Here is a 57,185-nt window from a genome sequence, read left to right as displayed (position 1 = left end):
GCCTACCGGGAGCCCTCCAGCAGCACGCTCGCGACCAGCTCGGGGTCGTCGGTCATCGGCAGGTGTCCGCACCCCTTGAGCAGCTTCACCCGCTGCCCCGACCATCTGGCCGCGCGGATGGCCTGCCGGCGCGGAAGCAGCCGGTCGCGCTCGCCCCAGGCGATCGTGACCGGCGCCTTCGGCGGCGCGGGAGGCATCAGCCCCGCGAACGAGGCGAGGGTCTCGTCGAAACCGGAGGCGTCCCCCAGTGCCTGGAACCCGGCGAGCAGCGCCTCGGATGAGACCCTTCGGGGATGGGCGACCAGCACACCGGCGCAGAGAAGGCGTCCCAGCGGATCTTCCACGAGGGCGGCTCGCTGCGGAGAAAGGTGGCGAACCGAGGCCCTGCCGGCGCGGAGGACGGCTCGCGCGTACATGAGCTCGCTGCGGTTCCAGAATCCGGCCGGAGAGAGCGCGGTGGCCGAACGGACCACCCCGCGCGAGGCGAGTTCGAGAGCGACGTAACCCCCCAGGGAACTACCCGCCACATGAGGGTCGCGCAAGCCGAGCACATCGAAGAAGGACTCGATCGCGTCCGCCAGGCTTTCCGCCGTGTACGGCGTGCCGGGCGGCAGCGGCGGCGAGATGCCGAAACCGGGAAAGTCGACCGCGATCACGTCACGTTCGGCGGCGAGTCTGTCGAGCACCGGCAACCATGCCTGCCAGTGATGCCCGATGCCGTGCAGCAGGACGAGGGGAGGACCTGTCCCGCGCCGTTCGAACGCCAGCTCCATGCCCCCGAGTCAACCATCGATCGGGAGCGGGTGCCAGTCGTGCCGCCTGCGGCTCAGCGCGACCTGGTGGGGATCTCGAACCAGACGGCCTTGCCCTCCTTGGTGGGACGGGAGCCCCAGCGCCTGGCGAGCTGGTCGACGAGGTAGAGACCTCGCCCGCCCTCGTCGTTCTCCCCCGCGCTGCGGATGCGTGGCAGCCGAAGATCCTGGTCGAAGACCTCGACCCAGACGGACTCCCTGCCCCGGCGGATCCTGAGCGTGAACTCCTTCTCGTTGACGATCTCGTCTTCGAAACCGGGAACGTCCCAGGACTCGTCGAACGGCAGCGGGGGGCCGTCCATCGTCAGCTCCCTGCGCGGGATGCTGGCGGTGGCGGCGTGCAGCACGACGTTGGTGACGACCTCGGAGACGAGCAGGCAGGCGAGCTCGGCGCGCTCCTCGGGGACGTTCCAGCCGATGAACGCCTCCGAGGCCATCCGGCGCGCCTCCCCGACCATGATCGGCTGAGCGGGGAAGGTGCGCTCCTCGACGGCCAGGTCCTCGGAGGCGGACCTGAGTACGAGGATGGCCATGTCGTCGTCGATCTCACCGGGCACCGCGACGGTGGCGGCGTCGGCGATCTCCTCGACGGAGGCGTCACTGATCTTGATGAGCTTGCCGCAGAGCTGCGCCAGCGCCTCCTCGACGTTGGGCGGCCTGCCGTCGGCGTCGCGGATGGGGCGGCGGTCGACGAGCCCGTCGGTGTAGAGGAGCAACGAGGCCCCGGGGGGCAGCGTCCGCGTCTCCTCCTTGTAGACCAGGTCGGCGTGCATGCCCTTCGCCCGCACTCCCAGCGGCTGGCCGACCTCGCGGATGTCCAGCTCGGTGCAGGTGTCGCCGATCAGCAGCAGCGGAGGGGCGTGACCGGCGTTGGCGAACGACAGCTGCCGCGACCAGGCGTCGTACACGAGGTACTGGCAGGTGACGATGGGCGGGACGCTGATGTCGGCGCCGCTCTCGTCCTGCTCGGGGGTCGCGATGATGCGCGTCCACTCGTCGAGCCTGGCGAGGATCTCCGCGGGCGGCTTGTCGTCCTGGGCGAACGCCCGCAGGGCCGCCCGCAGCTGTCCCATCACCGCCGCGGCCTTGGCGCCCCGGCCCTCGACGTCGCCGATGACGATGCCGACCCGGCCCGCCGAGAGCGGGATGACGTCGTACCAGTCGCCGCCGACCTGAGTCTGGATGCCCTGCCCGTGGCTGGCCAGGGGGGCGGCGGGGAAGTAGCGGACCGCGATCTCCAGCCCGTCGAGCTGCGGCAGCGCGCGGGGCAGCAGGTGCTTCTGGAAGGACTCCGCGGTGTGCCGCTCCTCCTCGAACAGCAGGGCGTTGTCGACGGCGAGGGCGACCCTGGTGGCGATGGCCCCCACGAAGTCGCGGTCGAAGGCGTCGTAGTGCGGGCTGCGCCGGTCGGTCAGGTTGGACAGCCCCAGATAGATGAGCCCGAGGGTCTCTCCGCGCACGCACAGCGGCGCGACGATGGCCGAGGTCATGCCGATCTCGGCGGCGAGGCGGGTGTTGGCCTCGCCCGGACTGGGATAGTTGGTCTGGGAGAAGTCCTCGACGAGGATCGTCTCCTGGCGGCGCAGCGCGATCTCGGCGTAGTGCCCCACCGGGTAGTGGATCTCCGCCCCGAGCGGCGCCCAGGTGTTGGGCGGCGGGCTCCAGCCCTGGACGTGGGTGGAGACCCTCCGGGTGAGCCGCCCCTCCTCCACCAACTCGATGAAGCAGTGGTCGGCGAACTGCGGGACGAGCATCTCCGCGACGCGCTTGAGCGTCTCCTCGACGTAGAGCGATCCGGCGAGGCGCTCGCCGATCCGCTCCAGCAGGCCGAAGCGGTCCTTCTCCCGCTCGTTGCTGCGCATCGCCTCGCGGGCGGTGATGACGATGCCCGTCACCGCTCCCGAGGGATGCCGCAGCGGCACGGCCTGTGCCCGTACGTAGATGATCGTCCCGTCACCGCGCCTGACGTCGAACGTGCCCTCCCAGACGCCGCCCTTGAGGACGTGCTTGGAGAGCTCGACGGCGAGCGGGTGGTCCTTCTCCATGATGCCCAGGGAGAGCGACTGGTCACGGGGCCCCGAGGTGCCGGGGCGCCCGAACAGCCTCTCCGCGAACGGGTTCCAGTAGAGAAGGTTGCTGAACCTGTCGGTGACCACCACCGCCATCTCGGCGAGATCCAGGACGGAGCCGGCCGTGAGGTGATCAGCGGCGTCCTGGGAAACATCCCCCCACCGCTTCATCCGGTGACCGCCCCTCGTGGGCGGGTGTGTGCAAAGCGAACCACGGTTGCTCCTGCAGTCTCGGCCTGGGAGCGGAGGGACTCCCGAACGGGATCCAACCGAGCTAGGGGGCCTCGGTCAGCGTGTGGAGACGAAAACGTGCGCGGCAATCTCTCGCGGGAGATCCGCAAGAAAATTGTCCGCCTCGTCGTCACCTGTCACCCGCACACCGTCGTCGCTCGCCGCGAGCGTCACCTCGCGTCCGGGTTGTATCCCGACTTGCTTGAGTTTAAGCATCACAGCCGGATCGCTTTGCACTTGTTCGCTAATTCGCCGCACGACAACGGGTATATCTCTGGGTCCGGCCATCGCGGCCATCGACGGCAGCGACTCCAGCCTCCCCCCGGGATGGCCGACGACACCGAGCTCCTCAAGGCCCGGGATCGGATTGCCGTGCGGGTCCTCCGTGGGATTGTTGAGCAGGCTGATGAGCCTGGCCTCCACGGATTCGGACATGACGTGCTCCCAGCGGCACGCCTCGATGTGCACCTCTTCCCAGGGCAGACCGATCACCTGGGTGAGCAGGCATTCCGCGAGGCGGTGTTTGCGCATGACACGGGTCGCGAGGGTGCGTCCCAGATCGGTCATGGTCAGATGGCGGTCGCCCTCGACGCGAACCAGGCCGTCGCGCTCCATCCGGGCGACCGTCTGGCTGACGGTGGGACCGCTCTGCTGGAGACGCTCGGCGATACGCGCGCGCAGGGGGACGATGCCCTCCTCCTCCAGCTCGAAGATCGTACGAAGGTACATCTCCGTCGTGTCGATCAGGCCGTGTGCGGTCAAGGTTCCTCCCGTCCTCTCTCGATGCTACGTCCATCGCGCGGTGTTCCCGGGAGGGCGGCGCGGGACCTCGGAAGTCTGAGAAGACGACCCTATTGGGAGAACAGCCCACGATGACAAAGAAGGGCAACGCCCGAGGACGCCAAATCCTTCCCTAGCTGCTCAAACACTGCGCGCGAGCGGGCGATATTTTCTGAAGGCCGGGACGGCCAGCCCCACCGCGAGCACGGCCACCGCGCAGGCGATCCCGCCGCCCACCCACGCCCACGTGGCGCCGAACCACGAGGCGGTGCCGCCGGCCCGCAGATCGCCCAGCCGGGGACCTCCCGCGACCACCACCAGGAACACCCCCTGCATCCTCCCGCGCATGTCGTCGGGCGCGTGGGTCTGCAGGATCGTCTGCCGCCACACCGCGGAGACCAGGTCGGCGGCCCCGCCGAACGCGAGCAGGGCGACCATCAACCACAACCGGTCGGCGAGCCCCGCCGCGGCGACGGTGAGCCCCCATGCGGCGATCACGTACGTGAGCGCCAGTCCCTGGCGCTGGACCCGGCCCACCCAGCCCGACAGCAGGCCGCCGAGCACCGAGCCGATCGCGATACTGGCCGACAGCCAGCCGAACGCGATCAGAGAGCCGCCGAACCGCTCGTCCACGATCTCCGGGAACAGCGCCCTGGGCAGCGCGAACGCCATGGCGATGAGATCGACGACGAACGACATCAGCACGACCGGATGTCCGGAGATGTAGCGCAGACCGTCCACGACCGACCGCAGACCCGGGCGGGTCACCTCTCCGATCGGTTCGAGTTTCGGCAGCCTCAGCGCGGCGTAGAAACCGGCGCCGAACAGCAGCGCGTCGATCAGGTAGGCGGCGGCGAAGCCGCTTCGCGCGAGCACCGCCCCGCCGAGCAGTGGCCCGATGACCGTGCCGAGGCCGCCCGCCAGGAAGTTGAGGGTGTTGGCCGCGGGGATCAGGTCGACGGGGACCAGCCTGGGGATGATCGCGCCTCTGGTCGGCCCGGTGATGGCGAAGCCGGTGGCGTGCACGGCCACGGTGGCCAGCAGCAGGCCGACGCTCGTCGAGCCCAGTGCGGCCTGGACGAGGAGCGCGAGCGTCCCCGACCAGGCGATCAGCGCGCCGACGATGAGGAGTCTGCGCCGGTCGACCGCGTCGGCGATCGCGCCTCCCCAGAGTCCGAAGACGATCAGGGGGATCAGGTTGGCCGGACCGAGCATGCCGACCCAGAAGGACGACTTCGTGATGTCGTAGATCTGGGCGCTGACGGCCACCGAGGTGAGCTGGAAGCCGATGAACGACACACCCTGACCGGCCCAGAGCCTCCGGTAGGCGGGTATGGCGAGCGGGCGCGTATCAGCCGCATGCCTACCAACGAAGTCCCTGAACCCCACCCCGACACCCCTCTAACCGACATACATGGATATATCAGCACAAAGCGGGGAGGGTGTTCAGGGGGCCAGACGTTCGACGACCCAGGTGGCGCCGGAGCGCCGGTAACGGAGGCGGTCATGCATGCGGTCGGTGCGACCTTGCCAGAACTCCACCTCGGACGGCACCACGCGCAGCCCGCCCCAGAAATCGGGGACGGGCGGATCCTCGGGCCAGCGCTCCGCCAACTCCTCGTAACGGGCGTCCAGCTCGTCCCTGGAGTGCACGACCGCCGACTGCCTCGACGCCCACGCGCCGATCCGCGACCCGTAGGGCCGGGACCTGAAATAGATGGCCGACTCCTCGCGCGGCAGCCGTACCACCGATCCCTCCACCCGCACCTGGCGACGGATGGAGTGCCAGGGGAACAGCAGGGCGGCACGCGGGTTCTCCGCCATGTCCCGGCCCTTGCGCGACTCGTAGTTAGTGTAGAAGACGAACCCGTTCTCGTCGTAGCCCTTGAGCAGAACCGTCCTGGCCGTCGGCCGCCCACCCGCCGAGGCGGTCGCGAGCACGGTCGCGTTCGGTTCGGGAAGCCCGGCGTCCACGGCGTCGCCGAACCAGAGGGCGAACTGGGAGAAGGGGTCGGGGGCGAGATCTGCCTCGATCAGGGGCAGTCCCTGGTACGTGCGGCGAAGGCCCGCCATCGAAGGCGGTCGCGATGTGGCATCCACGGGAAGGTATTCTCCCGTGCCGAGCAGGAAGCCCGCGCGGTGCCCCCCACCTGGGGCGATCGCGTTCCGGCGGGTCCGGCGGCACACCGCCTCGGCCCAGGGGGTTGAATATGACCCGCCGGTATCTCGACATCAAGGCTTTGACTTCAAGAAAGGGAGGCAGCCGAGAATGTCCGACTTCAAACCCGGGCTCGAAGGCGTGGTGGCTTTCGAGACGGAGATCGCGGAACCGGACAAAGAAGGGGGCGCCCTTCGCTACCGGGGCGTCGACATCGAAGAGTTGGTCGGTCGCGTCTCTTTCGGACACGTGTGGGGCCTGCTTGTCGACAACAAGTTCCAGCCGGGCCTGGCCCCGGCGGAGCCCTTCCCCATTCCTGTCCACTCCGGTGACATCCGCGTCGACGTGCAGAGCGCGCTGGCCATGCTGGCCCCCGCGTACGGTTTCAGGCCGCTGCACGACATCGACGACGAACAGGCCCGCGCCGACCTGGCCCGCGCCAGCGTGAACGCCCTGAGCTTCGTCGCGCAGTCCGCGCGCGGCCTGGGGAAGCCGATGGTCCCCCAGAGCGAGGTCGACAAGGGGGAGAGCATCGTCGAGCGGTTCATGATCCGTTGGCAGGGCGAGCCCGACCCCAAGCACGTCAAGGCCATCGACGCCTACTGGACGTCCGCCGCCGAGCACGGCATGAACGCCTCCACCTTCACCGCCAGGGTGATCGCCTCCACCGGAGCCGATGTCGCCGCGGCGCTGAGCGGTGCGGTCGGCGCCATGTCCGGCCCGCTCCACGGCGGTGCGCCCGCGCGCGTGCTGCACATGATCGAGGGCGTCGAGCAGCTCGGCGACGCCAGGAAGTACGTGCAGTCGGAGCTCGACAAGGGGCAGCGCCTCATGGGCTTCGGTCATCGCGTCTACCGTGCCGAGGACCCCCGGGCACGCGTGCTCCGCCGCACCGCCAAGGAGCTCGACGCACCGCGTTACGAGGTCGCCGCGGCGCTGGAGAAGGCCGCGCTGGAAGAGCTGCACGCCCGCAAGCCCGACCGGGTGCTCGCCACCAACGTCGAGTACTGGGCGGCGGTCATCCTGGACTTCGCCAAGGTCCCCTCCTCGATGTTCACCTCGATGTTCACCTGCGCGCGCACCGCGGGCTGGGCCGCCCACATCCTGGAACAGAAGCGCACGGGCAGGCTCGTCCGCCCCAGCGCCGACTACGTGGGTCCGTCCCAGCGCTCGGTCCAGGACGTCCCCGGAGCCGCCGAGGTCATCCACCCCTTCTGAAGTTCCCCCTCCTGTACGGCTGTCGCGCGACGTCTCGCGCGGCAGCCGTTGCCGGTTTCGGGTCCCCGAGGAACCCGCGCGCCCTTGGAGCTCACCGGACGTGTCGAGCGCCGTCGAGCGCCCGGGACCCCGAAGAACCCGCGACACCCCGCGTGATCGTCCCGCCCTGCCCAAAACCCTTCAACGGCTCGTCTCGAAATCCGGACCCCGTCCTGGATCGATCCCCGGGCTCAGTAGGCTGGTCAGGTGGCTGACATCGTGATTCCCTCTGACATCAAGCCCGCCGACGGCCGTTTCGGCTGCGGGCCCTCGAAGGTGCGCCCCGAGCAACTCTCGGCTCTCGCGGCCTCCGGGTCCAGTCTCCTGGGCACCTCTCACCGCCAGAAGCCCGTCAAGGCGCTGGTCGGGCGCGTTCGCGCGGGGCTTTCCGAGCTGTTCTCCCTCCCCGCGGGGTACGAGGTCGTCCTGGGCAACGGCGGCACCACCGCGTTCTGGGACATCGCCGCCTTCGGACTGATCCGTGACAGGTCCCAGCACCTGCACTTCGGTGAGTTCTCCTCGAAGTTCGCCTCCGTGGCGGCCAAGGCCCCGTGGCTGGGCGACCCGACCGTGATCAAGTCGGAGGTGGGCACTCACCCCGAGGCCCGCCTGGAGGAGGGCGTCGACGTCTACGCGCTCACCCACAACGAGACCTCGACCGGCGTCGCGATGCCGATCAGGCGCGTGGGCGAGGAGGGCTCGCTCGTGCTGGTCGACGCCACCTCCGGCGCCGGCGGCCTGCCCGTCGAGGCGAGCGAGTTCGACGTCTACTACTTCGCGCCGCAGAAGAGCTTCGCCTCCGACGGCGGCCTCTGGATCGCCCTGATGTCCCCGGCCGCGCTGGCCAGGGTCGACGAGATCGCCTCCAGCGGGCGCTACGTCCCCGAGTTCTTCAGCCTCCCGGTGGCGATCGACAACTCCTCCAAGGACCAGACGTACAACACTCCGTCGGTCGCCACCCTCTTCCTGCTCGCCGAGCAGATCGAGTGGATGAACGGCAACGGCGGCCTCGCCTGGACGACCGCCCGCACGGCCGACTCGGCCCGGCGCCTGTACACCTGGGCGGAGAAGACCTCCTACACCACCCCGTTCGCGGCTCCCGAGTTCCGCTCCAACGTGGTGGGCACGATCGACTTCTCCGACGACGTCGACGCCTCCGCGATCGCGAAGGTCCTGCGGGCCAACGGCATCGTCGACACCGAGCCCTACCGCAAGCTCGGCCGCAACCAGCTGCGCGTCGCGATGTTCCCCTCCATCGACCCCGAGGACGTCGAGGCCCTGACCACCTGCGTCGACTACGTCGTCGAGCGCCTGTAGTCCCCCGCTTCCCCGAGGTGGGGCACCGTCCTCGTCGACCCGGCGAGGACGGTACGCGAGGACTCGTTCCCCTTCTCCCGTCCCGGAAGCCGGATCACCGGCTCCCGGGGCGGGAGCCTAGGGCAGCGTGCTCGGGGTCCCGCCCGCCGCCGAGGCGTGGGCCCGCTCCCCCGCGAGCCGCGCCAGCTCGTGCAGCAGGCGCAGGGCGTCGTCCGGGTCCACCCCCTCCGCGAACCGCGAGAGTACGGGAGCCCGATCGGGACTGTTCGCCAGTGCCGCGAGCATCAGCCCCGCCACGTGTTCGTCCCGTGAGCGGCTCGCGGTGTAGCGAAAGGCGTTGCGCACGGGGGCCCTTTCCAGCAGGCCCTTCCTGACGAGACGCTCGGCGACGGTCTGCACCGTGGTGTAGGCCAGGCTCCGTTCGGCGTTCTGGTTCAGCATGTCCTGCACCTGGCGAACCAGCATCGGTTGCTTGCAGCCCCACAGCACGTCCATGATCGCGCGTTCCAGGGATCCCAGGTTCACCCGCGGCCACCTTTCGAGGGTCGCGCCCGGCTGTGATGGCCCTGGAACATGTACGGGCACGCGGCCAGGCAGGTTCACACATGAAATTTTGTCACATTGTCACTTAAATCAACCGATGCTTCCATAGCTGATGAATTACAGCAGAATCTTCTGTTGTGCGTTCACGGAAAAAACTCCCCGGGAATGCGGCCGAAAAGAACGCGCCGCCACCGGGTCCGGCCGTCCCGGATGCCGGTCGTGTCCCCGGACGGTCATCACCCCGCCGGCGGACGACCCCCGGAGCGGCTTTATTCGCCCCCGGAGGCCACGAACCACCCCGCCCGACCAATGTGATTACCAAGGCGCTACCAAGCGCCACATAGCGCCCACAGCCCCGTACAGCGCCCTTTTCTCGGCGAAGCCCTCGAAGTCGGCCGACAACCCGTCTCCGGGACAGGCCCGATGCCTGGAGGTTCGGTAGACGGAGATGCGGCTTTCCTGAGGCGACTTTCCGGGGAGACTCCCGAAGCCGGACGCGACGCGCCTTTGAAAGATCTGTGTCTCTCAGTAGGCCGGAGTGACGGCCCTGGGGCGCCTGCGGCGCATCACCCAGGCCGCGATGATGCCGCCGATCAGCCCGAACAGGTGCCCCTGCCAGGAAATGCCGTCCTCGCCGGGAAGCACGCCCCAGATGATCGAGTAGTAGGCGATCGCCACACCGACACCGATCACGATGTCGAGGGCCCGGCGGTCGAACAGCCCTCGGGCGACGACAAGACCGAAATACCCGAAGACCAGGCCGCTCGCACCGACCGTGACCGCATACGGCGAGCTGGTGAACCAGACACCAAGCCCGCTGACCAGCACGATGATCAGGCTGGCCCCCAGGAAACGGGCGATCCCGCGCAGCGCGGCGAGGAACCCGAGAACCAGCAGGGGAAGCGAGTTGGCCATCAGGTGGCCGAATCCGGCGTGCAGGAAGGGGGCGAGGAAGATGCCGCCCAGACTGTCGGGATTCCAGGCCCGGATGCCGTAAACGTCGAACTCCCCCGGCAGGACGTAGTCGGCGATCTCGACCACCCACATGACACCGACCAGGATGACGTTGACGATCGCGGCGCCCAGCGCGCCCGCGGCCAGATCTCCCGCCCTGCGCTTCAGAAGATCGCCGGAGGATCGGCCGGTGGGGGTCGTTCCGGTCGCGTGGTCGTTCATGCACTCTCCTGGCCTTTGGAGCGTCGGCGTGAATGTCAAGTGCCCTCGCCACACCTGTCCACACCTTTACCGTACGCACTCCTGGCCGTGAATGCGCCGGGCGCGGCCCCTCGGATCGCGCCCGGCACACAGTTTTCCTTCGATTCCCGCCGATCCCGGCGATCCCGGCGCTACTCGCCCGCCCACCGGGGAGCGCGCTTCTCGGCGAAGGCCGCCGCCCCCTCCATCGCGTCCTTGGACGCGAACACCGGATTGATGATCTCTCCCTGCTTCGCGAACATCTCGTCACGGCTCCAGTCCGCCGACTCCACGATCACGCGCTTGGTCGCGGCGAGCGCGAGCGGGGCGTTGGCGGCGATCCTGCTCGCGAGTTCGACGGCCGTGGCCAGGGCCTCGCCCACGGGCGTGACATGGTTGACCAGGCCGAGCTCGTACAGCCGGGAGGCGGGAAAGTGGTCGCCGGTCAGGGCGATCTCCATCGCGACGTGGTAGGGGATGCGCCGCGGCAGCCGCATCACGCCGCCCGCCGCCGCGACCAGCCCTCGCTTGGGCTCGGGGAGCCCGAACTTCGCCTCCTCGGAGGCGATGATGATGTCGCAGGCCAGCGCGAGCTCGCAGCCTCCGGCCAGGGCGTATCCCTCGACGGCGGCGACGAGCGGCTTCTTCGGCGGCGCCTCGGCGATACCGCCGAACCCCCTGCCCTCCACGACCGGGAAGTCCCCGGTCAGGAACCCCTTCAGGTCCATGCCCGAGCAGAACGTTCCGCCCGCGCCGGTGAGGACGTAGGCCGCCACGTCCTTCCGTTCCTCCAGCTCGTCCATCGCGGCCGCGAGGCCCCGAGCCACGGCGCCGTTGACCGCGTTCCTGGCTTTGGGGCGGTTGATCGTGATGACGGCCACGCCGCCGTCGACTTCGACCAGAACCTCGTCAGACACCGGATGACTCCTACTTGGGCTGGAAGCGGATACCACCGTCGAAACGGATCGTCTCGGCGTTCATGTAGTCGTTCTCGATCAACGAGCGGACCAGGTGCGCGAACTCGGAGGCGAGCCCCATGCGCTTGGGGAAGACCACCGGAGCCACCAGCTTGGCCTTGAACTCGTCGGCGTTGGGCGAGAAACCGTAGATCGGGGTGTCGATGATGCCGGGGCAGACGGTGTTGACACGCACGCCGATCGCGGCGAGGTCACGCGCGGCGGGGACGGTCATACCGACGATGCCGCCCTTGGACGCCGAGTAGGCGACCTGGCCGATCTGTCCCTCCAGCGCCGCCACCGAGGCGGTGTTGATCACTACACCGCGCTGGCCGTCCGCGTCGACCGGCTCGGTCTTCGCGATCGCGGCGGCGCCGATGCGCATGAGGTTGAAGGTGCCGATCAGGTTGACCTCGATGACCTTGCGGTACGAGGCCAGGTCGTGGGGCGAGCCGTCACGGCCCACGGTCCGGCTCGCCCAGCCGATGCCCGCGCTGTTCACCACGACACGCAGCGGCCTGCCGGTCGCCACGGCCGCGTCCACAGCCGCCTGCACCTGGTTCTCGTCCGACACGTCGGTCTTGACGAAGACGCCACCGAGTTCGTCGGCCAGTGACTTGCCGCGCTCCTCGTTGAGGTCGGCGATGACGACGAGGGCACCCTGCGCGGCGAGGTCGCGGGCCGTGGCCTCACCGAGACCGCTGGCACCGCCCGAGATGATTGCTGCTGCTCCGTTCACGTCCATGTGCGGACTTTAACGCGCGGACCGAATGAAGTTCTACTCGGGGTAGGGTAAAACTCGCCGACGCTAGATCTCCCCGACGGCGCTGCTCACGTCGGGATAGACCTTGATCCGCCGGTCGAGGCCCGTCGTGCGGAGGATCCGGGCCACCGGAGGCTGGGGTGCCGCCAGGCAGACCCCGCCGCCCTCGCCCGTGGCCAGCCGCCATGCCTCGATCAGCACGGACAGGCCGCTGGAGTCCATGAAGGACAGGGCGGTGAGATCGAGGACGAGGCGCGCGCCATCCAGCTTGATCGCGTCGCGGACCTCGTCTCGCAGGAAGGGAGCGGTGAACAGGTCGAGCTCGCCCTCGACAGCCACCACCACGGCGTCACCGACGGCGCGGCGAGCCAGCCGTAGCTTCATCAGTCCTCCTCGCGCCCGAAGGGCAGATCCACTTTACTTCGCCCGCACTGCACGCGAGGTCATGCGCGATTGTTCACAGGAAGTTCGTATGGCACGAGCCCCACGACCGGAGGTGCCGCCGTCAGGGGGCGGCGAAACCGTACGGCAGTTCGAGCCGGTGGGCGGCGAGGAGGCTCGCGTCGGCGAGGATCTCACGGGTCGGCCCGTCCGCGGCGATCACGCCCCCGGAGAGGATGAGCGAGCGTTCGCACAACTCCAGCGCGTACGGCAGATCGTGGGTGACCATCAGGACGGTCACGTCGAGCCCTCGCAGGATCTCGGCCAGCTCGCGCCGGGAGGCCGGATCCAGGTTGGAGGAGGGCTCGTCGAGCACCAGGATCTCCGGCTCCATCGCCAGCACCGTCGCCACCGCGACCCGGCGGCGCTGGCCGAACGACAGGTGGTGCGGTGGCCTGTCGATCGTCTCCAGCATGCCCACACGCTCCAGCGCGTCCTTGACCCTCCGCTCCAGTTCCTCACCCGCGACGCCCATGTTGGCCGGGCCGAAGGCCACGTCCTCCCGGACGGTCGGCATGAAGAGCTGGTCGTCGGGGTCCTGAAAGACGAGCCCGACCCGCCTGCGGATCTCCCTGAGCGACTCCTTGCCGACCGGCAGTCCCGCCACGGCCACCGTGCCGTGCCCGGCGGTCAGGATGCCGTTGAGGTGCATCACCAGCGTGGTCTTGCCCGCGCCGTTCGGCCCGAGCAGCGCGACCCGCTCACCGCGCTCCACCCGAAGGTCCACACCGAACAACGCCTGCGTGCCGTCCGGGTACGCGTACGCCAGGCGGCTCACCTCCAGCGAGAGCGGCGCGGGCGGCGGGGACGAGGCCGGCACGGGCCGCGAGGACGGCACTGTCACACGAACCCCCAGCTCCCGAGTAACACGGCGAGTGCCGCACCCGGCAACATACCGGCGACGAGCCACTGCCGCGAGGCGGCCGAGAGGTCCTGGATCACCGGCATCACACCGGTGTAGCCCCGGCTGAGCATCGCGAGGTGCACCCGCTCGCCCCGCTCGTACGAGCGGATGAACAGCGCCCCCGCCGATCTGGCGATCACCGGGATGTGCCGCACGTCCCTGGCCACGAACCCGCGCGACTCCCTCGCCACCCGCATCCGGCGCATCTCGTCCAGGATCACGTCCATGTAGCGGAGCATGAACATCGCGATCTGCACCAGCAGCGGCGGCAGCCTCAGACGCTGGGCGCCCAGCAGTATCAGCCGTGGCTCGGTGGTGGCCGCGAGCAGCACGCTCGCGACCACGCCCAGGGTCGCCTTGGCCAGGATGTTCCAGGCGGCCCACAGGCCGGCGACGCTGAGCGAGAGTCCCATGAAGGTCACCCTCTCGCCGAACCCGATGAACGGGATGGCCAGCGCGAACACCACGAACGGGACCTCGACCACCATCCGCCGCAGCACGAACCCGGCCGGGATCCGGGCGAGGGCCGCCACGACGGCCAGGAGCGCGGCGTACAACCCGAAGGCCCAGAACCACTCGCGCGGGGTGGCGACCACCACCACGGCGAACCCGGCCACCGCCGCCAGCTTGCACTGGGGCGGCAGCCGGTGCACGAGCGTGTCGCCCGGCCGGTGGAGCTGGTGGTGGTGGCCCGATCCCACTAGGCGGACACCTTCTTGTCGCTGTCGTCGAAACCGGTGCCGTCACCGTGGTCGCCCCGGCGGCGCACGGCGTAGAACACCCCACCGCCGACGGCGAGCGTCACCCCGACGCCGATCACTCCCGCCACACCCACCGGGATGCCGCCCACGTCCCCGTAGTCGGCGAGCGGCTGCTCACCCAGCGAGTGGTCGGTCGCCTGGTCGCTGAAGCCCTTGTCCTCGGCGACCCACTCCAGGCCGTCGGGCGAGGAGGAGGCGTAGAAGCTGACGACGCCCGCCAGCAGCGCCGCCACCGCGATTCCCGCGGGCAGGAACCAGCCGGGACGGCGGGCGGCGACCGGCGCCTGAGCCCCCTGGGATCCGGGGGATCCGGGGGTGACGATCACGTCGCCGTCCGCGCCACGCAGGACCAGCGGCGCGACGATTCCGCGGGCGCCGTAGACCAGGTCGGGCCGGATCGCGAGCACGGTGCTGACGGTGACCGCGGTGATCAGGCCCTCCCCCACGCCGATGAGCAGGTGCACGCCGCCCATCGCCGCGGCGACCGTGCCGATCTCGATGGGCGCGGTGCCGCCGATCCAGAACAGCAGGGTGAACGCGAGCGCCGAGGCGGGCACCGAGAGCAGCGCCGCGACGAACGAGGCCGCCACCACGACGCCCCTGTTCCGCACGCTCCGGGTGATCAGGAGGAAGACACCCCACCCGACCAGCACGGCGACGAGGCCCATCAGGGTGATGTTGACGCCCAGCGCGGTCAGCCCGCCGTCCGCGAAGAAGAACGCCTGCACCAGGAGGACGACGGCCACACACAACACCGCCGTGTAAGGGCCGACGAGTATCGCGGCCAGCGCACCGCCGAGAAGGTGCCCGCTGGTCCCCGCGGCGACCGGGAAGTTGAGCATCTGGACCGCGAAGACGAAGGCGGCGACCAGTCCGGCCATCGGAGCGGTGCGGTCGTCGAGTTCGCGACGGGCGCCGCGCAGGCACACGGCCACACCGGCGGCGGCCACCGCCCCCGCCGACACCGAGACGGCGGCGTTGAAAAAGCCATCGGGTACGTGCACTACAAGCCTCCGAAATGCGGATTTGCCCCTAACTTTAGGCCATGGGCTTGTAGTTGCAAGAAGGTGGCATTAACGCACGATACGTCTGATGAAAGTTCTGGGGCCGAGGGTTCGAACCACCGTGCTGAGCCTGCCCTTCCCCGCCGTGGCGTAGGGCCTGACACTCCACCTGACCGCGCCACGCCACCACGTGCGCGGATGCTCGATCGCCTCGGGCACCGCCTCGATCCTGAAGCGCGCGGGCGGCCCACCCAGGTCGAGCTCCAGGTAGGCGTCCCAGGTGCCGGGCCCCAGTCGCCCCATCGCCTGGGAGGCCGTGAACGCGCCGCCCTCGCCGACCGTGACCGGCTCGCGCCGCTCCCGGCTCGACTCCCGCTCCCGCCAGACCAGAAAGCGCACCGCGTCCGCCGCCGGAGCATCCGTGCCCACGCTGACCTCACCGTCGAGCACCAGCCGGTGCCCGGCGGCCCAGCGGGCGCGCACCAGCCGCACGCTCCCCGGCACCGAGACCACGTGCCCGCCGATGTCGAGGCTGAGGTTGCCGTACGGGTGGGTGAAGTACGGAAGGGCGACGACGGCGACGACATCGCCCACCACGCGAGGCGCGGGCGGCGCGATCGGCCCCTCCCCTTCGGTGCCCAGACGCGCGAGCCGGGGCACCCCCTCGAAGACGACACTCACGTGGACGTCCCAGATGCCGGAGGACAGGGTGGTGACGTCGACGGTCCCGGTGAACCCCGCGCAGTCGCCGTCCACCGGAACCACGACCTCGTCACAGGGGCCGACACCCGTGTGCCGGCGCCGCAGCACCAGGGCGAGATCCCCGCCGGTGATCTCCGGGCGGCCGTAACGCTCCAGCGTGCTCAGCGCCACCTTGCCCGAGATCGCCAGCCGCCCCTCCCGTTCCCGCTCCCAACGCAGCGCGGTGAGCTCCCGGCGGACCGAGGCCGACTCGATGTGCGCCAGCCGCACCAGGCGGTCGATGTCCTGCAGGGCGGCGATCCGACTCCGGTCGATCGCCGGGAGCCGCTCGCGGACCCCGTCGGTCAGCCACCGCTCGCACATGTCGGCCACCTCGGCGACGATCTCCTTGCGCGCGACCTCCCCGGCGTCCAGGAAGGGCCTGCCGAGGTTACCGAAGGCGTCCATCCGGAAATGACGCCGCAGGAGGTGGTCGCGGAGGTCTCCCGGACGCACGTGGGCGAGCATCAGCTCGACCGGCCGTTTGATCATCCGCAGCCAGGAGACCGGATCGCGGCTCCCCGGCCGCTGCATGATGCTGGTGCCGTCCGGCCGGGCGACCAGGTGGTAGCAGTCGTAGTCGGCGACCACCGAGATCACCTCCGCGTGGCAGTAGGCGTGGGTGGTGAAGACGACGTCCTCCCCCACCAGGAGCGTCTCGTCGAAACGGATGGCGTGCCGCTCCAGCATCTCCCTGCGGAACAGCTTGAAGCAGCTCAAGCTGTTGTAGACCGCGCTGTCGCCGAGCGGCACCCGCTCGGCGTTCTCCTTGAACATCGAGATCGGCACCTTGCGGTCATGCCCGACGATCTTCCCGAGCACGATGTCGGAACCGTTGCGGTCGGCCATCGCGAGCATCCGCTCCAGCGCCTGAGGGCCGAGGTAGTCGTCCGCGTCGCAGAAGAAGACGTATCTGCCGCGCGCGTGGGAGAGTCCGACGTTGCGCGGGCGCCCGGCGCCGCCCGACGCCTCCTGCCTGACGACGCGGATCACACCGCGGTGGCAGGAGGCGTAGAGGTCGAGCAGCGCGACACCGCCGTCGGTGGAACCGTCGTCGACGACCACCACCTCCAGGGCGACGCGCTGGATCAGCAGCGACGTCAGGCATCTGTCGAGATAGGGACCGCAGTTGTGCAGGGGAACGATCACGGTGACGTCGATGTCGGACCGAAGCGCCTCCTCGCTCGTGATGTCATGGCCACCCCGCTCCACACTCGTGACGCCGTGGCCGCCCCGCTCCATGCTCGTGATGTCACAGCCACCCCGCCCCGTGCGGACTCGCTGGAGGATCGTTACTGTCACCGCCGCGCCCCTCGTCGGTCACTCTCCGCTTATCTAGCGTCTCAGTATGTGACAAAGGGGCGCCCGTACGGGGCGAATCTCCAGGGTTGCCTCCCCAATACGCCGACACGAGAGACCGTCCGGGGAGTTAAGCCCCCGTTTCCTCCGCCTTGCCCCATCAACCATCCGGTGGATTCCGAAGGGGCCGTCCACCGATGATTCTCGGAACATGACAGTCATCGAGATCGACGGCCTGAGGAAGAGCTACCGGGACGGCAAGGCGGTGGACGGCCTCTCCCTGAAGGTGGAGCACGGGGAGATCTTCGGAATCGCCGGCCCCAACGGAGCGGGAAAGACCACGACCGTGGAATGCGCGTCGGGACTGCGGCGACGGGACGGCGGCACCCTGCGCGTACTGGGGCTGGACCCCCAAGACGATCGGCGCGCGCTGCTGCAACGCGTCGGCGTCCAACTGCAGGAGGCCGCCCTGCCCGACGCGATCAAGGTCGGTGAGGCGCTGCGGATGTACGCCTCTTTCTACGACAGGCCCGCCGACTGGCGGAAACTCATGGACGAGTGGGGACTGGCGGACAAGAGGAGCACCCGCTTCGCGGGGCTGTCCGGCGGCTGGAAACAGCGGCTGTTCATCGCGCTGGCCCTGGTCGGCAACCCGGAGGTCGTCTTCCTCGACGAGCTGACCACGGGCCTGGACCCCTCCGCCCGCCGGATGACCTGGGGCCTGATCCGCGACATGCGCGAGCGCGGGGTCACCGTCGTTCTCGTCACCCATTTCATGGACGAGGCCGAGGCCCTGTGCGACCGCATCGCGATCATCGACCGGGGTCGCGTCGTCGCCGAGGGCGGCCCACACGAACTGATCGCGAAGGGGCGCTCCGATTCGCTGGAGAACGCGTACTTCGCCCTGACCCGAGGGGAGACGACGTGAAAGGCATCACGCGGGTCATCGCGGTCGAACTCAAACTGATCGTGCGTGATCCGATGTCGGGGTTCTTCGCCCTCGTCTTCCCAGCGATCATGCTGTGGGTCAAGACGCGTACCGGCAAGCCCCTTCCCGGCGGGCTGCCGGTCATCGACGCCACGGTGCCGATGCTGAGCGTCTTCGTCATCGGACTGGCCGGGCTGGTCGTCCTCCCTGCCACGCTGGCGCAGTACAGGGAACGCCGCGTCCTGAAGCGGCTGCGCGCCACTCCCGCCTCACCCGCGATGCTGTTCGGTGCCCAGTGGGCCGCTCACACGCTGGTGGCCGCGATCGGAACGGTGTTGTTGATCGCCATCGGACTGGCCGTTCTCGGACTGTCGGCGCCGGCCGACACCACGGGCTTCCTGCTGGCCTGGACACTCGGCGCGCTGAGCCTCGGCGCCATCGGCCTCTTCATCGGCGCTCTCGTCCCGAACGGCCGCGCCGCGACCGTGATCGGGCTGAGCGTGTTCTTCCCGATGGTCTTCCTCTCCGGCGCCATGATCCCCCGGGAGACCATGTCCGGCTCGATGCGCGCCATCGGCGACCTCACCCCGATGGCCCCCGTGGTCGAGGCGATCCGCGCCGCGTGGGAGGGCGATGCGATCGCCCCGGTCACCCTGGGGCTCATGGTGGCGACCGCCGTCGTCGCCGGCGGCATCGCCGTCAGGGCCTTCCGGTGGTGACCGGCGCAGACCTCGACACCTCACGCTGGGATCACGCCCGGCTCGCCCTGCCGTACGTGTTCCTGCTGCTTCCGACGGTCTTCTCCCTGCTGCGGGACTGGAGACCGGAGGTGCTGGCACTCGCGGTGCTCGCCGGAGCCTGGCACTGGTTCATGGTGACCTCGCACCCCGCCTGGACCGAACGGCCGATCGCGATGGCCGTCTACTTCGCCGTGACGCTCGCCGTCATCGGGACGTTGATCGGAATCGACACGATGTTCACGGTGACAGGCGTGGGGGCGTTCATCCAGGCCTTCACCCTGCTGCCCGGCAGGTGGGCGTACGCGGGTGTGGCCGCGACGGCCGGTGTGCTGGTCACCGTCACCCCTCGCCCCGGACGCTCCCCGGCCGAGATGCTCTACGCCTTCCTCGTCGCGACGCTGGTCGCCTCCGCGATCGGCCTGCTGATTCGGATCGTCTCCGACCAGAACGACCAGCGCAAAGCGATGATCCTTCAGTTGAGGAAGACCGGCGCCACACTCGCCGCGGTCGCGGAGGAGAACGCGGACCTGCAGGCCCGGCTCCTGACCAGCGCTCGTGAGGCCGGCGTGCTCGGGGAGCGGCAGCGGATGGCGAGGGAGATCCACGACACCATCGCGCAGGGCCTGACCGGCATCCTCACCCAGCTCGAAGCCGCCGACGACGCGCTCGACGACATACCGGCCGTCCGCGCGCGCCTGCACACGGCACGCACTCTGGCCAGGGAGAGCCTGAACGAGGCACGGCGATCGGTCCAGGGGTTGCGCCCGGCACCGCTGGACGAGGCTCAGCTCGCCACCGCCCTTCACGATGTCACCACCAAATGGTCACGAACCACCGGCAAACCCGCCTCCGTGTCGGTCACCGGAGACCCCCGGCCGCTGCACGCGGAGGTGGAGACCACCTTGCTGCGGGTGGCGCAGGAGGCGCTGGCCAACGTTTCGCGACACGCCGCCTCGGCCACCCGGGTCGGACTCACCCTGTCGTACATGGAGGATGTCGTGGTGCTGGACGTGCGCGACGACGGATGCGGCTTCACCCCGGGAACGGCGGACGGTTCGCTCCCGGGCGGTTTCGGCCTCATCGCGATGCGCCAGCGAGTCACCCGGCTGGCCGGTGAGTTCGTGATCGAGACGGCCCCCGGCCAGGGAACGGGCATCTCGGCGACCGTCCCCGCCATTCCTCCCGCCGACACGGACGCCGGCGTGGACGCAAACACGGACGCCGACGCGGGCCCCGGCTCGTTCGGCCACCACCGAAACCACGGAAACCACGGAAACCACGGAAACGCGGTCTGAGACATGCCGATTCGTATGATCATCGTCGATGACCACCCCGTCGTCCGCGACGGGCTGCGCGGGATCTTCACCGGCGACGACGCCTTCGAGGTCGTCGGCGAGGCGGCCGACGGACCGGAGGCCCTCGCCGTCGCGTTGCGGACGAGCCCCGATGTCGTGCTCATGGACCTGCGTATGCCGAAGATGAGCGGTGCCGAGATCATCCGCCGGTTGCGTGAACAGACGCCCGGCGTCCACGTGCTGGTCCTGACCACCTTCGACGACGACGCCGACGTCCTGCCCGCGATCGAGCAGGGCGCCACCGGTTACCTGCTCAAGGACACTCCGCGTGCCGAGTTGCGTGACGCCGTACGGGCGGCGGCCCGCGGCGAGACGGTGCTGTCCCCCTCGGTGGCCGGCGTGCTGGCGCACAGGGTGCGCACCCCGAGGCAACGGGTGCTGAGCCGCAGGGAGACCGAGGTGCTCGGCCTCATCACCCGTGGCGCGACCAACCGCGAGGTGGCCGCGAAACTGTTCATCACCGAGGCGACGGTGAAGACGCATCTGCTGCACATCTTCGCCAAACTCGGCGTCAACGACCGGGCGGCCGCGGTCGCGGCGGCCTACGAGACCGGCCTGCTCAAACCGGCCGTTTCAGAGTGAGCGTCGATTCCCGACTCCGAGGTTTCGCGACCGCTGGACGTCCGCCCGCGCCCGCCGAAGCTCACGCAGGAACCGAGCGGGAATCCTCCGGGAACCGCGACGTGCCGACGCCCGCTCCGCCGACCGCATATTGATCTTCCACAGGAAGTAGTGAACGAACTCGCCGACCGCGAACACATACAGCCCGACCCCGAGCAACAGACCTGGCAGGTCCTTCCCGACCCCGCGTACGACGATGCCGACGGACAGCACGACGGGAAACACCAGCAGAAGCACGACGTTGAAGACGTACAACGCCTGAAGGCCACGAAGCCGGATCTCAGGGCTGCCGCGCCTGGTACGGCGACCGCTCAACAGCCAGAACTTGACGAGCCAGTAGACGCCGCCCTCGACCAGGACGACCCCCAGCGTGAGCATCCCGGCCGGCGCATAGGGCCAGCCGTCCCCCGCCCACAGCCGCTGTCCCGGGTAGAGGTACATCCAGAGGAACAGCCCGAGGCTGACCAACTCCAGAAGGCCGGTCTCAAGGAGCCATCGGGTCATGCGCTGCCCGGCCCGAGGACCCGTCTGGCCGATTCCCAACCCCACTCCAACACTCGCCGACCGATTGCCACCCGGCACGCTACCGAACACCCACCCCGTGATCGCATAACCGGCCTTTAGCGAGAATCGGCACCACCTTCGCACCCGAGTGATCACTCCCAACCCTGAGGCCTGATCGTCGACCTCCGGCGGAACCCACTCGCACACGAGGTCGTTGCATTCCTTGGTGACCCCGCTGGGGCAGCTCTCGTGAAGGAGTCGGACGATCATGAGCTTCTTTAAATCCAAGGACAAGGGACAGGAAATCACCGAGACCGTCGAGCAGGCTCGGCAGGCGCACGCGGAAGGACGCAAGGTCTTCGTGTCCCGCCTTCGGATCGACTACAGCGGTTCCGGGGCTTCCTCAAGCCCTGAGGCGGCCGATCTGATCGAGGGGATCGAACGTGAGGGGTGGGCGCTCAGTCACGTGTCGGAGAGCGTGTACGCGGACTCCGTCACCCAGATGACCTGCATCTTCCACCGCGGGCAGTCATAGGGCTCTGTGCGGTGGGGCGGCTGGGCGCGATGCGCGGGCAGCCCGATTCTCGCCACCGTCCGATGGCGTTTTTCCGCTCGGGCCGATCTACCAGCGCGTCGGCCACCACCGCGACAGGGTCATCACAGAGGTTCTGGGCGAGACGCCCAAGACGGCCATGAAGAAGTGCGGTGGCGATCGCGCGGCGCGTTCCACGCCTCGCGCTTTAAGGTGAGACCGTGAGCCGAGGGACGAATCCCGCCGACGCCGACCTGGCAGCGCTCGTCGGGATCGCCGGGATCTTGGTGGGCATCGCGATGAGCGTGGCGACCGCACCCGTCCCCGGGTCGCGCCCCCCGACGTGATCGCCTACGGTCTCGCGGCCGTCATCGGCGGCCACGCTGGAGGTATTCGATGATTCACCCTCCCGGCCCTCACCTCGTGCCCCGGCGTACCCCCCTCGACTCAGAGGAGAGAGCCCGGGCCGAGGCGAACTTCACTTCCCTGGTCGTTCAGAACCTCGTCACCAACGGGCGGTTCAGGATAACCGCCGACACTCCAGAGATGGTGGAGTTGTGGCAGGGGGTCGCCCGCCACGCGGGTGACATGCTCCAGCGGCCCGTGGTCAGCTACGCCAACGGCAGATACATCGTGATCACCTTCGACCAGGAGGAGACCCCGCCGTCCGGGACATCCGCCCGGCACACGAGCGACCACCGGACGTCGTCCACGTAGCCGATCCCCTTGACCGGTGGAAGGTCACGTCAACAGACCACCGCGCGATCGCGACCTGTACAGCTGTGATGGCTGCCCCATGGCCAGGGTCAGACCAGGCCCTGGTCGGTCCAGACGACGCCCTTGTTGCGGCACAGGCAGAAGGGGTGGCCGATCGGGTCGGTGTAGACCCGCCAGCCATAGCCGTTGGGGCCGATGAAGTCCTGCCGCAGCGTCGCGCCGAGGTCGAGGACGCGGCGCTGCTCGGACTCGATCTCATCCACTTCGAAGTCGAGGTGGAACTGCTTGGGGTGCTCGCTGTCGGGCCACTGCGGAGCGCGGTAGTCGTCCACCCGGATGAAGGCCAGCTCGACCTCGCCGAACTTGATGCCGGCCCAGTTCTCGTCGCTGTCTTCCTTGATCGGGCGGCCTGTCACCTCAGAATAGAAGGCTGCCAGCTTCATCGTGTCCGGACAGTCGATGATGAAATCGGTGAGTTGCAGCATCCCGCGATCCTGCCACAGGTCAGGACCGCGCCACGGCCATCGTGGAGGCCCCGGGAAGGCACTCGAAGTAGCACGCAAGACGGCCACGAAGAAGACCAGGGGCACGCGGGTGGCACGAAAAGGCAAAAAGTCCGCTTAACGATCGAAGGGCCAGGTCACCGGATGCCGGTTGACCTGGCCCTTTACTGCGAGCCGACGAGGGGAATCGAACCCCTGACCTACAGTTTACAAGACTGTTGCTCTGCCGATTGAGCTACGTCGGCACGGTCGCCAGTCGAGTGTAGTCGGCTCACTCCCCGTACGTCACCGAGGTATGCCCCGCCGATTGCGAACCGTTAGGAACGGCGGTGGCGGGCGACCTCGTAGAGGGCGATGCCCGCGGCGACGCCGGCGTTGAGCGACTCGGCGGCGGCCCGCATCGGGATGCGGACGACCAGGTCACACGCCTCGCGGACCAGTCGGGACAGGCCCTTGCCCTCGGAGCCCACGACGACGACCAGCGGGCCGTCGAGGAGGTTGGCCTCGCCGATGTCGACCGTGCCCTCGCCGTCCAGGCCGATCACGAACAGGCCCGCCTCGCGGTACTCCCGCAGGGTGGCGGTGAGGTTGGCGGCGCGGGCGACCGGCAGGGTGGCCAGCGTGCCGGCCGAGGTCTTCCAGGCCCCGCCGGTGACCCCGGCCGAGCGGCGGGAGGGGATGACCAGACCGTGGGCGCCGAAGGCGGTGGCCGAGCGGGCGATGGCGCCCAGGTTGCGGGGGTCGGTGACGCTGTCGAGAGCGACGATCAGCGGGACCTCCGCGCCCTCCTGGGCGATGCGGACCAGGTCGTCGGGGTGTGCGTAGTCGTACGGGGGGATCTGCAGGGCGATGCCCTGGTGGATCCCCCCCTCGGTGAGACGATCGAGTTTCTCCCTGCCGACCTCCAGCATCGCGATGCCCCGGGCGGCGGCGATGCGGACCGATTCCTTGACGCGGTCGTCGTTGTCGATGCGCAGGGCCACATAGAGCGTGCTGGCCGGGACTCCGGCCCGCAACGCCTCCACGACGGGGTTGCGCCCGCCGATGTGCTCGGGCGCGTCGTCGCTGCGCCGGGTGCGAACCGGGGTGCGCGGGGAGGGAGACCTGCCGGTCCTCTCCTCGCGCTCGACCCGCTCGGTGCGCGCCTTGTCCTTGTGCCAGTGCCGCATGTGCGCCGGCGGGGTGGCTCCCCTGCCCTCCAAGCCTCGGCGGACGTTACCGCCCGTGCCCTTGGTCGGACTCTTCTTCTTCGCGGGTCGCCCGGACCCTTTACCCCCACCAGCCATGGTCTATAGCGTACGGCCTGGTTTCACCGCGAGAGTTCCCAGCGCGGGCCCTGAGGGGTGTCCTCGACGTGGATGCCCGCGTGGGAAAGCTGGTCACGGATGCTGTCGGCCGCCGAGAAGTCCTTGCGCGCCCGCGCCGCCTGCCGCTGCTCCAGCGCGACGGCGACCAGCGCGTCGACGGTCGCCCGCATGCCGGTCTCGCCGCCCGAGGAGCGCCACTGCTCCGAGCGCGGGTCGAGGCCGAGGACGTCGAGCATGTTCTGCGTCTCGGCGAGCAGCCTTGCGACCTGCTCCTTGTTGCCCTGGGCCAGCGCGACGTTGCCCTCGCGGACCACCTCGTGCACCACGGCGAGCGCCTGGGGGGTGCCCAGATCGTCGTCGAGGGCGTCGGAGAACGCCTGGGGAAGCGGCGCGTGCGCGTCGACGTCGTGGATGACCTCGGCCGCGCGGGTGACGAAGCCCTCGATCCGCTGATAGGCCGAGGCGGCCTCGAACAGCGCCTCCTCCGAGTATTCGATCGAGGATCGGTAGTGGGGTGCCGCCAGGTAGTAACGGAGCTCGACCGGGCGAACCTTCTTGGTGACCTCGGGGACGAGCAGGGAGTTGCCGAGCGACTTGCTCATCTTCTCCGCGCCGATCTTGAGCATGCCGTTGTGCATCCAGTAGCGGGCGAAGCCGTCGCCCGCCGCCTGGGACTGGGTCAGCTCGTTCTCGTGGTGCGGGAAGATCAGGTCGACGCCGCCGCCGTGGATGTCGAAGGTGGCGCCGAGATACTTGGTCGCCATGGCGGAGCACTCCAGGTGCCAGCCGGGACGGCCCCGGCCCCACGGGGTCGGCCAGGTCGGCTCCCCCGGCTTCTCGCCCTTCCAGAGCGCGAAGTCGCGCGGGTCTCGCTTGCAGGAGTCGGTCTCGGTGTCGCCCGCGGCCCGCATGTTCTGGAGCTTCTGGTTGGACAGCGAGCCGTACCGGTCGGCGTAGGACATGACGTCGAAGTAGACGTCACCGCCGGAGGCGTAGGCGTGACCGGCGGCGATCAGCCGGTCCATCAGCTCGATCATCTCGGGCACGTGACCGGTGGCACGCGGCTCGACGGTCGGGGGCAGGCAACCCAGCACCTCGTAGGCCCAGGTGAAGGCCCTCTGGTTACGCTCGGCGACGGCGAACCACGGCACGTTCTCGGCTGCGGCGACTCTAATGATCTTGTCGTCGATGTCGGTGACGTTGCGGCAGAAGGTCACCTCGTACCCAGACCTGATCATCCAGCGGCGGAGCACGTCGAAGTTGACGCCCGAGCGGATGTGCCCGATGTGCGGGGGAGCCTGCACGGTGGCACCACACAGGTAGATCGAGGCCCGGCCGGGTTCTACCGGGACGAATTCGCGGACGGTGCGTACGCTGGTGTCGTATAGCTGCAGGCTCACGAAGGCAAGGCTAATGCCTCACCTCGCCTCACAAACCGAGTTGCGGGACGTTGAAGACACTCAGCAGAGTGTTTTATGACCACTAGCGGTGAATGTCGCCCGACTAGTCCGTCGAAACAGCACCGTGATAGACCACGCGTTCAGGGACGATCCTGGCGATCAGCCTCTCCACCTCCGGCTTCTCCTCGACCCAGTCCTCACCGCGGTATTTGTGCGACATCTCCTGGATGAGCGCGCCATCGGGATCGTCGGCGAGGCTGACCGTCCCCCGCACCTCGACGTAGCGGTACGGGTCGGCGGGATCGAACACCACGATGGCCGTACGCGGGTCACGCGCGAAGTTGAGGCTCTTGCGCCTGCCCCTGATCGTCGAGAACACCACGTCGTTCCCGTCCGTCTTCACCCAGACGACGCTCGCCTGCGGGCTCCCGTCTTCGTTGAGACTCGTCACGGTCGCGAAGTTCGCGGCGTCGAACATCTCGCGTACGGAATCGGACAGTTCTGCCATTTCTTCGCCTCGATCGTTCTCTGTCGCCCTCGGAAAACTTCCCCGATCATGCTAGATGTCGATTCTGTAGGCTCAAAGAGCCATGGACGCCAAATCCCCCGGGGCGACGGGCTCGATGTCCCGCCCGTCCCCGCCCCCGCCACTGACCATCGCCGCCCCCGAGCCGAGCCGGGTGGCCGTCGCCCTGCGCCACGCCGGGATCGTCGTCACCGGAGTCGGCGTCGCCGCCCTCACCGCGGCGGCCTGCGTGCTCTCCTTCGAGGATCTACGGGCCCTCGCCGTCGCGGGCAGAGCGCCCGCCGACCTCGCGTACCTCTATCCCGCGGCCTTCGACGCCCTGCTCGTCATCGCGATGATCGGCGTACTGCTGCTGAGGGGCGGCTGGTGGCCGGTGCGGCTGCAGGCGGGCGTGATCCTGACGCTGCTGCTCGCCGGCGCGGTCGCCGCCGAGGTGGCCACCGCCATGCGGATGGTGGTGGACGAAGGGCGAGCGGCCGTCGTGGTCGCCGTCGCCCCCTGGGTGATGCTGATCCTGGCCCTGTGGCTCTGGCTCCTGCTGATCAAACACGCCGCCGCCCGGAGGGCCGCGGCCGACGCGGCCCTGTCCGGCCTGGCGTCCGAACGCGACATCGTGCCGTTCCCCGAGGCGAACCGGGCGGCCACCGAGCGTTCAGGCGCGCCCGACACCGGGGAACGGTGGCAGGGGCAGACCCCGCCCGCCCATCCTGAGCAGCCCGCCCGCCCCGACCGCGAAGGCCACCCGGGTCACGCGGGTCACGCAGGTCACCCTGGCCAGCTGGTGCACCACCCCGCGGCCGAGATCATGCTGGACCCGCACGCCGCGCCTCCCCTGGAAACCGCACCGCACCACGACCTTCCGGTGGGCGAGCCGGTGGTCGGCCCCACGGCGGCGCCGGAGACACCCGAGGTCGCCGACATCCCGCAGGCCCCTCAGGAGCCCGCGGCTCCCCGCCCCGGTAAGCCGATGCGCTGGGGCGACCTGGTCAGGCCCCGCCAGGGCGACCTGCTCGTCCACCCGCCCCGTCCCGCCGTACGGACACCGAGCGAGGAGCCGGAGAGCGAGGGCAGCGAGGGCAGCGAGGGCAGGGTCAGCGAGCGGGTGGAGACCTGGGACAGCGACGCCGACCTCCCACCTGAGCAGGCGCCGCCGGGAACGGGCGGGACGACCGAGGAGACCGGTACGGCCGGGACCGGCCCGCGCACCACGGCACGGCGCGGCACGGCCAGGAGTGCGGCGAAGCCTTCGGGCACGGCGGCGGGCGGCAGCGGTACGGACGAGGAGAGCGATCGCGACGAGGACACCCAGCCGTTCCTCGCCGTGAAGGACCACGAGGGGGACCGGCAGGACCGTCCGGCGAATGCCGAGCCGAGGGCCGCGACGAGGACGACCGCGCGGAAATCCGCGGCGAAGGCCCCGGCGAAAGCCACCGAGAGGGCTACGAGGAAGGCCCGAGGGGCGAGCGCCGAGACGTCCGAGGAGACGGCCGTGCGGGCGCCTGTGGCGGCGCGAGAGGCGCGCACGAGCGGGAGAAGGGCCGGGGCGCCCGACCCCTCGCACGGCGCCGAGGCCGCCGAGGCAGGGGAGGAGGCCGCGGCGCGGTCCTACGATGACGAGAACGGCACCGCGGCACCGCCCTCCGGGCGGATGCGCAGCACGCCCGTGCCGCCGGGCGAGTGAGGAACAAGCAGGAACGGTTGGGAACAGGGACGGACGCGGGTCGCCTGTTCCGTACGCCCGTCGGGTCAGCTCCGGGGCCTGGGAGGAGCTGACCCGGTCTTCGGGCCGTCGGCTCGGCCGGATCTCCCCCGCGGAGATCGCCGAGCTCGGCTACGTGGTCGGCGTCGTCTTGGCCCCGCCGTACGCGCTGGAGACCCAGGCGTTCGAGAACCACGTCTTCGGACGGTGTCCGTTCAGGCCTCGCGGCCGGGCCGCGAGGCCTGAACTCACCCTTCGGACGGAACGAACGGCGCGGCCTTCGGCCAGGACCGCCGTTCGCCATCCGGTGTTGGACCGGCCCGCAGCTATTCGCTCACACATGTGTGAGCGGCGCCCCGCTGCGGACCGGCGCTTTGCTCCCCTCCGGGCCGTGTCCGGGATCGGCCGGAAGCCGGTCCGGCGCGTTGCCCCGAACCTGCCGGAAACGGCCGAGACCCGCTCGGCATGCCAGACGGAGCCGAGCGGGTCTTCTCCTGGAGCACGGTGACATCGTCGGCACCGTGAGCACCTCCGGACCGGAGGGGTCCAGTCGAGCCTCGGCGAGGTCACCGGGATCTTCACCCGGGTGTTCGCCTAAACCCTGGAACGCTTGAGACCGGCGACCAGACCGACACCGACGACAGCCAGACCCACCTGCATGACGAGCTCGATCCAGTCGATACCGCTCGTGGTGGCGACGCCGAGACCCTGGGCGATGGCGGTGCCGATGAGCGCGGCGATGATGCCGACGACAACGGTCAGGACCACTCCGATCGCCTGCCTACCGGGAAGCAGGAGGCGGCCGAGGGCTCCGATGATCGCGCCGATAACGATTGCCCCGAGAATGGATGCGATAGTCATTTCAACCTCCCAGTGAGGGTGAGACCTTCACTCTCATGGGGAGGTGGCTACCCCCTGGGTCACGGATATGCCTGTCGGCGGCAAAAAATCCGTCAGTGCGTCTTTCTCGCCTGCATCTGGACGACGAGGAGCACCCCCAGCACCGCGAGCGCCAGCTGGATGATGTGCTCCCACCAGTTGATCCCGCGCGTGTGGATCAGACCGAGCGCCCCGGCGATGGCGGTGCCGATAAGCGCGGCCACGATGCCGACGATGAGCGTCAGGCCGATGCTGATGTTCTGGCGTCCGGGAAGAATGAGTCGCGCCAGGGCGCCGATGATGGCGCCGATGATGATTGCGGAGACAATCGAGACGATCATGTCTGGCTCCCCCTGTTACGAGACACGGTCACCAAGGGGTTACCCAGAGCATTCACTGATCACGCTAAAGAAGCGATCACGCTGAAAAAAGGGGTGGCCCGTACCGCGCCAGGAAACGGGCCACCGCCTCGATATGGATCGACGAGCATTCCGCGCCGCTCGCCGGAACGTTTTCCGCGTTCCGTATAGGAGACGTCCGGCACCCGCTACAGGTTCACCACGATCGCGGTCGCGACGGCGGCCACCCCTTCACCTCGCCCGGTGAGGCCCAGCCCGTCGGTCGTGGTGGCGCTGACACTCACGGGAGCCCCCACGGCGGCACTGAGGGCCTTCTCGGCCTCGACACGCCGGGGAGCGAGCTTGGGACGGTTACCGATCACCTGGACGGCCACGTTGCCGATCTCGAAGCCCGCGGCGCGCACCTTGCGGGCGGTCTCCTCCAGCAGGGCCGCGCCCGAGGCACCGGACCACCGGGGGTCGGACGTGCCGAACAGACCGCCGAGGTCACCGAGACCCGCCGCGGAGAGCAGCGCGTCACAGGCGGCGTGGGCCGCGGCGTCACCGTCGGAGTGGCCGGCCAGGCCGGTCTCACCCGGCCAGTGCAGGCCCGCGAGGTGAAGCTCGCGACCGGAAGCGAACGGGTGGACGTCGACCCCGACGCCCACCCGTGGAAATGTCTTGTTCAGGAGTTGAGAACCTCGTCCAGCAGGGCCTCGGCCTTGTCCTCGTTGGTCTTCTCCGCGAGCGCGAGCTCGCTGACGAGGATCTGCCTGGCCTTCGCCAGCATTCTCTTCTCTCCCGCAGAGAGTCCGCGCTCCCTGTCTCGCCGCCACAGGTCGCGAACGACCTCGGCAACCTTGTTGACGTCACCGGACGCCAGCTTCTCAAGGTTCGCCTTGTAGCGTCGGGACCAGTTGGTGGGCTCTTCGGTGTGAGGCATTCGAAGCACGTCGAAAACGCGCTCAAGGCCCTCTTGTCCGACGACATCGCGAACACCCACGAGCTCTGCGTTGTCTGCCGGCACCTGGACGGTAAGGTCGCCCTTGTCGACCTTAAGAACCAGGTAGGTCCTTTCCTCACCCTTGATGGTTCGGGTCGTGATCGCCTCGATCCGAGCAGCCCCGTGGTGGGGGTAGACGACAGTGTCGCCGACCTGGAAAGTCATGTGACAAGTACCCCTTCCGCTGTACTCAAGAGTACCACGTATCCACAGCCTCCCGGAACAGTGAAATCACCATAACTGCAGGTCAAAGCCGCATCTTATGACTTGACAAGTGGCCAAGTGTATGAATCAGAGGGGCAAAAAGCGCTTATGACCTGCGTTCCCCGTCTTCGGATGATGAGGCGGGTCGGCGGGAAACCCGGTAAACGTCGCCGATAGGGTTGCCCTTGCCCTATCTCACGCGTGACAAGGAGAACTCGCACCGTGACCCGCAACATCCGCCACCGGGCGATCGTCGCCGCGGCGTTCCTCGCAGCCGCTTCGGCACTGGCCGGCTGCGGTGCCGGATCCGACGCGATCACCAACAAGCCCTACGCGCCGACCGAGGCCCTCACGGTCAAGGCGAACGGCATCGACATCTCCCAGGCCTTCTTCCTGGGGCCCGACTCGGGCGCGACGCTGCCGGAGGGTGCGGCCACCCCGCTCTACCTGTCGTTGATCAACACCAACGCGGGCTCCGACCAGCTCGTCGGTCTCGGCGTCGACCCCGCCCTCGGTACGGCGAAGGTGAGCGCGCCCGTGCCGCTCCCTCACAACCAGCGGGTGAGCGTCGGCAAGCCGACCCCCACCATCCTGATCGAGGGGCTGAAGAAGCCGCTCAGGGGCGGCGAGGGCGTCAAGGTGCAGCTGCAGTTCGCCAACGCCGGGATCGTGCAGCTCACGATCCCGGTGATCACCCGCAGCCGCGAGTTCACCGCCTACCCGCAGGCTCCCGGCGCCTCCGCGGCGCCCACGCCGTCGGCCACCCCCTCGGCCACCGCCACCGGCGAGGAGCACTCCTCCGGCCACTGATCGCCGTCCCGGTGAGGGCCTCCGGACACGCCGAGGGGCCGTACGGCGCGGGCACGCCGTACGGCCCCTCGGATCGTCCGGAGGCGAGCGATCATCCCGAGGCGGGCGTCACGGAGGTCGTCGCCTTCGCGGAGGCGAACGGCGCCCCCGAGGCCGTGGGGAGGCTCAGATCTCGGCGGGGTCGAACTTGTACCCCAGACCCCGGACGGTGAGAATGCAGCGCGGGTTGGACGGATCGGACTCGACCTTGGCCCGCAGCCGCTTGACGTGCACGTCCAGGGTCTTGGTGTCGCCCACGTAGTCGGCGCCCCAGACCCGGTCGATGAGCTGGCCCCGGGTGAGCACCCGCCCGGCGTTGCGCAGCAGCACCTCCAGCAGCTCGAACTCCTTCAGCGGCAGCTGCACCGCCTCACCGCGTACGGCGACGATGTGGCGATCGACGTCCATCCTGACCGGACCGGCGGCCAGCACCGCCGACTCCAGCTCCTCCACGTCGCCCTGGCGGCGCAGCACCGCGCGGATACGGGCCACCAGTTCTCTGGAGGAGAAGGGCTTGGTGACGTAGTCGTCGGCTCCGAGCTCCAGCCCGACGACCTTGTCGATCTCGCTGTCCTTCGCGGTGAGCATGATGACGGGCACGTTGGAGCGCTGGCGGAGCGAGCGGCAGACCTCGGTGCCGGGCAGGCCGGGAAGCATCAGGTCGAGCAGCACCAGGTCGGCGCCGTTGCGGTCGAAGGTCTCCAGCGCTTCCGGCCCGGTGGCGGCCACGGCCACCTCGAAGCCTTCCTTGCGCAGCATGTACGACAGGGCGTCGGAGAACGATTCCTCGTCCTCGACAACGAGCACGCGGGTCACTGCGCGGCCTCCAGGGGGATCGTGGTCGTAGCTGGTTCCGTAACCGCCATGCCGCCGAAGGCGGGCAGGCGGAGGGTGAATGTGGAACCGGAACCTTCCTTGCTCCACACCGTGACCGCCCCGTTGTGGGAGGCGGCCACGTGCTTGACGATGGCCAGGCCCAGGCCCGTGCCACCGGTCGCCCGCGAGCGTGCCGCGTCGACGCGGAAGAACCGTTCGAAGATCCGCTCCTGGGCGCTCTCGGGGATGCCGATCCCCTGGTCGCTCACGCTGATCTCGACGGATTCGGTGTTGGGGCCCGCCGCGCGGGCGCTGACCACGACCCGGGTGTGCTCGGGGCTGTAGGCGACCGCGTTGTCGATGAGGTTGCGCAGGGCGGTGACGAGAAGCTCGTCGTCGCCCCATATCCGCAGGCCCTCGACCCCGCCGGCGACGAGGGTGATGTCCTTGGCGGCCGCGGTGGTGTTGCAGCGGTCGATGGCCTCGTGGACCGCCTCGTCGATCAGGACCGGGCCGGGGGTGGGGATGGGCTCGGCGCCCTGGATGCGGGAGAGGGTGATGAGGTCCTGGACCAGGTAGGTGAGCCGGGCCGCCTCGTGTTGCATGCGCCCCGCGAAGCGGGTGACGGCCTCGGGGTCGTCGGCGGCGTCCTGGATGGTCTCGGCCAGCAGCGAGAGCGCACCCACCGGCGTCTTGAGCTCGTGGCTCACGTTGGCCACGAAGTCGCGGCGGACCGCCTCGACGCGGCGGTGCTCGGTCTGGTCCTCGGCGAGGACGAGCACCTGGCCGTGAGAGCCGAGCGGGGCGACCCGCACCGCGAAGCTGGTCGACTCCTGGCCGAACTTGTGGCCGGCCACCTCGATCTCGCTCTCGCGGATCTCGCCGTCCCTGCGCACCTTCCTGGCGAGCGCGAGCAACTCGGCCGCCATGAGGTGATCTCCTTTGACCAGGCCGAACGCGCGGGCCGCCGAGCTGGCGCGCAGCACGCGGTCCTCCTTGTCGAGCACGACCGCCGAGGACGGCAGCACGGCCAGCACCGAGGCGACCCCCTGGGGCAACGCGCCGGGCTCGACGCCGTAAACCGGTGTCATCGCTCTCCGCTGTCCGTGGTTCTGGCGGACGACCATCACGGCCAGCGCTCCCACGACGAAACCGGCCAGTGCGGCCAGGCTCGCCATCAGCTCACTCACGTGGTCCTCCCGTAGGCTTCACGTCCTCGATGGTAGGTCGGGGTTTTCCCGTTGGGGACGGCTAAAGGGGCATGACCACGGGCTTTCCCATAAAGTTCACTTTACGGTCGAGGTTCGTTCACCGTTACCGCCCTACCGTGAGTGGCATGCGCGACGCCTACCACGAAGACCTCGACGCCCTCACCGGACGGCTGGTCGAGATGACCCGCCTCGTCAGGTCGGCGATATCGCGGGCCACCACCGCCCTCCTGGACGCCGACCTCCAGCTCGCCGAGAGCGTCATCTCCCAGGACGAGGAGGTCAACCGGGTCTTCGCGGAGGTCGAGACCACGATCTTCGACCTGATGGCGCGGCAGCAGCCCGTGGCCGTGGACCTCAGAATGATCATCGCGGCGCTGCGGATGGGCACCGACCTGGAGCGGATGGGCGACCTCGCCGAGCATGTGGCCAAGATCGCCAGGCTGCGCTACCCCGACTCCGCGATCCCGCCCGAGATCCGCTCCACCATCCTGGAGATGGGCCAGATCGCCGAGCGCCTCGTCACCAAGACCGGCAGCTGCATCGCCTCGCGCGACGTGGAGTCGGCCCTGGAACTGGAGTCCGACGACGACGCCATGGACAAACTGCACCGGAGACTGTTCAAGATCCTGATGGCCCCCGACTGGAAGTACGGCGTCGAGCCGGCCATCGACGTGACACTGATCGGCCGCTACTACGAACGCTACGCCGACCACGCGGTCCGTGTCGCGCACGACGTGGTCTATCTGGTGACGGGCTCCCGTCCCCAGGACACCTCCGTGCTCTGAGTCCCCCGTCGGCCGATCCCCGCCGGCCTTCACGAACGTCTTCATGGAAAAGGGAGAGAGGGAGGGCCCGCCGGATCCGGCGGGCCCTCCCTCTTTTTGCGCTTTTTTGGTCTTTTATCTACTTTTCGGAACGTCAGGGCTATTTGCCCTGGTTGGCCACAGCCTCGATGGCGGCCTCGGCCGCGGCGGGGTCGAGATACTGTCCGCCCTTGGTGACCGGGTGGAAGTCGGCGTCCAGCTCGTACCTGAGCGGGATGCCGGTGGGGATGTTGAGCCCGGCGATCTCGTCGTCGCCTATCCCGTCCAGGTGCTTGACCAGCGCGCGGAGCGAGTTGCCGTGCGCGACGACCAGCACGCTCCTCCCCTGTGCGAGGTCGGGCAGGATCTGGTCGTACCAGTACGGCAGCATGCGCTCGACGACGTCCTTGAGGCACTCGGTCCTCGGCATCAGCTCGCTCGGCAGGAGCGCGTAGCGGGCGTCACCGACCTGGGAGAACTCGTCGTCGTCGGCGATCGGGGGCGGCGGGACGTCGTAGGAGCGGCGCCAGAGCATGAACTGCTCGTCACCGAACTCGGCCCGCGTCTGCGCCTTGTCCTTGCCCTGCAGGGCGCCGTAGTGGCGCTCGTTGAGCCGCCAGGACCGGGAGACCGGCAGCCAGAGCAGGTCCGCGGCGCCCAGCGCGAGGTTCGCCGTCTGGATCGCCCTGCTCATCAGGGAGGTGTGCACCACGTCGGGTCGCACCCCCGCGTCGAGCAGCAGCTGCCCGCCGCGCCGCGCCTCCTCCTCGCCCTTGGCCGAGAGCCCCGCGTCCACCCATCCGGTGAACAGACCCTTCGCGTTCCACTCACTCTCACCGTGCCGAAGCAGCACCAAAGTCGACATGCCGACAAGCTTAGTGGGCGCCTGCTGGACGTTTCCGGGTACTCCGCCCGCCCCGGGACCGCCCGACGTACCGGGCGACCCGTTCTCGGGACGGTGCCCTCAGCGTTCGGGGTCGGCGAAGCGGGCGAAGGCCTGGAGGTTGGCGAGCGACTCGCCGCGCTTGGCGCGCCACTCCCACTCGCGCCGGATCGAGGAGGCGAAGCCCAGTTCGAGCGCGCGGTCGAAACCCTCGTCCGAGTAGGTGAGCACGCACCCGAGGAGGCGGTCGACCTCCTCGTCGGTGACCGCGGCCAGCGGGACACGGCCCACGAGGTAGACGTCGCCGATCGGGTCGAGGGCGAAGTGCACCCCGTACATGGAACCGTTCTTGGTGAGGAGCCAGCGGTAGAACTCGGCGTGGTTCTCGTCGGGTTGACGGCAGAAGAACGCCTCCACATGCAGGGCCTGGTCACCGACGATCAACCAGGTCATGGTGGCGAGCTTGTGCTGGCCGGGGAGCCTCACCAGGAAGGCCCCCGGCCTGGGCTGCTCGTAGGAGGCGTCCGCGCTCTTCAGCGCCGCCTCGATCACTTCGCGCATGGGCCCAGCTTACGAGCGGCCCTCACGCACGGGCCGTCCCCGCCTCACGAGCACCCCCCGGACGAGGTGCCGGGGTTCGGGCCGAGCAGCAGGCCCCGGAGGCCGCGTCACCGGACTCGCGAGCGAGGTCCGGAGATCGCGTGCCACCCTCGCGAGCGGAGTCCGGAGGTTGCGTCACCACCCTCGCGAGCGGGATCCGGAGGTTGCGTCACCGGCCTCGCGAGTGGTCCTCACGAGTTGACCGCGACCGGGAGCCGGTGCAGGTTCGCCATCGCCCCGGCGTAGACGTCCGCCAGCCGGGCCGCGGTGGCCGACCAGCCGAAGGCCGCCGCGTGGGCCACCGAGCCCGCCGACAGCGTCTCCCGCCAGGCGGGCTCGTAGACGAACCTGGCGAGCACCCGCGCCCAGTCGTGGGGGTCGTGCCCCTCCACGAGCACCCCGGACACGCCGTCGCGTACGGCGGTGCGCAGCCCGCCCACGGACGCGGCGGCGACCGGGGTGCCACAGGCCTGGGACTCCAGGGCGACCAGGCCGAACGACTCGTTGTGGGAGGGGACGACGGTCACGTCGGACGCGCGGTACCAGTCGACCAGCTCGTGCTGGGGCGCGGGGGGAACGATCCTCACCACGTCGGAGATCCCCAGCGAGGCGGCCACGTCGTTGAGGTAGGAGGGCCTGGCCAGGCCGTTGCCACTGGGGCCGCCGACACAGGCGACGACCAGCCTGGACCTGAGCGAAGGGTCGTCGATGAGCATCCTGGCCGCGGCGCGCAGCAGCACGTCCGGGGCCTTGAGCGGTTGCACCCTGCCCACGAACAGCAGCACGTGCGCGTCCTGCGGCAGCCCGAGCCGGTGGCGGGCCGCCCCCTGGGAGGCGGGCTGGAAGACTCTGAGGCTCACACCGGGGTTGACGACCTCCACCCGGGCGGGGGCGGCGCCGTAGAGCTGGACGAGTTCCTCGGCCTCGGTCGGGGTGTTGGCCACCAGGCGGTCGGCGATGTCCACGACCTGCTGCTCGCCCAGTACGCGGGCGGCGGGCTCCGGCCTGTCGTCGGCGGCGAGCAGGAGGTTCTTCACCTTTGCCATGGTGTGCATGGTGTGCACCAGCGGCAGGCCCCAGCGTTCCTTGGCCAGCCACCCCACCTGACCGGAGAGCCAGTAGTGGGAGTGGATGACGTCGTAGCGGCCCGGCTCGTACATGGCCTCGGTGCGCAGCACGCCCGACAGGAAGGCGCAGAGCTGGCCGGGCAGGTCTCCCTTGTCCAGCTCCTCGTACGGTCCCGCGGTGACGTGGCGGACGGAGACACCCGGAACGATCTCCGCGACCGGTGGCAGATCCCGGGATGTCTGCCGGGTGAAGATCTCCACCTCCACCCCGAGTTCGGCCAGGCGTTTCGCCACCTCGACGATGTAGACGTTCATCCCGCCCGCGTCCCCGGTCCCCGGTTGATCCAGGGGAGACGTGTGCATGCTGATCGTCGCGACCCGGTTGACCCGCCGTCGCCTCACCGACACCACCTCCGAGAGGGCTCAACCACCGGATAATCCGCAACATTCCCGACACATAGCCTCTTCGAGTCCGGGCGGATGGGTCCCGAGGGCTCCTGGCAGGATGAGGGGTCATGAAGAGGACGGCTGTGGTGACAGGGGCCAGTAGCGGAATCGGCGAGGCGACGGCCCGCAGGCTCGCCGCAGAGGGCTTCGACGTGGTGGCCGCGGCGCGGCGCAGGGAGCGGCTCGACGAGCTGGCCGCCGAGGTGCCAGGCGTCCGCCCGGTCACCCTGGACGTGACGTCGCAGGAGTCGGTGGACGAGCTCGCCGCCTCGCTCGACCGCTGCGACGTGCTGGTCAACAACGCCGGTGGTGCGATCGGCCTGGAACCCGTGGCGAGCGGGAAGGTGGCCGACTGGCAGCGGATGTACGACGTCAACGTGCTCGGCACGCTCCGCGTCACCCAGGCCCTGCTGCCCAAGCTGGTCGCGTCGGGTGACGGCGTGCTGCTGATGCTGACCTCGGTGGCCGGGTTCGTCTCCTACGAGGGCGGCGGCGGATACAACGCGGCCAAGCACGCGCAGACCTCGATGACCGAGGTGCTGAGGCTGGAGCTGGTCGGACAGCCGCTCAGGATCGTCGAGGTCGCCCCCGGGATGGTCCACACCGAGGAGTTCTCGCTGAACCGCTTCCGCGGCGACTCCGCAGCCGCCGATCAGGTCTACGAGGGCGTGCCCGGCCCGCTCTCCGCCGACGACGTGGCCGACGCCATCGCCTGGTGCGTGACCCGCCCGGCCCACGTGAACGTCGACCGCCTCGTCATCCGCCCCCGGGCCCAGGCCGCCCAGCACAAGGTCCACCGCGTCTGACCGTGCCGAAGCCGATAGGAGAGATCACCAGGGGCACCACGGGGCACAACCGCCTGCGCCGGGCCGACCGCTGGATCGTCGCCGCGCACGGCCGCGCGCTGCGCTCCGCCGTCCGCCCTCTCGTGGTCGACCTCGGGTACGGGGCCTCGCACACCACGACCCTGGAGATGTTCCTGCGGCTGCGCGCGGTCTGCCCCTCGGTCGAGGTCGTCGGCGTCGAGATCGACCCGGCCCGGGTGGCGGCGGCCAAACCGTACGAGCGGCCGGGGCTGTCCTTCGCGCTGGGCGGCTTCGAGCTGCCGGTGGCGAGGCCACCCCTGTTGATCAGGGCGTTCAACGTGCTGCGACAGTACGGGGAGGCGCAGGCGTGGGGATACTGGGCGATGCTGTCCGAACGGCTCGCGCCGGGCGGGATGATCGTCGAGGGCACCTGCTCGGAGGTGGGCCACCGCGCGGTCTGGGTGGGGCTCGACCGCTCGGGGCCGCGGACGCTCACCGTCTCGGCCCGTTTCGACTCCTTCGAACGCCCCTCCGACCTGGCCGACCGGCTGCCCAAGACGCTCATTCACCGCAACGTCCCCGGCGAGCCCGTCCACGCCTTCCTGCGCGACTTCGACCGCGCCTGGGCGGTCAACGCCCCCCTGAGCTCGTACGGCTCCCGGCAGCGCTGGATCGCCGCCGCGGGAACGCTCGCCGGGACCTGGCCACTCGCCGAGCGCCCCCCGCTGGGCGGCCGGTCGCGATGGCGGCTCGGCGAGATCACCCTGCCCTGGTCCGCGGTCGCCCCGCGATGATCGCGAGGTGCGCCCCGGGCGACGACCTGGACGGGATGACACAGGGTGAGAAGCATGTGACGCACATCACTCGACAACCCGTAGTACTACCCCTCGTGGTGCGGGAGTTAGGCTTGGATGCGTGAAGGGTCTCGGCGAGCTTGAACGCAGCATCATGGACATCATCTGGGCACAGCCATCCTCTGTGACGGCGCGGGAGGTCGGGCGTCTCATCGCCGACCGCGACCTGGCGCCCACCACTGTGATGACCGTGCTCGACCGGCTCACCCGTAAGGGCTTCCTGCTCCGCACCCGCGACGGGCGCGCGTGGCGGTACGCACCGGCGGAGAGCCGCGACGCCTACGTCGCGGAGCTTATGCTGGAAGCGCTGGATCTGACCGGTGACCGGTCGGCGGCCCTCACCCGGTTCGCCCAGGCCGTCACCGGCACCGAAGCCGACATCCTGCGCAGGGCCCTGACGGACCTGGAGGACCTGGAGGACGAGTAGATGACCGCGGCAGCGCTGGCGACGCTCGCCCTGGTCTGCGCGGTCGGCGCCTGGCGGTTCACCCGGGCTCGATGGACCTATCGTGCCCCGCACGTGGCCATCGTCCTGTGGCAGGCACTCGGGGTCACCTGGGGGCTCGCCGGGACGGGCGCCCTGCTCGGTTACGCGCTCGAACCCTACGGCGAGGGCGTGCTGCACGGCCTGCACGAGTTCGCGATCTCCGCGTTCGGCGCCGGGCAGGGCCTTCCCAGGCCGTACGACATGCCGAGGATCCTCGCGCTCGTCGCGGGGCTGACCGCGCTCGCCGTGCTGATCCTGGTCCTCCTCGCCGCGGGCACGCAGACGCTCCGCGCCCGCAGGCGCCATCGCACCCTGCTCGCCCTGATCGCGCGGGAGGATCCGGTGGTCCCCGGCGTGCGGGTGCTCGACCACCCGGGCGCCACCGCCTACTGCGTGCCCGGCCTGCGCTCCCAGGTGGTGGTGAGCGAGGGGGCGCTGAAGCTGCTCTCCGCCGACGAGCTGAGCGCGGTGCTCGCCCACGAGGCCGCGCACGTGCGTGAGCGGCACGACCTGGTGCTGCTGCCGTTCGCCGCGCTGCGCAGGGCGCTGCCCTGGTCGCGCGTGGTCAGGGACGCGCAGGGCGAGGTCGGGTTGCTCGTGGAGATGGCCGCCGACGACGTCGCCCGCCGTGGCTGCTCCGCGCGCCGCCTCGCGACCGCCCTGCTGCGCTTCGGCACGGCGGGCGCCGTCCCGGCCCCGCACGGCGCGCTGGGCGCCGCGAACTCCGCCGCCGCCGTGATGGCCAGGGTCGAGCGTCTGGTGAACCCGGTCCCGGTCCTGCCGCGCGGGGTGCGCTACGCCATCGTCGCCTTCTCCGTCGCCCTGACGTCCTCGGCGCCGCTCCTGTGGCTGGTCCCGTACTAACGGCACCGCTCTTGCGGCCGGCCACGCACCGAAGTCGGCGCCGCCTTTGTGCCGGTTCCGCACCGAAGACCCCACACCGGGCCCCTTGGCGGACGCGGCGACCGTCGCACGCGCGGCACCGAGCCCCCCTCACCGAGCGCAGTCCCGTGTTGGGTCTCCGTGAAGGTGCGGCGGATCCGTATGCCGAAATCGGGGGCCGTCCTGGTGATGTGGTTGGTTTCCTCCAGGTTTAACCAAGCTCACCCCAAAGTGCTTGCAAGTGTTAGCCATCCCGTTTGCAATTGCAAGCACCGTGCGGCAGACTCGAACCATGGCACTACCCAAGGTCGGTTCGATCGGTGAGTACATCCGCGAGCAACGCACGCACGCGAAGATCTCCCTTCGGCAGCTCGCCGCGGCGGCGGGGGTCTCCAACCCCTACCTGAGCCAGATCGAGCGCGGGCTGCGCAAGCCCAGCGCCGAGATCCTGAACCAGATCGCGAAAGGCCTGCACATCTCGTCGCAGGCGCTCTACGTCCAGGCCGGCCTCATCGAGGAGCGCGAGCCGGACAGCGACGTGCTGACCGCGATCAGGGCCGACCATCTCATCACCGAGCGCCAGCGCCAGGTGCTGATCGACATCTACGAGTCGTTCCGCAAGGAGAACCAACAGGCCGAGGCCCCGGACGACGACGCGCAGACCTCCCAGAAAGCGCCTCTCGCACCGGAGCCCCGGCGAGGTGACGCGGACTCCTCGTCTGACGACGAGGTGCCGCTCCCGAAGGAATACCTCACCGCGTTGAAGCCCTACGCGGCCCCTCCGAGCAACGGCCACATCACCAAGGAAACCAAGGAAGGTTAACCCATGCCCATCACCACCGAAGTCAAGAAGCTGGCCGAGTCCAAGCCGTTCTACGCCGTCGCCGGGGCCGGCGACTTCGCCGTCGAGAAGCTCCTTGAGCTTCCCGAGCAGATCCACAAGCTGCAGGGCCGCCGCGAGGAGATCCGCGAGGCCGCGAAGGACCTCCCGGGGAGGGCCAGGCAGCTCGCCGGAAAGGCCGAGGTCTACGCCAAGGACTTCCCGGTGAAGGCGCGCGACTACGCCGACCACATCGCGGGCAGGGCCAACGAGCTGTACGAGGAGTTCGCCAGCCGCGGCCGCAAGGTCGTCTCCAAGACCAGCGGCGAGATCGCCCTGGAGCTGGAGGAGGTCTCCGAGGCCGCCGAGCCCGCGATCGCCGCCGCCCGGACGCCCAAGAAGGGCACCCGCACCACGAAGTCCAGCACGTCGGGCACGACGAGGACCTCCTCCAGGACCTCCAGGACGTCCGGCACGACCAAGAGCTGAGCGAGCCCTTCGCGAAACCTGCCGGCCGGTCCGGCGGACCTCACGAAACCCCCGGACCCGCCCGGCCCCCGCGGACTCGCCACCGCTTCACGCGGCGGGGCCGTGCACGAGCTCGCGGCCACCGCCATGAACCCCGTGAGGCGGCGACCGGACGACGCTCCGGTTCCAGGACCCGCTCCGGCGCGGCCGGGACGGGTCCTTCGCCGTCCGAGGGCCGTACCCGGCGCCGGGACGAGCCGGACCGACGTGACGGGCCGGACCGACGTGACGGGCGCGAGAACGAGCCACCGGCGCGGTCCGGTACGGACGCGGGGACGAGTCCGGCGCGGGCCGGAAGCGAGCCGGCCCCGGCCGGTAAGAACCGAGGGCGGCGCGAACGGGACTTTCGGCATTAGGCTGAGGGAGACCGGCGAGGCGAACGTTCTGGAGAGACGATGATCGAAATCCACGGTGCTCTGGACCTGGTCTTCTGGATCCTGGCCGTCGGAGTGTTCGCACTGTCGGGCTGGGCGCTCATCCACGCGGTGAAGACCCCGGCGCGGGCGTTCGCGGCCACCGGCAAGCAGACCAAGAAGCTGTGGCTGGTCATCCTCGGGCTGGCGGCGCTGTTCGGCTTCGCCGCCGCGGTGCAGTATCTCAGCGTCCTGAGCATCTTCACGATCGCGTCCGTCATCGCCTCGGGCATCTACCTCGCCGACGTGCGTCCCGCCGTGGGGGAGATCGGCAGAGGCGGCGGCAACCAGGGACCGTACGGACCCTGGTGACGCCGGGACGCGCCACGGTGCGGCTCGCGCGGGGTCAGGGTGACCGGAGTCCGCAGTGACTCCGGCGACCCCGACGGCCCCGGCGACCGGACCGCGTCATCGGCGGCTTCCTCGACCGCGTCGTGCGATCGGGGGCGGTACGTACCCCGGTGACCCACCCCGAGCCGGGGCCCGTCGTGCCCTCGCGGGGGGAATCTGCTTGCCCAGCGGGATTCCTGCCGGTAGACACACCGAATGATGTTCGCGCGCAAACCCACACTCCCCGGAGAGCACGTGACGCTCCGGCCGGTCGGTCCCGAGCACGTGGACGGCCTCTGGGAGCTGGTCAACGACCCCGAGACCGTCCGGCTGACCGGCTCGCACGGCAAGCCCGACTACGAAGGGCTGAAGGCCTGGTACGGCTCGCGGAGCGACCTCGACGACCGGCTGGACCTGGCGATCTGCACCGCCGGTGACGACGCCTACGTGGGCGAGATCGTGCTCAACCAGCTCGACGCCGACAATCTCTCCTGCAACCTGCGCATCGCGCTGATCGGCCCCCGGGCGTACGGGAAGGGCTACGGCAGCGAGGCGATCCGGCTCACCCTCGACCACGTCTTCCGCACCACGCCGCTGCACCGGGTGGGCCTGGAGGTTTACGCCTTCAACGAACGGGCCGCGCACGTCTACCGCAAGCTCGGGTTCGTCCAGGAGGGTGTCTGTCGTGACGCCCTGCACCTAAACGGGGAATGGTATGACTCCGTAATCATGTCGATACTTGCCCCTGACTGGGTTGTCAGGGAAATTTGACATACACAAGGTGATTTTTCGGAAACATCTTTTGACACTTCCGAAACAATGCTAGGTTCAATGGGAGCGCTCCCACCTGTGCGGAATCTTGGTGTGGAGGAAGTTATGACCGATCTACCCACACTTGCCCAGGTCGCGGCAGAGGCAGGGGTTTCCCCGGCCACGGCGTCCCGGGTACTCACCGGTTCAGTCAGAGTCAGCACGTCGGCTCGTAGGCAGGTGCATGACGCAATATCGCGTCTTGGTTATGTAAGGCATCGCGCTCCCCGTGGCGGCTCCGGCCGCCGATCCGACCAGGTCGTGGCCATCGTGGTCTGCGAACCCGCGCACCGGCTGTTCACCGAGCCGTTCTACGCGCGGATGATCACGGCTGCGGAGGAGGTCCTCACCGGGCACGGCGTCCCCCTCGCCGTGATGACCGCCACGGCGGCCACCTCCACCATCGCCACGCCACCGCTCGTCGCAGGAGGCATCGACGGCGTCCTGTTGATCGCGGCCCGCGACAGACATCCGCTCGTGGTGACCCTCGCCGCCTCGGGCATACCCGTACGGAGTGCGGGCCGTCCCCCAGACGGCATCGACCTCCCCCACGTCGACATGGACAACCGCGACGGCGGTCGGCAGGCGGCGGAACACCTGCTGCTCGGCGGCCGGAAGTCCATCGGCGTGATCGCGGGCCCACCCGCCCTTCCGGCCGCTCGCGACCGGCTCGACGGGTTCCTGCAGACCCTCGCGCTGGCCGGGATGACCAGCGTGCCGGTCGCGTACGGCGACTTCAGCCACGCGTCGGGCGTGCACGGCATGCAGTGGCTGTTGCGCAGGATGCCGCACGTCGACGCGGTCTTCGCCGCCTCCGACGTGATGGCCGCCGCGGCGCTGCAGACCCTGCGTCGTGCCGGCCGCCGGGTGCCGGAGGATGTGGCCGTCATCGGGTTCGACGACGCCCCCACCGCCCGGCGGACCTCACCCACGCTCACCACCGTCCGCCAGCCGGTGGAGGAGTTCTCCGCACTCGCCGCCCGGCTGCTGCTGCTCTCCATGGGCTCGGCCGGCTCTCCCCGCGACAATCCCGTACTCCCCACTGAGCTGGTGGTCCGTGAGTCCGCCTGACCAGCACGTCGGGCTTCGCGCGGGAGATGTGCTCACCCGCAGGTATCTGTTGCTGGAGCGCATCGCGTGGGGGGGCATGAGCGTCATTTGGCGTGCCTTCGACCAGTCGCTCCAGCGGATGGTCGCCGTCAAGCTGCTGGACGGCGAACTGGGCCTCGATCGAGGGGAGCGCGAGCTGATCCGCAGGGAGGCGCGTGCCACCGCGCGCCTCATTCACCCCGACGCGATCGAGGTCTACGACTACGGGGAGACCGTGACCTCGCAGGGGCGCCTCGCCGCGTACGTGGTGATGCGCCTGCTGGACGGACGCCCGCTGGCGGACCGGATCGCCGAGGGCCCGCTGCCGTGGGCGGAGGCGGCGATGATCGCCGCCAGGCTGGCCACCGTGCTGGCCGCCGCCCACGAGCGGGGCATCGTGCACCGGGACGTCACCGCCGAGAACGTGCTGCTGACCTCGACCGGCGCCAAGCTGCTCGATTTCGGCATCGCCGCCCTCATCGGGGAGGACGGCGACGACTGGACCTCCGAGTACGGGACGCCTCCCTACGTGGCTCCGGAGCGGCTCACCGGCACGGTCGCGGATCCGGCGAGCGATATCTACGCGCTGGGCGTCCTGCTGTTCGAGATGCTCACCGGCGCCCCCCCGTACCCGGAACGGACCTGGGAGGAGATCGAGAACGTCCGCAGGGAGGGACCTCCGCCGGTGGCGGAGGTGCCGGGCATGCCCGCGCGGATCAGCGCGCTCTGCCAGGTCTGTCTGTCGCACCAGCCTGAGGCCAGACCCAGGGCCCATGAGGTGGCCGACGGTCTGACCGCGGCCCTCAGGACACCGGCCACACCCCTGACCCCGGTTCACTCGGCGGGCAGGGGTGGGCTGGGGCGCTGGGTGGTGGTCGCGACGGTGGCGGCTCTGCTCGCGGGACTCCTGGTGTGGAGCCGGATCTCCGGCTCGCACAACGAGCAGGTCGCCGGTCCGCAGGGTCGCGGAACGGCACCGCCCGCGGTCCTCGACCCCACCACCGCCTACCCGCAACCGGGCACGACTCCGCTTCCTTCTCCTACTTCTCCTACCCGAAAGTGGGGTGGGCAGATGGCGGAACCGGCACCCGGGTCGGAGGCGATCCACTCCTACGCACCGAACCTCAACCAGAGTGTGCGGCATTTCAACGACGTGCTCGCGAAGGGGGAGGACGAGGGCAAGATCCGCCCGGACGTGGCCCTGGACCTGCGGCAGGTGCTGGCCAACAGCGTCTGGGGCTCCGGCGACCTCGACCCGATCCGAAGAAAGATCGCCGAGCGCAACCGGGAGGGCTCGCTGCCCGACGACTTCCGCCACGCCCTGGAGGCCCAGTTGATGCTCGTGACGGTCGCGTTGACAGGCTAGAAAACCAACCGGCCGGAAAGTCGAAAAACGCGCCCGGGTCCTCTCGCTTCTTGAATCGAGAGGACCCGGGCGCCGGCTTCGGGAACCTGTCGCATTCGCCGTTTCCGACATCGTCGGTGAAACCTCGGATGAACACCGACGCCCGGCCGAGGCGAATTCCCGGCCACCTTTTATCCTTGACAGGATCGGCGGCGCCGAACTGTTCCCGCGGTTTTCACCGGACGGTTAGAACGCGTGCCATTCGGCGGCGGGTTCGGGTCGCGCCCGCCGAAGGGGGTTCACCAACGGTGACCGCCGCCCCGGACGCCGGGTGCGGGAGACGCGGCCCGGCCGGTGAAACTTTCACGGAACGACAGGCGGGCCGAGGTCGCACAGGGCGAGTTGGGACGGGGTGCGGGCACGGCATCGGGGCGAACCGGTTCCCACGGTGGTTGACGGGAGCGGGGCGGGCGCCGAACCATGGCGAGCGCGTCCGGCCGCACCTTTCGATCGCGAGGTTCTCACCCCGCGAACAGATCACGTCCTTGAAGGGCCCTTTCCATGAAAGTCCTGCGTGTTCGCAGGTGGCCGGCGGCGCTCGCGGCGCTCGCGGTCACCTCGGCGCTGGCGGTCGCGCTCGGCTCCTCCCCGGCCGGTGCCGCGGCTGGGACCGGCACCGGTTACCTGCGCACCTCCGGCAACAAGATCGTCGACAGTACGGGGGCGACCGTCCGGCTGACCGGTATCAACTGGTTCGGCATGGAGACCGACAACAAGACCTTCCACGGGTTGTGGTCGAACAACCCGTGGAGAGGCCAGATCGACAAGATGGCCTCGCTCGGTTACAACACCCTCCGCGTACCGTTCTCCAACGACGCGCTCAAGCCCGGCGCGGTCGCCAGCGGCGTGAACGACTTCGTCAACCCCGACCTGGTCGGCAACAGCCCGCTGCAGATCCTCGACAAGGTCATCGCGTACGCCGGAAGCAAGGGCATGCGGATCATCCTCGACCGGCATCGGCCGACCGCCGCCGGGCAGTCACCGCTGTGGTACGTGCCCGCGACGCCGGAGAGCACCTGGATCAACGACTGGAAGGCACTCGCCCAGCGGTACGCGGGCAACACCACCGTCATCGGCGCCGACCTGCACAACGAGCCGCACGCCGAGGGCACCAACCCGGCCGCGACCGGGGCGTGCTGGGGCTGCGGGGACACCACCCGCGACTGGCGGCTCGCCGCCGAGCGGGCGGGCAACGCGGTGCTCTCGGTCAACCCCAACTGGCTGATCTTCGTCGAAGGCGTGAGCTGCCCGAGCGGGGGCCTGTCCAACGTCTGGGACAACGACCCGAGCAACGACGAGGACTGCGGCTGGTGGGGCGGCAACCTGTCGAAGGCCGGGGAGTTCCCGGTGCGGCTGAACGTGGCGAACCGGCTGGTCTACTCGCCGCACGACTACGCCACCTCGGTCTACCGCCAGGCGTGGTTCGACGCGCCGAACTATCCGGCGAACCTGCCCGCGGTCTGGGACAGGTACTGGGGCTACCTCTACAAGCAGAACATCGCCCCGATCATGCTCGGCGAGTTCGGGACCACCATGCAGGCGCCCGTGGACAAGATCTGGCTCCAGGAGTTGATGAAGTATCTGGGCACCGGGGTGAACGGGATGTCGTTCACCTACTGGTCGTGGAATCCCAACTCGGGTGACACCGGTGGTATCGCCAAGGACGACTGGAGCTCGATCAACCAAGACAAGCAGGACATCCTCCAGCCGTACCTGATCGCACCGGTCGGCGGGGGCGGCACCGGTACACCCACCCCGACACCGACCCCCACCCCGGGTTCCGCGGCCTGCGAGACCTCCTACGCGCTCACGAACTCCTGGTCGGGAGGTTTCCAGGCCGCGCTGACCGTGAAGAACACCGGAACCTCGGCCTGGAACAACTGGTCGGTGCGCTGGACCCTGCCGTCCGGGGTGACGCTCGGCAGCGGCTGGAACGCCACCGTCACGCAGAGCGGGACCACCTTCACCGCGAAGGCCCCGAGCCACGCGACCAGCCTCGCGGCGGGCCAGTCCGTCGTCGTCGGATTCACCGCCAACGGGCCCTCCACCCCCGGCGCGTCCGGCATCACCTGCACCTGACCTCGTACCGTCGATCCCGCACCCGGTCCTGACGCGTCATCTCGTCGGACCATCGAGGGCGTGCCGCCGAGCGGCACGCCCTCTGTTCGTTTCACCCACCGGAGGGCGGTCCCGCCCCGGGTCGAGATATCCCGGAAAACAACACGGCCACATCTCTCTGATATGAGCCGATAACCACGCAATAAAGCATCCCGCATGTCGTATGCCAGATACGACACCGCCGATCAGTAGGGTCAGAGAAAATGGCGCATCATCGGCAATGCGCCTGGACGGAGAAATACCGAAAAGAAAAGGAAAGCATTGTGACAGGAATTGGTCGCTCGTATACCGCCTCGCGAAATACCGCTCGTTCCTGGCCGGCCGGGGTCCTGACCGTCGTGTTCGTATTGGGCTGCGTCGCCGCGACCCCGCACGCGGCGAACGCGACGACGCCGCCGCCGCTCGGCACCGCCGCGAACTTCGCGGTCCTGGCCGGGACGGCGGCCACCGGCACCGGCCCCATCGTGGTCACCGGGGACCTCGGGGTGAGCCCGGGATCGGTGATCACCGGCTTTCCGCCCGGCGTCGTGGTCGGCGCCGTCCACGCCGCCGACGCCACCGCCGCGCAGGCCCAACTCGACCTGACCGCCGCCTACGACGACGCGGCGGGACAGCCCGTCGACGCCACCCTCCCGACGGAACTCGGCGGGACCACCGTGACTCCCGGCACCTACGACTCCGCCACGGGCGCCTTCGCGATCACCGGGGAGTTCACCCTCGACGGGCAGAACGACCCGAACGCCGTCTTCATCCTCAGGACGACCTCCGACCTCGTCACCACCTCCGCCAGCACGGTGAACCTCGTCAACGGCGCCCAGGCGTGCAACGTCTTCTGGCAGGTCGGCGGCTCGGTCACGCTCGGCCCCGGCTCCAGCTTCGCCGGAAACGTCCTCGCGCTGACCTCGATCACCGTGGCCACCGGCGCGAACGTCGCCGGCCGTCTCCTCGCCCGCGAAGGCGCCGTCATCCTGGACACCGACATCGTCACGGCGGCCCACTGCGCGGTCTCACCACCGAGGGAGACCGCCACCACGCTGGCCACGGCGTGCTCACAGAGGGGGACGAGCCGGCTCGTCCTCACCGCGAACGTCGTACCCTTCGGGCCCACGGCGCCCACGGGCTCCGCCGAGTTCCTCTCCGACGGGGTGAGCCTGGGTACGGCCCCGATCGGGACGAACGGCCGCGCCCTCCTGCCGGTGACCGGCATCGAACCGGGAACCCACCTGCTCGTGGCCGCCTTCCCCGGCAACACGGACCTGGATCCCAGCGCCTCGACACCGCAGCCCCTGGTCGTCGGCCGGAACGGTCTCTGCCCGGCCCAGGCGCAGGCGACGACGGCGGGGAACGGGAAGAACAAGGGGGGCCAGGGCATCAAGAGCAGGCAGCACAGCGGCAACGCGATCAAGATAAAGGACCGTGAGCGCGGGCATCACCGCCACCGCTCGTGGGCCGGGTGCTGCCGCCACCCGCGTTAGCGCCTGCGCCGGGAGTTCGCCGCGTCCGGGCCCCGTTCGCGTGTCGTCTCCCGGGCCGTGTGTCCGGCCTTCCCGCACCCCGGGACCATCGAGGGCGTGCCGCCTGGCGGCACGCCCTCTCGTGATGAGCGGGGGCGTGCCACGGCGCTCATTCGGCGCGGGAAATCGTCGGATGTGGGCGCTCACGGCGGAGGTGCGAGGTCCACGGACGCCACAGCATTCCCTTTGATATCCACACAAACAATAACATGGCCGCATTTTCATGACGCTCACCGCGGGCAACGCGACAAAACAATCCGCATGTCGTACGACGACCGCGCCGCCAAAGGTTAGTAGTGTCGGAAAAACGGCGCATCATCGGCAATGCGCATGAACGGAGAAATACCAAAAAGAAAAGGAAAGCATTGTGACAAGAATTGGTCACTCACGTATTGTCGCTCGAACCACCGTCCACTCCTGGCTGACCGGGGCACTCACCGTCGCGGTCGCACTGGGCTGCGTCGCCGCGGCCCCGCACACGGCCCACGCGGCGAACACGACGCGTCAGACCGACCCGGCGACCACGGCGGCCGCAGGGCACCCGGCACCCGAGACGCCCAGGACGCCAGATACACCAGATACGCCCGAGACGCCCGAGACGGACGCGATGGCACCGGTGTCGCTCGGTACGGCCACGAACTTCGCGATCCTGGCGGGAAGGACGGTCACCAACACCGGTTCCGGCGTCGTCACCGGCGAGCTGGGGGTGAGCCCGGGATCGGTGACCACCGGCTTCCCGCCCGGCGTCATGGCCGGCGCCGTCTACGCGGCCGACCCCGTCGCCGCACAGGCGCAGACCGACCTGGCCACCGCCTACCGGAACGTGGTGGGGTTGCGCGGCACCGCCTCCCTCCCCGCGCAGCTCGGGGGGACCACCGTGAAGCCGGGCGTCTACAACTCCGTCTCCGGCGCTTTCCAGCTCACCGGGGAACTGACCCTCGACGGACAGGGGAACCCGAACGCCCTCTTCGTCCTGCGGGCACCCGGCCTGATCACCGCGCCCGCCAGCACGGTGACTCTCGTCAACGGCGCCCAGGCGTGCAACGTCTTCTGGCAGGTCGGCGGCTCGGCCACCCTGGGGGCCGGTTCCGTCTTCGCCGGGAACCTCCTCGCGCTGACCTCGATCACCACGGCCGACGGCACGACCGTGAACGGCCGCCTTCTGGCCCGTGAGGGCAGCGTCAGCATGGACGACACCACCGTCACACGGTCCGCCTGCACGGTCATGCCGCCGAGGAAGACCTCCACCAAGCTGGCCGCGTTCTGCGATCCGGAAGCGCCGGGTCACCTCACTCTCGTCGCGAGCGTCACCTCCTCGGGGCCGGTCCCGCCGACAGGGCCTGTCGAGTTCTTCGCCAACGGGGTGAGCCAGGACAGGACCCAGTCCGACGCCACCGGCCGCGCGACCCTGATCGTGTCCCAGGTACCGCAACGAACCCATGAGTTCGTGGCCGCCTTCGCGGGCACGAACCGGCTCGATCCCAGCTCCTCACCGGTGCTGACCATGGTCGTCGGACCCAAGGGGGTCTGCCCGGCGTCGACGACGAGTCCGACCTCCACCGCCGGCCCCCTCTCCGCCGGTGGCACGGGTGGCGCGGGCGACGCGCGCGACGACAAGAAACGCAACCGGAGCACCATTACGTATCCGCCCAGGGAAAAAATGTTCAAGGCGAAGAACCGGGAACGCAACCGTCACCGGCACCCACGGTCCGGACACCATCGCCATCAGCGCTGAAAAGACCGGAGGAGAACATATTCTCAGCCTCCGAAGACGCCGGGGACTTTAGAGTCTTCGGACGCCCCCGAGGGGCGGAGAACTCTGAGAGGTGAAGCGATCGGCCGAGGTTCGAAAAATCGAGAATTCCCGAGGAGTGACGCCCGGGAATTACCGGGCGGCACAAAAGCGCATCGCTTTTCCTGTCGCGGCTCTTCCTCGTCGTTCGCCTTTCCCGGTCGCCGTCGCCGGCCGGGGTGAGGCCCCGTGAGAGCCACCCGCCGTCCGACGCAGGCGAAGCCGTCCCACCGGCCGTCTCGTCGGCCGGTGGGGCGAAGCACCTCGACAGGAAACGAGCGGGTCACCACACAGACCACCGGCCATCGGCCGATGGGGCGGAGCACCTCGGCGAGGAAGGCGCAGGCCGCTCGGCCGACGGTCGGCGGGGCGGAGGACTTGACGGGGGAAGGGCAGCCCGCCGCGTGCCGCCGAACACACCGGAGGGGCGGGTCGCCACGCGCCCGTCCGAGACGCCGGGGACCCGGGTGAATCGGTGGCCGCCCCGGGCGGCGGGCCCGGGGTCGGAGACACCCGCACAAACAAGCACTCGGCTGGAAAGATCAACTGTTCTGAAACTTTCACGGTTCGCAAAAAAGGCCGACCGGATCACAGCAGCCTGGCGGCATGGGCCGTGAAACATCGGCGTAACCGGAGGCACATGCCATTGACATCCCGTTCACCGTCTCCAGAATTCTTTATGGGAGCGCTCCCACCCCCTCTCTCCCTTGCTTGATCCGATGCGGTGTCACCACCAGCGGATTCGCATCGATCCACACTCACGGAGGCCCATTTCATGCATCTGTTCCCCATCAAAGCGGGAGCGCTCCCACGCTTCCGGAGACGGATCGCCGCACTGGTGTTACTCAGCCTGGCGGCCGGGACGACCACCGCACTGGCGGCCTCCCCCGCCCTCGCGGCGGTCTCCTGCGATGTGACCTACACCACCAACGACTGGCAGGGTGGCTTCACCGCCAACGTGACCGTCAAGAACCTGGGTGACCCGCTCACCGGGTGGACCCTCGGATTCGCCTTCCCGACGAGCACCCAGAGGGTCTCCCAGGGTTGGAGCGCCACCTGGGCGCAGAGCGGCCAGAACGTCACCGCGAGGAACCTCGACTGGAACGGCAACCTGGCCACCGGCGCCTCGACCAGCATCGGCTTCAACGGCAGCTGGTCGGGTTCCAACCCCAAGCCGACCTCCTTCACGATCAACGGCACCACCTGTGGGGGGACCACCCCCGTCAACCAGCCGCCCACCGCGAGCATCACCAGCCCGGCGGCCGGCGCCACCTTCACCGCACCCGCGACGGTGGCGATCGCCGCGAACGCGACCGACAGTGACGGCACCGTCACCAAGGTCGACTTCTACAACGGCACCACGCTGCTGGGCACCGACACCACCGCGCCGTACACCTACAGCTGGGCGAACGTCGCCGCCGGAAGCTACTCCCTCACCGCGAGGGCGACCGACGACAAGGGGGCGACGACCACCTCCAACCCGGTGGGGATCACCGTCACCGCCAACTCGACTCCCGCCGTGCTCGTCACCCCGGCCACGATCGCCGTCCCCGAGGGCGGCACCGCCGACCTCGCGGTGAAGCTCTCCAGGGCCCCGTCCTCGAACGTCACCGTGACGACCGCGAGGACGAGCGGCGACACCGACCTCACGGTCGCCTCCGGCGCGTCGCTGACCTTCACCACCTCCAACTGGAACACGGCGCAGACGGTACGGCTCGCGGCGGCGGAAGACGCCGACCAGACCTCCGGCAGCGCGGTGTTCACCTCCAGCGCCACCGGCCACACCTCGGCCACCACGACCGCCACCGAGGTCGACAACGACTCGGGCGGCGGCGACAACGAGTACATCCAGCGCTTCGTCACGATGTACAACAAGCTCAAGGACCCGGCGAACGGCTACTTCTCGCCGGAGGGCGTGCCCTACCACTCCGTCGAGACCTTCCTGGTCGAGGCTCCTGACCACGGGCACGAGACCACCTCCGAGGCCTACAGCTACTACCTGTGGCTGGAGGCGGCGTACGGCAAGGTGACCGGCGACTGGACCAAGTTCAACGCCGCCTGGGCCTCGATGGAGAAGTACATCATCCCGGCCACGGCCGACCAGCCGACCAACGCCTCCTACAACCCGTCCAAGCCCGCCACGTACGCCGGCGAGTGGGACGACATCAAGCAGTACCCGTCCAGACTGGACAGCGGCGTGAGCGTCGGCGTCGACCCGATCGCGAACGAGCTCAAGACGGCGTACGGCACCAGTGACATCTACGGTATGCACTGGCTGCTGGACGTGGACAACACCTACGGCTTCGGCCGCTGCGGTGACGGGACCACCAAGCCCGCGTACATCAACACCTACCAGCGCGGTCCTGAGGAGTCGGTCTTCGAGACCATCCCGCAGCCGTCCTGCGACACCTTCAAGCACGGCGGCACGAACGGGTTCCTGGACCTGTTCACCGGCGACAGCGCGTACGCCAAGCAGTGGAAGTACACCAACGCTCCCGACGCCGACGCCCGCGCCATCCAGGCCGCCTACTGGGCGCACACCTGGGCCACGGAGCAGGGCAAGGCCTCGCAGGTCTCCTCCACGATCTCCAAGGCCGCGAAGATGGGCGACTACCTTCGCTACGCGATGTACGACAAGTACTTCAAGAAGCAGGGTTGCACCAGCACCGGGTGCCCGGCCGGAACCGGCAAGGACAGCTCGGCCTACCTGCTGAGCTGGTACTACGCCTGGGGTGGCGCCTACGACACCTCCGCCGGCTGGTCCTGGAGGATCGGCTCCAGCCACAACCACTCCGGTTACCAGAACCCGATGGCCGCGTGGGTGCTGTCCAGCGTGGACGCGCTCAAGCCCAAGGGAACGACCGCCGTCCAGGACTGGACCACCAGCACCAAGCGGCAGATGGAGTTCTACCGCTGGCTCCAGTCGAGCGAGGGCGCGATCGCCGGTGGCGCCACCAACAGCTGGCAGGGCCACTACGCGTCCCCGCCGTCGACGCTGCCCACCTTCTACGGGATGGCCTACGACTGGCAGCCGGTCTACCACGACCCGCCGTCCAACCAGTGGTTCGGCTTCCAGGCGTGGTCGCTGGAGCGGGTCGCGGAGCTCTACTACGCGACCGGTAACGCCGACGCCAAGATCGTCCTGGACAAGTGGGTCAAGTGGGCCACCGACAACACCACGATCAACGCGGACGGGACCTACCAGATCCCCTCGACGCTGATCTGGACCGGCCAGCCCAACACCTGGAACCCGAACAACCCCACGCCCAACACCAACCTGCACGTGAGCATCAGGGACTACACGACCGACGTGGGCGTGGCGGGCTCGTACGCCAAGGTGCTGATGTACTACGCGGCCAAGTCCGGTGACGCCACGGCCAAGGCCGTCGCCAAGGGCCTGCTCGACGGCATGTGGCGTAACAACCAGGACGCCAAGGGTGTCTCGGTCCCCGAGACCAAGGCCGACTACAACCGCCTCAACGACCCGGTCTACGTGCCCCCGGGCTGGACCGGCAAGATGCCCAACGGCGACGTGATCAACTCCAACTCGACCTTCCTGTCCATCCGGTCCTTCTACAAGAACGACCCGGACTGGCCGCAGGTGGACGCCTACCTGAAGGGCACGGGCCCCGCCCCGACCTTCAACTACCACCGGTTCTGGGCGCAGGTGGACGTCGCCGTCGCCCTCGCCGAGTACGGCCGCCTCTTCCCGTAACCCCCCGCCCCCGGGTCCGGCTCTCCCCCGGGCCGGACCCGGGCTCAACCCCCCTGAGACCTCGGGGCGTGACGGTACCCCTGACCTGCCGTCACGCCCCGAGCACCACCTCCGAGAGGCGCACCCCCCATGAAGAAGACCCTGGCGGCGCTCGCGCTGCTGGCGTTGGCGGCCGTGCCGGTGACGGTGTCCGCCACCGGCGCCCAGGCCGCGGCGCCCGCCTTCGCGTACGGCGAGGCGCTGCAGAAGTCCCTCTGGTTCTACGAGGCCCAGCAGTCGGGACCGCTGCCGAGCTGGAACCGCGTCAGCTGGCGTGGCCCCTCCGGGCTCGGCGACGGCCAGGACGTCGGTCGTGACCTGACCGGCGGCTGGTACGACGCGGGCGACCACGTCAAGTTCGGTCTGCCGATGGCGGCCAGCGCGACGATGCTGGCCTGGGGCGCGGTGGAGTACCGCGACGCGTACGCCTCCTCGGGGCAGCTCACCCACCTGCTGAACAACCTCAGGTTCGTCAACGACTACTTCATCAAGGCCCACCCGTCGGCGAACGTGCTGTACGGGCAGGTCGGCAACGGCGGCAAGGACCACGCCTGGTGGGGCCCCGCCGAGGCGATGCAGATGGAGCGGCCCTCTTACAAGATCGACGCCTCGTGCGGGGGATCGGACCTGGCCGGCGAGACGGCGGCGGCGATGGCGGCCTCCTCGATCGTCTTCCGTCCGACGGATCCGACGTACGCCGACACGCTGCTGACGCACGCCAGGCAGCTCTACACCTTCGCCGACACCGTGCGGAAGAAGTACAGCGACTGCATCACCGACGCGTCGGGCTACTACCAGTCGTGGAGCGGCTACAACGACGAGCTGGTCTGGGGCGCGATCTGGCTGTACCGGGCCACCCAGGAGGCCTCCTACCTGACCAAGGCCGAGTCGTACTACGACAACCTCGGCACCGAGCCGCAGTCCACCATCAAGTCCTACAAGTGGACGATCGCCTGGGACGACAAGTCCTACGGCGCCTACGTGCTGCTGAACAAGCTGACCGGCAAGCAGAAATACCTCGACGACGCCAACCGCTGGCTCGACTTCTGGACGGTCGGCGTGAACGGGCAGCGGGTGAAGTACTCCCCCGGCGGCCACGCGGTGCTCGACAGATGGGGGTCGCTGCGTTACGCGGCCAACACCTCGTTCGTCGCGCTCGTCCACTCCGACTCGATCACCGACGCGACACGGAAGGCGCGCTACCACGACTTCGCGGTCAGGCAGATCAACTACGCCCTCGGTGACAACCCGCGCAACTCCTCGTACATGATCGGGTTCGGCGCGAACCCGCCGAAGAACCCGCACCACCGCACCGCGCACGGCTCGTGGACCGACCAGATGACCAACCCGGTCGAGACCCGGCACACCCTGTACGGTGCCCTCGTCGGCGGCCCGCCCGACCCCGACGACAAGTACACCGACAAGCGCGACGACTACGTGATGAACGAGGTCGCCACCGACTACAACGCGGGCTTCACCAGTGCCCTCGCCCGCCTCTACCGCGAGTACGGCGGAGCCCCCGCCGCGAACTTCCCCGTCGCCGAGACCCCCGACGGCCCCGAGATCTTCGTCGAGGCCGGGGTGAACGCCACGGGCTCGACGTTCACCGAGATCAAGGCGATCGTGAGGAACCAGTCGGCCTGGCCGGCGCGTGCGCTGACCAACGGCTCCTTCCGCTACTACTTCACCCTCGACGGCGCCACGACCGCGAGCCAGGTCTCCGTGACGTCCGCCTACAACCAGTGCAAGGCGCCGACCGGGCCGACCCTGCTGTCCGGGAAGACCTACTACGTCACCGTCGACTGCTCGAACACCTCGATCGCCCCCGCGGGCCAGTCGCAGCACCGGCGCGAGGTGCAGTTCCGCATCGCCAGCACCGGGACGTGGGACCCGTCCAACGACTGGTCGTACACCGGTATCCCCACCACGCCGGGCGCGACCCCGGTGCGGACGCAGAACATGACGGTCTACGCGGGCACGACGAAGATCTGGGGCAACCCGCCCGGTGACGAGCCGGCGGACACCGAGGCGCCGTCGCGGCCGGGCAAGCCGGTCGTCTCCGCGATCACCGGCAGCGGCGCCACCCTGACCTGGACGGCCTCCACCGACAACGTGGGCGTCGCCGGCTACGACGTCTACCAGGGGACGACGAAGGTCGCCACCGCCACCACCACCTCCCACACCCTCACCGGGCTCACCCCCGCGACGGCCTACACCGTCTCCGTGGTGGCCAGGGACGCGGCCGGCAACTCCTCCACCGCCTCCGAGAGCACCGCGTTCACCACGACGGCCTCGCAGAACGACACCGAGGCGCCGTCACGTCCCGGCAAGCCGGTCGTCTCCGCGATCACCGGCAGCGGCGCCACCCTGACCTGGACGGCCTCCACCGACAACGTGGGCGTCGCCGGCTACGACGTCTAC

The 57,185-nt window shown here is 69.3% G+C and carries 55 protein-coding genes and 1 tRNA gene; 27 read left to right on the top strand and 29 right to left on the bottom strand.

What is annotated here, in order from left to right; all coding sequences use genetic code 11:
• Positions 1–2: 2 nt before the first annotated feature.
• From ACFY3V_RS15545 to pdxH, 5 genes are all read right to left on the bottom strand, one after another.
• On the bottom strand, positions 3–773 hold the full coding sequence (locus tag ACFY3V_RS15545; RefSeq protein WP_350943218.1) for an alpha/beta fold hydrolase: 771 nt from the start codon (positions 771–773) through the stop codon (positions 3–5).
• Between the two features lie 53 nt (positions 774–826).
• Entirely contained in the window at positions 827–3,052 is a 2,226-nt protein-coding gene (locus ACFY3V_RS15540) for a SpoIIE family protein phosphatase (RefSeq protein WP_362895924.1), read from the bottom strand.
• Between the two features lie 117 nt (positions 3,053–3,169).
• Positions 3,170–3,874, bottom strand: coding sequence for a metal-dependent transcriptional regulator (locus ACFY3V_RS15535; protein WP_350943215.1), 705 nt, complete (start codon positions 3,872–3,874; stop codon positions 3,170–3,172).
• Between the two features lie 159 nt (positions 3,875–4,033).
• On the bottom strand, positions 4,034–5,281 hold the full coding sequence (locus ACFY3V_RS15530) for an MFS transporter (RefSeq protein WP_389773754.1): 1,248 nt from the start codon (positions 5,279–5,281) through the stop codon (positions 4,034–4,036).
• 57 nt (positions 5,282–5,338) lie between these two features.
• Entirely contained in the window at positions 5,339–5,992 is a 654-nt protein-coding gene (pdxH, locus tag ACFY3V_RS15525; RefSeq protein WP_350943212.1) for a pyridoxamine 5'-phosphate oxidase, read from the bottom strand.
• A gap of 169 nt (positions 5,993–6,161) precedes the next feature.
• On the opposite strand from pdxH, the gene ACFY3V_RS15520 reads away from it, so the two are divergent.
• Together ACFY3V_RS15520 and serC are read left to right on the top strand one after the other, a co-directional pair.
• Positions 6,162–7,268: a citrate synthase 2 gene (locus tag ACFY3V_RS15520; RefSeq protein ID WP_362895919.1), complete on the top strand. Its 1,107-nt coding sequence runs from the start codon at positions 6,162–6,164 to the stop codon at positions 7,266–7,268.
• A gap of 246 nt (positions 7,269–7,514) precedes the next feature.
• The gene (serC, locus tag ACFY3V_RS15515; RefSeq protein WP_350943209.1) at positions 7,515–8,624 is read left to right on the top strand and encodes a phosphoserine transaminase; all 1,110 of its coding nucleotides are present in this window, start codon (positions 7,515–7,517) and stop codon (positions 8,622–8,624) included.
• 117 nt (positions 8,625–8,741) lie between these two features.
• Here serC and ACFY3V_RS15510 read toward each other — a convergent pair whose 3' ends face one another.
• The 9 genes from ACFY3V_RS15510 to ACFY3V_RS15470 form a co-directional block, all read right to left on the bottom strand.
• Positions 8,742–9,149, bottom strand: a complete 408-nt coding sequence (locus ACFY3V_RS15510; RefSeq protein WP_350943208.1) for a BlaI/MecI/CopY family transcriptional regulator — start codon at positions 9,147–9,149, stop codon at positions 8,742–8,744.
• 543 nt (positions 9,150–9,692) lie between these two features.
• A complete protein-coding gene (locus ACFY3V_RS15505; RefSeq protein WP_362895915.1) occupies positions 9,693–10,343 on the bottom strand; it encodes a rhomboid family intramembrane serine protease in 651 nt (216 codons plus the stop codon).
• A gap of 170 nt (positions 10,344–10,513) precedes the next feature.
• On the bottom strand, positions 10,514–11,278 hold the full coding sequence (locus ACFY3V_RS15500; RefSeq protein WP_362895914.1) for a crotonase/enoyl-CoA hydratase family protein: 765 nt from the start codon (positions 11,276–11,278) through the stop codon (positions 10,514–10,516).
• 10 nt (positions 11,279–11,288) lie between these two features.
• Positions 11,289–12,062: an SDR family NAD(P)-dependent oxidoreductase gene (locus tag ACFY3V_RS15495; RefSeq protein ID WP_350943205.1), complete on the bottom strand. Its 774-nt coding sequence runs from the start codon at positions 12,060–12,062 to the stop codon at positions 11,289–11,291.
• Positions 12,063–12,125: 63 nt separating this feature from the next.
• Complete coding sequence (locus tag ACFY3V_RS15490; RefSeq protein WP_350943203.1) at positions 12,126–12,464, bottom strand: STAS domain-containing protein; 339 nt, start codon at positions 12,462–12,464, stop codon at positions 12,126–12,128.
• Between the two features lie 121 nt (positions 12,465–12,585).
• Positions 12,586–13,365: an ABC transporter ATP-binding protein gene (locus ACFY3V_RS15485; RefSeq protein WP_350943202.1), complete on the bottom strand. Its 780-nt coding sequence runs from the start codon at positions 13,363–13,365 to the stop codon at positions 12,586–12,588.
• Positions 13,362–14,126 (bottom strand): cobalt ECF transporter T component CbiQ, encoded by a 765-nt coding sequence (gene cbiQ / locus ACFY3V_RS15480; protein WP_350943201.1) that lies wholly within the window; start codon positions 14,124–14,126, stop codon positions 13,362–13,364. The genes ACFY3V_RS15485 and cbiQ overlap by 4 nt, the downstream gene beginning before the upstream one ends.
• Positions 14,126–15,190 carry an energy-coupling factor ABC transporter permease gene (locus ACFY3V_RS15475; protein WP_362895909.1) on the bottom strand — a complete coding sequence of 355 codons (1,065 nt, stop codon included), beginning with the start codon at positions 15,188–15,190 and terminating at the stop codon, positions 14,126–14,128. Before ACFY3V_RS15475 ends, cbiQ begins: the two co-directional genes overlap by 1 nt.
• A gap of 69 nt (positions 15,191–15,259) precedes the next feature.
• The gene (locus ACFY3V_RS15470; protein ID WP_362895907.1) at positions 15,260–17,233 is read right to left on the bottom strand and encodes a glycosyltransferase family 2 protein; all 1,974 of its coding nucleotides are present in this window, start codon (positions 17,231–17,233) and stop codon (positions 15,260–15,262) included.
• Between the two features lie 208 nt (positions 17,234–17,441).
• Here ACFY3V_RS15470 and ACFY3V_RS15465 point away from each other — a divergent pair, with 208 nt between their 5' ends.
• Genes ACFY3V_RS15465 through ACFY3V_RS15450 form a run of 4 tightly spaced genes read left to right on the top strand, consistent with a single transcriptional unit; the run spans position 17,442 to position 20,835 of the window.
• Complete coding sequence (locus tag ACFY3V_RS15465) at positions 17,442–18,158, top strand: ABC transporter ATP-binding protein (RefSeq protein WP_362895905.1); 717 nt, start codon at positions 17,442–17,444, stop codon at positions 18,156–18,158.
• A complete protein-coding gene (locus tag ACFY3V_RS15460; protein WP_389773742.1) occupies positions 18,155–18,877 on the top strand; it encodes an ABC transporter permease in 723 nt (240 codons plus the stop codon). Before ACFY3V_RS15465 ends, ACFY3V_RS15460 begins: the two co-directional genes overlap by 4 nt.
• Positions 18,874–20,193 (top strand): sensor histidine kinase, encoded by a 1,320-nt coding sequence (locus ACFY3V_RS15455; protein ID WP_389773739.1) that lies wholly within the window; start codon positions 18,874–18,876, stop codon positions 20,191–20,193. Before ACFY3V_RS15460 ends, ACFY3V_RS15455 begins: the two co-directional genes overlap by 4 nt.
• A 15-nt stretch (positions 20,194–20,208) precedes the next feature.
• Positions 20,209–20,835: a response regulator transcription factor gene (locus ACFY3V_RS15450; RefSeq protein WP_362895897.1), complete on the top strand. Its 627-nt coding sequence runs from the start codon at positions 20,209–20,211 to the stop codon at positions 20,833–20,835.
• Here the strand turns inward: ACFY3V_RS15450 and ACFY3V_RS15445 are convergent.
• Positions 20,827–21,417, bottom strand: coding sequence for a hypothetical protein (locus ACFY3V_RS15445; protein WP_389773734.1), 591 nt, complete (start codon positions 21,415–21,417; stop codon positions 20,827–20,829). The genes ACFY3V_RS15450 and ACFY3V_RS15445 overlap by 9 nt on opposite strands.
• Positions 21,418–21,646: 229 nt before the next feature.
• Between ACFY3V_RS15445 and ACFY3V_RS15440 the strand changes: the two genes are divergently transcribed.
• The 3 genes from ACFY3V_RS15440 to ACFY3V_RS15430 all read left to right on the top strand — a co-directional run bounded on the left by ACFY3V_RS15440 (position 21,647) and on the right by ACFY3V_RS15430 (position 22,627).
• On the top strand, positions 21,647–21,913 hold the full coding sequence (locus ACFY3V_RS15440) for a hypothetical protein (RefSeq protein WP_362895893.1): 267 nt from the start codon (positions 21,647–21,649) through the stop codon (positions 21,911–21,913).
• Between the two features lie 218 nt (positions 21,914–22,131).
• Positions 22,132–22,257 (top strand): hypothetical protein, encoded by a 126-nt coding sequence (locus ACFY3V_RS15435; protein ID WP_362895891.1) that lies wholly within the window; start codon positions 22,132–22,134, stop codon positions 22,255–22,257.
• A gap of 49 nt (positions 22,258–22,306) precedes the next feature.
• Complete coding sequence (locus ACFY3V_RS15430) at positions 22,307–22,627, top strand: hypothetical protein (protein WP_362895889.1); 321 nt, start codon at positions 22,307–22,309, stop codon at positions 22,625–22,627.
• Between the two features lie 89 nt (positions 22,628–22,716).
• On the opposite strand, the gene ACFY3V_RS15425 is transcribed toward ACFY3V_RS15430, so the two are convergent.
• The 5 genes from ACFY3V_RS15425 to ACFY3V_RS15405 form a co-directional block, all read right to left on the bottom strand.
• Positions 22,717–23,112, bottom strand: coding sequence for a VOC family protein (locus ACFY3V_RS15425; RefSeq protein WP_362503217.1), 396 nt, complete (start codon positions 23,110–23,112; stop codon positions 22,717–22,719).
• A 190-nt stretch (positions 23,113–23,302) separates the two neighbouring features.
• Positions 23,303–23,375 (bottom strand) — tRNA-Thr (locus tag ACFY3V_RS15420).
• Positions 23,376–23,447: 72 nt separating this feature from the next.
• Entirely contained in the window at positions 23,448–24,416 is a 969-nt protein-coding gene (rlmB, locus tag ACFY3V_RS15415; RefSeq protein WP_362895883.1) for a 23S rRNA (guanosine(2251)-2'-O)-methyltransferase RlmB, read from the bottom strand.
• Positions 24,417–24,439: 23 nt separating this feature from the next.
• The gene (cysS, locus tag ACFY3V_RS15410) at positions 24,440–25,837 is read right to left on the bottom strand and encodes a cysteine--tRNA ligase (protein WP_350943167.1); all 1,398 of its coding nucleotides are present in this window, start codon (positions 25,835–25,837) and stop codon (positions 24,440–24,442) included.
• Positions 25,838–25,940: 103 nt separating this feature from the next.
• Positions 25,941–26,345, bottom strand: coding sequence for a PPOX class F420-dependent oxidoreductase (locus ACFY3V_RS15405; RefSeq protein WP_350943166.1), 405 nt, complete (start codon positions 26,343–26,345; stop codon positions 25,941–25,943).
• A gap of 82 nt (positions 26,346–26,427) precedes the next feature.
• On the opposite strand from ACFY3V_RS15405, the gene ACFY3V_RS15400 reads away from it, so the two are divergent.
• On the top strand, positions 26,428–28,044 hold the full coding sequence (locus ACFY3V_RS15400; protein ID WP_389773727.1) for a DUF2637 domain-containing protein: 1,617 nt from the start codon (positions 26,428–26,430) through the stop codon (positions 28,042–28,044).
• 612 nt (positions 28,045–28,656) lie between these two features.
• On the opposite strand, the gene ACFY3V_RS15395 is transcribed toward ACFY3V_RS15400, so the two are convergent.
• From ACFY3V_RS15395 to ACFY3V_RS15380, 4 genes are all read right to left on the bottom strand, one after another.
• Positions 28,657–28,923 carry a GlsB/YeaQ/YmgE family stress response membrane protein gene (locus ACFY3V_RS15395; RefSeq protein WP_350943162.1) on the bottom strand — a complete coding sequence of 89 codons (267 nt, stop codon included), beginning with the start codon at positions 28,921–28,923 and terminating at the stop codon, positions 28,657–28,659.
• 92 nt (positions 28,924–29,015) lie between these two features.
• Positions 29,016–29,282: a GlsB/YeaQ/YmgE family stress response membrane protein gene (locus ACFY3V_RS15390; protein ID WP_350943160.1), complete on the bottom strand. Its 267-nt coding sequence runs from the start codon at positions 29,280–29,282 to the stop codon at positions 29,016–29,018.
• Positions 29,283–29,488: 206 nt separating this feature from the next.
• Positions 29,489–29,947 (bottom strand): 2-C-methyl-D-erythritol 2,4-cyclodiphosphate synthase, encoded by a 459-nt coding sequence (ispF, locus tag ACFY3V_RS15385; protein WP_350943159.1) that lies wholly within the window; start codon positions 29,945–29,947, stop codon positions 29,489–29,491.
• A 17-nt stretch (positions 29,948–29,964) separates the two neighbouring features.
• Positions 29,965–30,447 (bottom strand): CarD family transcriptional regulator, encoded by a 483-nt coding sequence (locus ACFY3V_RS15380; protein ID WP_030924410.1) that lies wholly within the window; start codon positions 30,445–30,447, stop codon positions 29,965–29,967.
• Positions 30,448–30,708: 261 nt separating this feature from the next.
• On the opposite strand from ACFY3V_RS15380, the gene ACFY3V_RS15375 reads away from it, so the two are divergent.
• Positions 30,709–31,296: a copper chaperone PCu(A)C gene (locus tag ACFY3V_RS15375; protein WP_389773721.1), complete on the top strand. Its 588-nt coding sequence runs from the start codon at positions 30,709–30,711 to the stop codon at positions 31,294–31,296.
• Positions 31,297–31,461: 165 nt separating this feature from the next.
• Here ACFY3V_RS15375 and ACFY3V_RS15370 read toward each other — a convergent pair whose 3' ends face one another.
• The gene (locus ACFY3V_RS15370; RefSeq protein WP_329089757.1) at positions 31,462–32,151 is read right to left on the bottom strand and encodes a response regulator transcription factor; all 690 of its coding nucleotides are present in this window, start codon (positions 32,149–32,151) and stop codon (positions 31,462–31,464) included.
• A complete protein-coding gene (locus ACFY3V_RS15365) occupies positions 32,148–33,332 on the bottom strand; it encodes a sensor histidine kinase (RefSeq protein ID WP_386208610.1) in 1,185 nt (394 codons plus the stop codon). The genes ACFY3V_RS15370 and ACFY3V_RS15365 overlap by 4 nt, the downstream gene beginning before the upstream one ends.
• A gap of 155 nt (positions 33,333–33,487) precedes the next feature.
• Here ACFY3V_RS15365 and phoU point away from each other — a divergent pair, with 155 nt between their 5' ends.
• Complete coding sequence (gene phoU / locus ACFY3V_RS15360; RefSeq protein ID WP_350943157.1) at positions 33,488–34,147, top strand: phosphate signaling complex protein PhoU; 660 nt, start codon at positions 33,488–33,490, stop codon at positions 34,145–34,147.
• 139 nt (positions 34,148–34,286) lie between these two features.
• Here phoU and ACFY3V_RS15355 read toward each other — a convergent pair whose 3' ends face one another.
• The 3 genes from ACFY3V_RS15355 to mshA all read right to left on the bottom strand — a co-directional run bounded on the left by ACFY3V_RS15355 (position 34,287) and on the right by mshA (position 37,123).
• Positions 34,287–35,030, bottom strand: coding sequence for a phosphoglyceromutase (locus ACFY3V_RS15355; RefSeq protein ID WP_389773717.1), 744 nt, complete (start codon positions 35,028–35,030; stop codon positions 34,287–34,289).
• A gap of 99 nt (positions 35,031–35,129) precedes the next feature.
• On the bottom strand, positions 35,130–35,609 hold the full coding sequence (locus ACFY3V_RS15350; protein WP_350943155.1) for a YbjN domain-containing protein: 480 nt from the start codon (positions 35,607–35,609) through the stop codon (positions 35,130–35,132).
• Positions 35,610–35,839: 230 nt separating this feature from the next.
• Positions 35,840–37,123 (bottom strand): D-inositol-3-phosphate glycosyltransferase, encoded by a 1,284-nt coding sequence (gene mshA / locus ACFY3V_RS15345; protein WP_350943154.1) that lies wholly within the window; start codon positions 37,121–37,123, stop codon positions 35,840–35,842.
• A gap of 107 nt (positions 37,124–37,230) precedes the next feature.
• Here mshA and ACFY3V_RS15340 point away from each other — a divergent pair, with 107 nt between their 5' ends.
• The 15 genes from ACFY3V_RS15340 to ACFY3V_RS15270 form a co-directional block, all read left to right on the top strand.
• On the top strand, positions 37,231–37,968 hold the full coding sequence (locus ACFY3V_RS15340) for an SDR family oxidoreductase (protein ID WP_350943152.1): 738 nt from the start codon (positions 37,231–37,233) through the stop codon (positions 37,966–37,968).
• Between the two features lie 2 nt (positions 37,969–37,970).
• Entirely contained in the window at positions 37,971–38,762 is a 792-nt protein-coding gene (locus tag ACFY3V_RS15335) for a class I SAM-dependent methyltransferase (protein WP_362895874.1), read from the top strand.
• Positions 38,763–38,883: 121 nt separating this feature from the next.
• Entirely contained in the window at positions 38,884–39,249 is a 366-nt protein-coding gene (locus tag ACFY3V_RS15330) for a BlaI/MecI/CopY family transcriptional regulator (protein ID WP_350943150.1), read from the top strand.
• Complete coding sequence (locus ACFY3V_RS15325; RefSeq protein WP_350943148.1) at positions 39,250–40,173, top strand: M56 family metallopeptidase; 924 nt, start codon at positions 39,250–39,252, stop codon at positions 40,171–40,173. It begins immediately after the preceding gene.
• A 310-nt stretch (positions 40,174–40,483) separates the two neighbouring features.
• Complete coding sequence (locus ACFY3V_RS15320) at positions 40,484–41,014, top strand: helix-turn-helix domain-containing protein (protein ID WP_350943146.1); 531 nt, start codon at positions 40,484–40,486, stop codon at positions 41,012–41,014.
• Between the two features lie 3 nt (positions 41,015–41,017).
• Positions 41,018–41,500 carry a hypothetical protein gene (locus ACFY3V_RS15315; RefSeq protein ID WP_362895871.1) on the top strand — a complete coding sequence of 161 codons (483 nt, stop codon included), beginning with the start codon at positions 41,018–41,020 and terminating at the stop codon, positions 41,498–41,500.
• A 434-nt stretch (positions 41,501–41,934) separates the two neighbouring features.
• Positions 41,935–42,264 carry a DUF2516 family protein gene (locus ACFY3V_RS15310; RefSeq protein ID WP_350943142.1) on the top strand — a complete coding sequence of 110 codons (330 nt, stop codon included), beginning with the start codon at positions 41,935–41,937 and terminating at the stop codon, positions 42,262–42,264.
• Positions 42,265–42,501: 237 nt separating this feature from the next.
• The gene (locus ACFY3V_RS15305) at positions 42,502–43,053 is read left to right on the top strand and encodes a GNAT family protein (protein ID WP_362895869.1); all 552 of its coding nucleotides are present in this window, start codon (positions 42,502–42,504) and stop codon (positions 43,051–43,053) included.
• A gap of 48 nt (positions 43,054–43,101) precedes the next feature.
• Entirely contained in the window at positions 43,102–44,163 is a 1,062-nt protein-coding gene (locus tag ACFY3V_RS15300) for a LacI family DNA-binding transcriptional regulator (RefSeq protein WP_362895867.1), read from the top strand.
• Positions 44,150–45,547 carry a serine/threonine-protein kinase gene (locus ACFY3V_RS15295; protein WP_362895865.1) on the top strand — a complete coding sequence of 466 codons (1,398 nt, stop codon included), beginning with the start codon at positions 44,150–44,152 and terminating at the stop codon, positions 45,545–45,547. Before ACFY3V_RS15300 ends, ACFY3V_RS15295 begins: the two co-directional genes overlap by 14 nt.
• A 540-nt stretch (positions 45,548–46,087) precedes the next feature.
• Positions 46,088–47,665, top strand: coding sequence for a cellulase family glycosylhydrolase (locus ACFY3V_RS15290; RefSeq protein WP_362895863.1), 1,578 nt, complete (start codon positions 46,088–46,090; stop codon positions 47,663–47,665).
• Between the two features lie 377 nt (positions 47,666–48,042).
• Complete coding sequence (locus ACFY3V_RS15285; protein ID WP_362895861.1) at positions 48,043–49,179, top strand: ice-binding family protein; 1,137 nt, start codon at positions 48,043–48,045, stop codon at positions 49,177–49,179.
• A 406-nt stretch (positions 49,180–49,585) separates the two neighbouring features.
• Entirely contained in the window at positions 49,586–50,953 is a 1,368-nt protein-coding gene (locus tag ACFY3V_RS15280) for an ice-binding family protein (RefSeq protein WP_362895859.1), read from the top strand.
• Between the two features lie 832 nt (positions 50,954–51,785).
• Positions 51,786–54,725 carry a glycoside hydrolase family 48 protein gene (locus ACFY3V_RS15275; RefSeq protein WP_362895857.1) on the top strand — a complete coding sequence of 980 codons (2,940 nt, stop codon included), beginning with the start codon at positions 51,786–51,788 and terminating at the stop codon, positions 54,723–54,725.
• 129 nt (positions 54,726–54,854) lie between these two features.
• On the top strand, positions 54,855–57,185 hold a 2,331-nt coding region (locus tag ACFY3V_RS15270; protein ID WP_389773703.1), incomplete at its 3' end, for a glycoside hydrolase family 9 protein.

Source organism: Streptosporangium sp. NPDC000095, assembly GCF_042899335.1.
In the GTDB taxonomy this organism is placed as follows: Bacteria; Actinomycetota; Actinomycetes; order Streptosporangiales; family Streptosporangiaceae; genus Streptosporangium.
Note: the sequence above shows the minus strand (reverse complement) of the source record. Positions and strands in the feature narration are given on the sequence as shown.

What these genes read in the sequence shown, in the direction of transcription:
- ACFY3V_RS15505 (WP_362895915.1), bottom strand. Translation starts at nt 10,343, where the DNA reads ATGAACGACCACGCGACCGGAACGACCCCCACCGGCCGATCCTCCGGC.
- ACFY3V_RS15520 (WP_362895919.1), top strand. Translation starts at nt 6,162, where the DNA reads ATGTCCGACTTCAAACCCGGGCTCGAAGGCGTGGTGGCTTTCGAGACG.
- ACFY3V_RS15440 (WP_362895893.1), top strand. Translation starts at nt 21,647, where the DNA reads ATGAGCTTCTTTAAATCCAAGGACAAGGGACAGGAAATCACCGAGACC.
- ACFY3V_RS15450 (WP_362895897.1), top strand. Translation starts at nt 20,209, where the DNA reads ATGATCATCGTCGATGACCACCCCGTCGTCCGCGACGGGCTGCGCGGG.
- ACFY3V_RS15350 (WP_350943155.1), bottom strand. Translation starts at nt 35,609, where the DNA reads ATGCGCGAAGTGATCGAGGCGGCGCTGAAGAGCGCGGACGCCTCCTAC.
- ACFY3V_RS15490 (WP_350943203.1), bottom strand. Translation starts at nt 12,464, where the DNA reads ATGAAGCTACGGCTGGCTCGCCGCGCCGTCGGTGACGCCGTGGTGGTG.
- ACFY3V_RS15325 (WP_350943148.1), top strand. Translation starts at nt 39,250, where the DNA reads ATGACCGCGGCAGCGCTGGCGACGCTCGCCCTGGTCTGCGCGGTCGGC.
- ACFY3V_RS15465 (WP_362895905.1), top strand. Translation starts at nt 17,442, where the DNA reads ATGACAGTCATCGAGATCGACGGCCTGAGGAAGAGCTACCGGGACGGC.
- ACFY3V_RS15310 (WP_350943142.1), top strand. Translation starts at nt 41,935, where the DNA reads ATGATCGAAATCCACGGTGCTCTGGACCTGGTCTTCTGGATCCTGGCC.
- ACFY3V_RS15425 (WP_362503217.1), bottom strand. Translation starts at nt 23,112, where the DNA reads ATGCTGCAACTCACCGATTTCATCATCGACTGTCCGGACACGATGAAG.
- ACFY3V_RS15305 (WP_362895869.1), top strand. Translation starts at nt 42,502, where the DNA reads ATGTTCGCGCGCAAACCCACACTCCCCGGAGAGCACGTGACGCTCCGG.
- phoU (WP_350943157.1), top strand. Translation starts at nt 33,488, where the DNA reads ATGCGCGACGCCTACCACGAAGACCTCGACGCCCTCACCGGACGGCTG.
- rlmB (WP_362895883.1), bottom strand. Translation starts at nt 24,416, where the DNA reads ATGGCTGGTGGGGGTAAAGGGTCCGGGCGACCCGCGAAGAAGAAGAGT.
- ACFY3V_RS15300 (WP_362895867.1), top strand. Translation starts at nt 43,102, where the DNA reads ATGCTAGGTTCAATGGGAGCGCTCCCACCTGTGCGGAATCTTGGTGTG.
- ACFY3V_RS15540 (WP_362895924.1), bottom strand. Translation starts at nt 3,052, where the DNA reads ATGAAGCGGTGGGGGGATGTTTCCCAGGACGCCGCTGATCACCTCACG.
- ACFY3V_RS15545 (WP_350943218.1), bottom strand. Translation starts at nt 773, where the DNA reads ATGGAGCTGGCGTTCGAACGGCGCGGGACAGGTCCTCCCCTCGTCCTG.
- ACFY3V_RS15340 (WP_350943152.1), top strand. Translation starts at nt 37,231, where the DNA reads ATGAAGAGGACGGCTGTGGTGACAGGGGCCAGTAGCGGAATCGGCGAG.
- ACFY3V_RS15430 (WP_362895889.1), top strand. Translation starts at nt 22,307, where the DNA reads ATGATTCACCCTCCCGGCCCTCACCTCGTGCCCCGGCGTACCCCCCTC.
- ACFY3V_RS15390 (WP_350943160.1), bottom strand. Translation starts at nt 29,282, where the DNA reads ATGATCGTCTCGATTGTCTCCGCAATCATCATCGGCGCCATCATCGGC.
- ACFY3V_RS15275 (WP_362895857.1), top strand. Translation starts at nt 51,786, where the DNA reads ATGCATCTGTTCCCCATCAAAGCGGGAGCGCTCCCACGCTTCCGGAGA.
- ACFY3V_RS15315 (WP_362895871.1), top strand. Translation starts at nt 41,018, where the DNA reads ATGCCCATCACCACCGAAGTCAAGAAGCTGGCCGAGTCCAAGCCGTTC.
- ACFY3V_RS15290 (WP_362895863.1), top strand. Translation starts at nt 46,088, where the DNA reads ATGAAAGTCCTGCGTGTTCGCAGGTGGCCGGCGGCGCTCGCGGCGCTC.
- ACFY3V_RS15405 (WP_350943166.1), bottom strand. Translation starts at nt 26,345, where the DNA reads ATGGCAGAACTGTCCGATTCCGTACGCGAGATGTTCGACGCCGCGAAC.
- ACFY3V_RS15400 (WP_389773727.1), top strand. Translation starts at nt 26,428, where the DNA reads ATGGACGCCAAATCCCCCGGGGCGACGGGCTCGATGTCCCGCCCGTCC.
- ACFY3V_RS15495 (WP_350943205.1), bottom strand. Translation starts at nt 12,062, where the DNA reads ATGGACGTGAACGGAGCAGCAGCAATCATCTCGGGCGGTGCCAGCGGT.
- ACFY3V_RS15355 (WP_389773717.1), bottom strand. Translation starts at nt 35,030, where the DNA reads ATGTCGACTTTGGTGCTGCTTCGGCACGGTGAGAGTGAGTGGAACGCG.
- ACFY3V_RS15380 (WP_030924410.1), bottom strand. Translation starts at nt 30,447, where the DNA reads ATGACTTTCCAGGTCGGCGACACTGTCGTCTACCCCCACCACGGGGCT.
- ACFY3V_RS15395 (WP_350943162.1), bottom strand. Translation starts at nt 28,923, where the DNA reads ATGACTATCGCATCCATTCTCGGGGCAATCGTTATCGGCGCGATCATC.
- ACFY3V_RS15320 (WP_350943146.1), top strand. Translation starts at nt 40,484, where the DNA reads ATGGCACTACCCAAGGTCGGTTCGATCGGTGAGTACATCCGCGAGCAA.